This is a genomic window from Niveispirillum fermenti (genome assembly GCF_052474395.1).
This window is the reverse complement of the sequence record NZ_CP156680.1, coordinates 57672-113433: the sequence shown is the minus strand read 5'-3', so window position 1 is coordinate 113433 and position 55762 is coordinate 57672. Positions and strand designations below refer to the sequence as shown.

The following is a 55762-nucleotide window of genomic DNA, read 5'->3' as shown; positions in this document are numbered from 1 at the left end:
GTTGCGACAGTATTTCCCCAAGGGCACGGACCTCGGCTTGCACCCGCCCGAGGAACTTGATGCCGTTGCCGCAGCACTGAACGGCCGGCCGCGTAAAACCCTCGCCTGGAAAACTCCCGCCGAAGCACTGGACGAACTCATCGCGGAAACGCAAAATCACCCTGTTGCGACGACCGGTTGAGACCGCCCAATATCTATCAATCCGATACACCGAGCGGCTGGGCTTGGCTGGCATCGAACCGTCGGTCGGCAGTGTCGGTGATTCATACGACAATGCCTTGGCCGAAACCGTCAATGGCCTCTACAAAACTGAGGTGATCCACAGGCGCGGACCTTGGAAATCCTTTGAAGCTGTGGAATACGCAACCCTCGAATGGGTCGACTGGTTCAACAACCGACGCCTGCTCGAGCCCATCGGAAATATCCCGCCCGCCGAGGCGGAACAACGCTATCATGATGCTGTGAGCACTCAGCAAATGGCTGCATAACTCACGAACTTTGGCCGCCGACAATCCCGGCGCGGTTCAGTTCCGGTCTGGACAAAGGGCATGGGTCGGGCTACTCAAGTGAGGTTAGGGTTGAAGACAATCCGCGCCGAGAACGGCTTGAACCGCAGGTAATTGATGACGATTGCACTCGTCCACTTCAATCACATAGAAAGCCGGAACCATACTACCTGGCCGGACATGCGCACTTCCAAGTGGAAGCCGAACTACGGTGACATGCTCGTCTGCATCGCGATCCTACACGAACTGAAGCTGGAAAAGACGGTTCGGGTCAACTTCGGTGACACACTCTCGCAGCCGGTGGATCGTGCGATCATTCGTGGATCGACATATCTGCACAAGCACTTCGATTTCGAGGCAGCCAACAAAACGCTCGACAGCATTGATGCTTCGTTGGCGATCGTCGGCCTTGGTGCACAGAACCCCACCAAGGATGTCACCTATCTCGACAGCAACGTTGGCGCGCGTGAGTTCATTGCCCGGCTGAACGAGAAATCTGCCAGCATCTCTGTCCGCGGCGACTTTACTGCATCGGTGGTGGAGCGGCTGGGTGGGCGGAACATCCGCGTAACGGGCTGCCCGTCGCTGTTCTACACCCTGCGTGCCCCGCAGGTGCGTGTCCCGGACATGCTGGCAATGCCCGAGCGGTCGATCGGCGTCTCGATTCACTCCGGCCTGACGACCAATATCTTCTGCCACGCCCCGACCGAAGCACTAACCATGCACGGCAAGGTGATTGCTTGGGCGCTCGAGAATGCGGCGAACATGTCGGTTTTCGAGCAGGGGGTGCTGCGCGAATACGATATCGCCGATCACGATCTTTCCTTCGCCGAGCGACGGGAAGCCGCCGCCGAGGTGATCGGTCGCATGAGAGCGACCGAACTTTTCTCGCCCGAGCGGCTGATGGCGCATATGGTCAGCGTGAAGAGCATTGAGGAATGGCTGGCCAAGGCGCGCGATCTCGATGCCATCGTTGGCTTCCGCTTTCACGGCAATATGGTGGCGCTGTTGCAAGGCAAACCCTGCTATTACTACGTCTACGATTCTCGCCTGACCGAATTCTGTGAAGTCTACGGCCTGCCGTATCAGGGCGTCACCGAAGACTGGTGCGACCCAGCGCAAGCGATGATCGAACATGATTGGATCGAGGCTAACAAAAAGATCAAGACCTGCTTCGAGGAGCTGAAATCCTTCTATGTAGAGAACAGCTTCATTTCCACTCTGTAGTTGAACGACGGCTTATTCAAATCCGCCTGCGTTTCCCAAAAATGACATATGGTGGATTATTCAGTCTTCAAAATTATTTCCATCGCTTTAGAGTCTGATTCGAAATTAATCTGAATTGCATCAATGCCTTGCGATACGCCTGACGAAGCTGGACACCTCCGGAAACTGCCGATTTCTGCTATGATAGGGCATGCAGCCTGTAGCGAGTTTGGTGATGTCGGGCCAGTTCGGTTTCTGGGATTTTGAGGATCGTCTACGCGAGTTGTCGGCGGAGGGTGATCCGCTGGAGCGGCTGTCGGCGACGGTTGATTTTGAGCAGTTCCGGCCGGTTCTGGCCAAGGCCCTGCGCCGTGGCGACCCGCGCAAGGGCGGTCGCCCGCCGTTCGACGCGGTGCTAAAATTCAAGATGCTGGTGTTGCAGGCGCTGCACGGTCTGTCGCTGCAACAGACCTCGTATCTGGTGCGTGACCGGCTGAGCTGGATGCGGTTCTGTGGGTTGGGGCCGGGGGACGGGGTACCCGATGCCAACACGCTGTGGGATTTCCGCGAGGCGTTGATCCGTGCCCGTGCGCTGGACGGGCTGTTCACGCGTCTGGACCAGGCAATCGTTGCGGCGGGTTATCTGCCGATGTCGGGCCAGATCGTGGATGCGACCCTGGTGGCGGCGCCCCGCCAGCGTAACAAGGAGGAGGAGAAAGCGGCGATCAAGCAAGGCAAGTCCGCCCATGAGATCTGGCCCGATCAGCCGGCCAAGGCGGCCCAGAAGGATGTGGATGCACGCTGGACGGTGAAATTCAGCAAGGCCAAGCCGGCCCCCGAGGGGGCACCGCAGCCGCCCGACATCGCCATCCCGGTCTTTGGCTACAAGGCGCATATCGCCATCGACCGGCGGCATGGTGTGATCCGGCGCCGGCTGGTCAGCGATGCTGCCGCCCACGACGGCGCGCGCCTGCGCGAGGGACTGATCGACCCGGACAATACGGCGTCGGGCGTGTGGGCCGACACGGCCTATCGCTCCCAGGCCAATGAGGATTTCCTGCGCGACGCCGGCAAGGTCAGCCATATCCATGTCAAGAAGCCCAAGGGCAAGCCGATGTCCCAGCGCACCGCCCGCGCCAATGCACGGAAATCCGCCATCCGCGCCAAGGTCGAGCATCCATTTGCCATGCTGAAGGGGCCAATGAAGCTCTTCATCCGCACCATCGGCATCAAGCGCGCCGAGGCGGCCATCACATTCGCCGCCATGGCCTACAACATGAAACGCTGGGTCTGGCTCAACGGGAGAACTGCGTCCGCATGACGCCAAATTCACCCGAAAGGGTGGCTTTGGCAGACTGTGATACGCCAGACAACGGCCAATGCGGTGCCGGGAAGCCAGAATTACGCTCAGATGACCCCATCACACAGGGTTATCGGAGGTGTCCAGGTTTGTACGGAGGCGATGAAGATCCAGGCTGTTGCGGAAGCGATAGTCTGCTCGAAGTCTTTGGCCAAGCGTCGGTTTCGGTTGAGCCATGCCAGGGTGCGTTCGACGACCCAGCGTCGTGGCAAGACCTGGAAGCCTTGGGCTGTGTCGGATCGCTTGATGATGTCGATGGTCCATTTTCCAATGCGGCGCAACGCGTCTTTGAGCTTGTCCCCGGCATAGCCGCCATCGGCGAAGACGTGCCGCAGCCACGGGAAGGGTTTGACGATTTCGGCCAGCACCAGCGGTGCGCCATCACGATCCTGGATATCGGCGGTATGGATCACGGCATGGACGAGATTACCTTGGGTGTCGGTGAGGATATGGCGCTTACGCCCCTTTATCTTCTTGCCCGCGTCATATCCCCTCGGGCCGCCGGATTCCGTGGTTTTGACGCTCTGACTGTCGATCACGCCGGCGGTTGGGCTGGCATCACGGCCTTGTTGCTCGCGCATCGCCATCAGCAAGACATGGTTGACCGTGAGCCACAGACCATTGTCACGCCACAGGTAGAACCAGCGCCGCACCGTCGAGACCGGCGGGAAACAAGGTGGCAGCATCCGCCACGGCAGGCCGCCCCGAAGCAGATAAAGGATCGCCTCGACGATCCGGCGCAGCGGCCATTTGCGTGGCCTGCCTACGGCGGACGCAGCAGGCAGCAGCGGTTCCAACAAAGACCATTCCGCGTCGGTCAAATCGCTTGGCAAAGCCAGGCCGTTGCGGGCATGAAGGGCGCGGGTGGTATCAGTCCACATCGGAGATGCACGGTTGTTTTTGGCGAAACCCCTGAATCACCGATAGGGAACGCTGTCAAGCTAACCCGCTGATACCACTCAACTTAATTTCGGATCAGGCTCTAAGGCGCCCGTGACCATGTTGACAATTGAGCTTCCGCAGGGGTCGACGATGGTACCTCGGCTGAAACAGCCTAGTGCTATTTTTGATGCACTCTCGCTGATTCACCGCATGCGCGCTTCACCATTTCGGGATGCTGCGTTCGGGAAGTGGGAGCACAGGGTCAATGGTATCCCATTCCGCGGGAACGAATATACGATTCCGCGGCGTCTTTGCCAGGGCGCCCCACTGATGGCGCGAGTTCCCGACGGACAACGCCATGTCGGCTTCCTCCTCCCACTTGTCGAATTCGGCGGTGTCGAGAAGGTCGCGCTGCAGATGGCTAGGGGCCTGAAGGCACATGGTTGGGTGCCGCATGCCTTCGTTTTCGATAGCGACGACATCTCTCTGACCAGCGATTGGGCGGGCGTGTTTGAAACGACGCACCTGCTGGTCGACCCGACGTTTTCTCCCTGGGGCGGCGGGGCCAATAGCTATCTCGGCACGAACATCCCAAACTGGGCGCAAGCTGGGTGCCAGGGGCCTGTGCTGGGCATGCTGCATTGGCTTGATGCGGCAATCAACTTCCACAGCGGGGCGATTGCGGGCATCATGGGACAGTTGCGGCGAATGGGGGTGAAAACGCTGAATTCGCTGCATCTTAATGACCTGACTGCGATGGGGCGGCCGGTGGGCAACACTTATCTTGGCCTTGCCTATGAGCACGCTTTCGATTATTTCGTGCCTTGCTCATACCAATTGGGCGACTGGCTGCACAGCATGGGTGTGCCGAGAGACAAGATCCTAGTCGTGCAGAATGGGCCCGGGTTCGAGATCGCGCCGGAGGTGACCGCCCGAGGCATAGCGGCGCGCAAGGCCCGTGATCCTTCTGATCCCTTGCGTGTGCTCTATCTCGGACGGCTCGATCGGCAAAAAGGGATCGACCGTCTGGCCGAGGTCATCAGCCGGTCCAGGGCCGAGGGGTTGAACCTCGAATGGCGGGTGCTAGGTAAGGCCCTGATGGTGGACGATGCGCTGCCCGTGCCTGCCGAGGTGGCCGCTGTGCTGGAATCCCCGGTCGTGCGCCCCGAAGATCTGGCGGCAGCCTATGCCTGGGCAGATGTCGTCGTGCTCCTCTCACGCTACGAGGGGCTGCCGCTTACGGTGCTGGAGGCGATGCGCGCGGGCGCGGTTATCATTGCAACCGATATGGGGGCAACAGCTGAGGTCGTGACGGACGGCGAAACCGGCATCCTCGTGCCCGATGTCACGGCGGCTACGGATTGCCTGCAAGCCTTGCGCATCCTGTCGCTGGACAGGAATACGCTGGCGGCTATCTCCGAAAAAGCCTATGCTGAGTTGCAGAACAGGGATTGGAGAACAGCGACGGCACCGTTGGCCAGGGCGCTGGGAACCCGAGTGGACTCCTGTCGAACGAAAGAAGGAGGCAGTGACGTGATCTAGATAAATTATATTATTCGGAAAGCGGTGCGGCAAGAAATGGTGGGGCGACTTAGCGCGGACGTGTGAGTTATCTCGCTTGATTTTTCTTGATCTTGATCCAATGCAAGTAAGGTTCTAACTTGAAATGAGCAGGGCTCCCTGGATTATTGATTTTGGCGCTTTTCACGGACAAGATGCGCGCTTCTATCTTGAGAAAGGCTTCCTTGTCCTTTCTGTAGAAGCGAACCCATCTGCTGCGGCAAAAGCGTTTGAGCTGAATCAGGCTTATGCGAAGGCAGGGCGTTTCAGGCTACTCAATATCGCAATAGACACGGCTCCGGGCGAAATTGACTTCTTTGTCCACGATCACGGGGATTGGTCATCTGCTGAAAAAAATACACGATTCACTGCAGAAAACTCCAAAGTGATCAAGGTGTCCGCGACCCCAGCATCCGAGATATTTCGGATCTACGGCATCCCCTACTACGTCAAGATCGACATTGAGGGGAGGGACATTGAAGTTATCCGCGCCATATGTTCACTGCCGGAAAAACCGTTGCATGTTTCCTATGAGTTAGGAGCATCCACTGTCATTGCCTCGGAAATGCTGCACAAGGCTGGATACACCGAGTTTTCCCTTTCGCCTCAGGGTAACCATGGGAAGCTTGTCGCTCCGAATCCTCCGCTTGAAGGCGATTTTGTCGAATTTCGCTTTACCGGATATCATTCCGGGCCTTTCGGACGCGAAGTCCCCGATGGGTGGTATGGACGAGAGGAACTTCTAGAGAAGATAGCAGCCATAGATCACTCTAAAGGATTGGGCAGATGGTGGGATGTTCATGCGAGATTGCGCGAACCAGAACACGATAGCTACGTTCATTTTTCTAGGTCTCCGTTTGTAGAAGAGAAGTCAATGCCCTGCGAGCTGGTGCTGGAACAAGATCAGGAAAATCGTGGTGTGGCAGGAGGAGGGAAGAATCCTGCAAGTGAACAACGAATCGCAGACAAGCATCAGCAGCTCAACATTCCGCATCTCGCTGCCGCAGTCCATGATGTCGCAAAGGACTGGAAGGCTGCAAAGTATTACGACGATGCTGAGGCATCTATCGACAGTCAGTGGAATCGGTTTATTTGGCCGTCAATCAATTGTTGTTCGTTTGACTATGTTGTTGATTTGGCGTGTGGACATGGCAGAAATACTGCCAAGTTAGCGGAAATCTCAAAGAAAGTTGTTGCTATAGATGTGAACTCGGAAAACGTTGAATACTGCACGGAGCGTTTTCGGAGTCGCGAAAACGTCATCGTGCGCCAGACCGACGGAACAACGCTCGCTGGCGTGCCTGATGAGGTCGTGAGCCTGGTATACTGTTTTGATGCGATGGTGCATTTTGATTCGGATGTCGTTCGCGAATACATAAAAGAGATACGGCGTGTGCTGCGAGTTGGTGGGCACGCCTTTCTGCACCATTCGGCAATGGACAAGAATCCAGTGGGATCATTTCGAAACAATCCTGGATGGCGTAACTATATGTCTCCCTCACTCATGGCGCATTGGGCAAACAAAAGCGGCTTGTCAGTTGCCAATCAAGTGATGCTCGATTGGCGAGGCGATGGAGTAGTCTTGGATTGCTTGACTTTTCTAAAGCGATGGAAATAATTTTGAAGACTGAATAATCCACCATATGTCATTTTTGGGAAACGCAGGCGGATTTGAATAATACCAATTCCCATTGATGAAGACTCATTTTGGGGATTCCCCTTGAACGTTGGTTCTGATTCAACCTGGACACCTCCGATAACCCTGTGTGATGGGGTCATCTGAGCGTAATTCTGGCTTCCCGGCACCGCATTGGCCGTTGTCTGGCGTATCACAGTCTGCCAAAGCCACCCTTTCGGGTGAATTTGGCGTCATGCGGACGCAGTTCTCCCGTTGAGCCAGACCCAGCGTTTCATGTTGTAGGCCATGGCGGCGAATGTGATGGCCGCCTCGGCGCGCTTGATGCCGATGGTGCGGATGAAGAGCTTCATTGGCCCCTTCAGCATGGCAAATGGATGCTCGACCTTGGCGCGGATGGCGGATTTCCGTGCATTGGCGCGGGCGGTGCGCTGGGACATCGGCTTGCCCTTGGGCTTCTTGACATGGATATGGCTGACCTTGCTGTCGCTGGCGGGATAAAACTCCCCAGAAGTGGCGAATGAAAAGTCCCCAGTTTTGGCAGAGGGCAAGGCCCCGGGGGGCATGCCCCCCGGGGCCTTGCGGCCATCTCTCCGCCATCCTGTTTCCCGCTGTCTGCGGGGAGGATGCCGGTGATCAAGCTTGGGGACCTTGTCATGATCCTGGACCTTGCCCGCCAAGGGCTATCCGTTTCCGCCATCGCGCGCCGGACCGGTTTCGACCGCAAGACCGTGCGCCGGCATATCGAGCGTGGGCTGGAGCCGCCCGCCTACACACCCCGGCCACCGCGGCTGTCGCTGTTATCCCCCTATGAGCCCTTCTTGCGCGAACGGCTGGCCACCGTGCCGGAACTGACGGCCAGACGCCTGCACCGGGAGATCAAGGAGCAGGGCTACAAGGGCGGCTACACCCTGGTGAAGGTCTTTGTCCGGTCCGTGCGACCGACACCGGCCAGGCGCTTCGAGCGCCGGTTCGAGACGCCGCCCGGCAAACAGGCCCAAGTGGATTTCGCCTACTTCAAAACCGAATTCACCGACGAACCTGGCATGGAGCGGGTGGTCTGGCTGTTCTCCCTGGTGCTGGGCCATTCCCGGATGATCTGGGCGCGGTTCGTCGCCCGCCAGGATCTGCCCACTCTGCTGCGCTGTCATATTGCCGCCTTCGAGGCTCTGGGCGGCGTGCCAGAGCAGATCCTCTACGACCGGATGCGTACCGCCGTTCTGGGCGAGGCGGACGACGACAGGGGCGTCGTCTACAACGAGAAGCTCCTGACACTGGCGGCCCATTACGGCTTCCTGCCGAAGGCCTGCAAGCCCTACCGAGCCCAGACCAAGGGTAAAGTGGAGCGGCCCTTCCGCTATGTGCGGGAGGATTTCTTCCTGGGTCGCACCTTCCGCAATCTCGACGACCTGAACGCCCAGTTCCGGCAATGGCTGGACCAAGTGGCCAATGTCCGGCGCCATGCCACCACCAGCCGGGTGGTCATCGAGCATTTCGCCGAGGAAAAACCCAACCTCCGGCCATTGCCCGCCGGTCCTTGCAATGCCGTGCTGGCCCTGGAGCGACGGGTCACCCGCGACGGCATGGTGTCGGTGGGCGGCAATCTCTATTCCGTCCCCGACTGCACCCGTCGGCGCGTCGTGGAGGTGCAGGTCACCGCCACACAGGTCCAGATCCTGGAGGATGGAACGCTGATCGCCAACCATCCCGTCCTGGAGGGGCGCGGGCAACGCCGGCTGCTGGAGGGACATCGTACCCTGCCGCCACCGGCCAACAGCACCGTCACAAGGGAGGGAGCGGCACCGCCCCCCAAGCCGCCCGGACGTACCGTGACGCCCCGCGACCTTACCATCTATGACGCCATCGGCCGCCGGCTGGCCGATCAGGGGGTGCGGCCATGACGCTGATCCCATCGACCCTGGAACGCATCCGCCGGCATCTGGTGGGCCTGCGCATGCCGCGCGCTCTGGAAACCCTGGACGGCACCGTCCGCCAGCTCGAACGCGGCGAGATATCTGCCCTGGAGGCGCTGGAGGGCCTGCTGGGCGAGGAACTGACCCTGCGCGAGGGGCGGCGCATCAAGGCCGCCCTCAAGATGGGGCGGCTGATCAACATCAAGACCCTGGAGGGGTTCGACTTCTCCTTCCAGCCCTCGCTGGACCGCAACCGCATCATGACCCTGGCCCAGCTGGACTTCATCGCCCGCCATGAGGTCTTACATTTCCTCGGCCAGCCCGGCTGCGGCAAGACCCACCTGGCTCTGGCCCTGGGCGTGGAAGCCGTAAAAGGCGGCTATTCCGTCTATTTCATGACCCTGGCCGACCTCATCACCTCCCTGGCCAAGGCCGAGCGCGAGGGAAATCTGCGCGAACGCCTGCGCTTCCTATGCCGGCCCCAGCTGCTCATCGTCGATGAGATCGGCTACCTGCCCGTCATCCCGGGCGGTGGAAACCTGTTCTTCCAGCTCGTCAACGCCCGCTATGAACGCGGTGCCATGATCCTCACCTCAAACCGTGGCTTTGCCGAATGGGGAGAGGTCTTCAACGATCCCGTCGTCGCCACCGCCCTGCTGGACCGTCTCCTGCATCATGCCATCGTCGTCCATATCGAGGGCGCCAGCTATCGCCTGCGCCGTCATGCCGACCTGATCCCGGATAACAACCGCACCCGGCCCATCAACCCACCAATTCAGCCAAAACCAAGGGGGAGACCGCCAAAAAACAAACAAGCCTGACTATCCAAAATCAATTCGCCAGCCAAACCATCTGGGGAATTTTCAAATGCCACTTCTGGGGATTTCTATTTCGCCCTTTACACTTGCCGGCGTCGCGCAGGAAATCCTCATTGGCCTGGGAGCGATAGGCCGTGTCGGCCCACACGCCCGACGCCGTATTGTCCGGGTCGATCAGTCCCTCGCGCAGGCGCGCGCCGTCGTGGGCGGCAGCATCGCTGACCAGCCGGCGCCGGATCACACCATGCCGCCGGTCGATGGCGATATGCGCCTTGTAGCCAAAGACCGGGATGGCGATGTCGGGCGGCTGCGGTGCCCCCTCGGGGGCCGGCTTGGCCTTGCTGAATTTCACCGTCCAGCGTGCATCCACATCCTTCTGGGCCGCCTTGGCCGGCTGATCGGGCCAGATCTCATGGGCGGACTTGCCTTGCTTGATCGCCGCTTTCTCCTCCTCCTTGTTACGCTGGCGGGGCGCCGCCACCAGGGTCGCATCCACGATCTGGCCCGACATCGGCAGATAACCCGCCGCAACGATTGCCTGGTCCAGACGCGTGAACAGCCCGTCCAGCGCACGGGCACGGATCAACGCCTCGCGGAAATCCCACAGCGTGTTGGCATCGGGTACCCCGTCCCCCGGCCCCAACCCACAGAACCGCATCCAGCTCAGCCGGTCACGCACCAGATACGAGGTCTGTTGCAGCGACAGACCGTGCAGCGCCTGCAACACCAGCATCTTGAATTTTAGCACCGCGTCGAACGGCGGGCGACCGCCCTTGCGCGGGTCGCCACGGCGCAGGGCCTTGGCCAGAACCGGCCGGAACTGCTCAAAATCAACCGTCGCCGACAGCCGCTCCAGCGGATCACCCTCCGCCGACAACTCGCGTAGACGATCCTCAAAATCCCAGAAACCGAACTGGCCCGACATCACCAAACTCGCTACAGGCTGCATGCCCTATCATAGCAGAAATCGGCAGTTTCCGGAGGTGTCCAGCTTCGTCAGGCGTATCGCAAGGCATTGATGCAATTCAGATTAATTTCGAATCAAACTCTAAAGCGATGGAAATAATTTTGAAGACTGAATAATCCACCATATGTCATTTTTGGGAAACGCAGGCGGATTTGAATAAGCCGTCGTTCAACTACAGAGTGGAAATGAAGCTGTTCTCTACATAGAAGGATTTCAGCTCCTCGAAGCAGGTCTTGATCTTTTTGTTAGCCTCGATCCAATCATGTTCGATCATCGCTTGCGCTGGGTCGCACCAGTCTTCGGTGACGCCCTGATACGGCAGGCCGTAGACTTCACAGAATTCGGTCAGGCGAGAATCGTAGACGTAGTAATAGCAGGGTTTGCCTTGCAACAGCGCCACCATATTGCCGTGAAAGCGGAAGCCAACGATGGCATCGAGATCGCGCGCCTTGGCCAGCCATTCCTCAATGCTCTTCACGCTGACCATATGCGCCATCAGCCGCTCGGGCGAGAAAAGTTCGGTCGCTCTCATGCGACCGATCACCTCGGCGGCGGCTTCCCGTCGCTCGGCGAAGGAAAGATCGTGATCGGCGATATCGTATTCGCGCAGCACCCCCTGCTCGAAAACCGACATGTTCGCCGCATTCTCGAGCGCCCAAGCAATCACCTTGCCGTGCATGGTTAGTGCTTCGGTCGGGGCGTGGCAGAAGATATTGGTCGTCAGGCCGGAGTGAATCGAGACGCCGATCGACCGCTCGGGCATTGCCAGCATGTCCGGGACACGCACCTGCGGGGCACGCAGGGTGTAGAACAGCGACGGGCAGCCCGTTACGCGGATGTTCCGCCCACCCAGCCGCTCCACCACCGATGCAGTAAAGTCGCCGCGGACAGAGATGCTGGCAGATTTCTCGTTCAGCCGGGCAATGAACTCACGCGCGCCAACGTTGCTGTCGAGATAGGTGACATCCTTGGTGGGGTTCTGTGCACCAAGGCCGACGATCGCCAACGAAGCATCAATGCTGTCGAGCGTTTTGTTGGCTGCCTCGAAATCGAAGTGCTTGTGCAGATATGTCGATCCACGAATGATCGCACGATCCACCGGCTGCGAGAGTGTGTCACCGAAGTTGACCCGAACCGTCTTTTCCAGCTTCAGTTCGTGTAGGATCGCGATGCAGACGAGCATGTCACCGTAGTTCGGCTTCCACTTGGAAGTGCGCATGTCCGGCCAGGTAGTATGGTTCCGGCTTTCTATGTGATTGAAGTGGACGAGTGCAATCGTCATCAATTACCTGCGGTTCAAGCCGTTCTCGGCGCGGATTGTCTTCAACCCTAACCTCACTTGAGTAGCCCGACCCATGCCCTTTGTCCAGACCGGAACCACCCGCCTGCTTTACCTCCATGTCCCTAAGACCGGGGGCGGGGCGATCGAGACCTGGCTGAAGACCCTCGCACCGCTGCATTTTCACAGCATCGGCATGCCCAATGCACTTCGTTGCACGCCACAGCACTTCCGCATGGCGGATTTCCGCGCGCTGTTCGGCGATGGCTGGTTCGATCATGCCGCGATGACGGTCCGCAACCCCTACGACCGCATCGCCAGCGAGTATCGCATGCGGGCCGTCCTTTCCGGTCAGGGGTTCTGGAAGGCCTGGCCGCAATTCTCGCTCTGGCTGGAGACCAACCTCGAGGCAGCGACGAAGAACCCCTTCCACCTCGACAATCATCTACGCCCTCAGTGGGAGTTTCACGGATCCGGTGTCGAGGTACTTCGCTACGAGGATGGCCTGCTTGCCGCGGCGGCGCATATGGCCATGTTGCTGGGCGTGGAGCCCCCAACGGAACTGCCGAGGGTCCATGACACGTCGGAAGCGCAGATCGAGGTATCGTGGGACTTGTCGGACCGGCTTCGCGTGCAGGAGTTTTACCGCAAGGATTTCGAGATCTTCGGCTACCCGCCTTGATCTTCTTATGATTGTAAGAAAATTTCCATTTATCCGTAGCGGTTTGGGGGTTTGGCGAGGATTTCCAGTCACCTTGACGTGGTTGACATGTCCGTGATGATGCCGGCCGTGCGGATCACAGGCTGCGTTTTGCCAGTTCCTTCAAGAAAACAACGGACAGCGACCACAAAGGCCCGGTTGCCGCCAATGTCCTCGACCAGGATTTTGCCGCCGCCGGACCCAATGAGAAGTGGGGCGTCGACATCAGCTATGTCTGGACCGCCGAGGGCTGGCTCTATCTGGCCATCGTGCTCGACCTCTATTCGCGCCGCATCATCGGCTGGGCGGTGTCCGACAGGCTGAAGAAGGATCTCGCCCTAAACGCCCTCAGGCGCGCCATCGCCATCCGCAGGCCGCCGAAGGGCGTCATTCACCACTCCGATCGCGGCAGCCAAGGCGGTCTCAACCGGTCGTCGCAACAGCCCTTTGAGAGGAGGTTGCGATGGCCAAACGGAAGCGTCGATCAGCCAGATCTGGACGCGCGCCTGTGTTTTCACCTGGACGCCCTGGTATTGCCCGCCGTGAAGATCGCCGGCGCTTCTGGGGTTTGATTGCCCTGGGCCGTTCCAGTGAAGACGCCGCCATTGAGGTTGGGGTATCAGCGCCTGTCGGCTCCAGATGGTTTCGCGAGGCTGGCGGCATGCCCCCTACACATCTTTCCCCGACGGCCCCATGTCCGGTCGGACGCTATCTATCCTTGTCAGAGCGGGAGGAGATCGCGCTGATGCTGGCGCGGGGATGTGCCTTGCGAGCGATTGCACGGCATCTGAAACGATCCCCCTCGACGATATCCCGCGAGGTCCGTCGCAATGCGGCGACGCGTTCGGGCGGGTTTGAGTATCGGGCAACCACAGCCCAATGGCATGCAGAACGAGCAGCGCGCCGGCCCAAGATCGCGAAGCTGGCCTCGAACGAGCGGTTGCGACACTATGTGCAAGAACACCTTGCCGGCCTGGTCCAGCGATCAGATGGAGGCAAGGTCGCCGGGCCGCAGGCGCCCTGGAAGGGGCGACGCCATGGGCGCAGGCAATCACGGCGGTGGGCAACGGCCTGGAGCCCGGAACAGATTTCGCGAAGGCTGTTGCTCGACTTCCCCGAGGACAAGACCATGCGGATCAGCCACGAAGCCATTTATCAGGCCCTCTACATCCAGGGGCGCGGTGCCTTGCGTCGGGAATTGACAGCATGCCTGCGCACCGGCCGGGCGCTACGCGTGCCCCAGGCCAGGACCGGCCGCCGGGGAAAATCCTTCATCACGCCTGAAATCATGATCAGCGAACGCCCAGCCGAAGCCGATGACCGCGCCGTTCCTGGACATTGGGAGGGTGATCTGATCATCGGGCTGAACAGTTCTGCCATTGGCACCCTGGTCGAAAGAACGACACGTTTCACGATGCTGTTGCATCTGCCAGCGATGCCGGGCCATGGCGAAGGGGCACGGCCGAAGAACGGCCCCGCCCTTGCCGGTCATGGCGCCGAAGCCGTGCGCGACGCCATCGCGCGGACCATTGTCCAACTTCCTCAGCACCTCCGGCGATCTCTATCCTGGGATCAGGGGGCTGAAATGGCACGGCACGCGGAACTGAAGGTTCTTGCCGATCTGCCTGTCTATTTCTGCGATCCTCACAGCCCTTGGCAACGTGGGACCAACGAGAACACCAACGGGCTGTTGCGACAGTATTTCCCCAAGGGCACGGACCTCGGCTTGCACCCGCCCGAGGAACTTGATGCCGTTGCCGCAGCACTGAACGGCCGGCCGCGTAAAACCCTCGCCTGGAAAACTCCCGCCGAAGCACTGGACGAACTCATCGCGGAAACGCAAAATCACCCTGTTGCGACGACCGGTTGAGACCGCCCAATATCTGTCCATTCGCTACACAGAGCGGCTGGCGGAAGCCGGCATCGAACCCTCGGTCGGCAGTGTCGGAGACAGTTACGACAATGCCCTGGCCGAGACGATCAACGGGCTGTTCAAGGCGGAGGTTATCCACCGTCGCGGCCCCTGGCGCAGCGTCGAGGCCGTGGAATATGCCACCCTGGAATGGGTCGACTGGTTCAACAACCGACGCCTGCTCGAGTCAATCGGGAACATTCCGCCCGCCGAAGCCGAGGCCAACTTCTACGCCGCGCTGGAAACCAAAGCCATGGCCGCGTAACTATTGAATCCAAGCCTCCGGCAAACCCGGCGCGGTTCAGGAGAGTCAGGACCCAAGGCTCTTGGTATGACCCGGATGCCGGCATTGTGGGCTACTCTCCGGCCGCATCCTTGGCTTTACCCCAGTCACCCTGCCCAGGTTCCTTGGCCGGGAGCCGAGCGGCGCCATCCTTGGAGAGGAGCGCGTAAGAACCTTGCTTGTGGGGATTAGGCTGAGAGGACCGTCCGCTCGCATCTTCCGCCAAGTCACGCTATCAGCACCTCATGAATTTCATGGTGCGTTTATTTAGCTATTTCCGGCAATCTCTATCCGCACTTCTCATATTATAATACATCTCCTCTCTATATGAGGTAAGGCGATTAACGGCCTCGGGACTCAATTTTGTTCCGAGAAATGATTTTGTTCTAATATGTTCATCAACAGCGGTGGCTAGCTGGTCATATTCTTTTGCTAGGTCACAATGTTTTTTGGCAGCATCTGGATCAGGTCTCCTCGCTTTGGAGGCATACTGTTCACCTGTTTTTATCAATTCCTTATAAATTTCAATCATTCGATGTTGAGTGTCGTAAAACACCCTCATGGCTTCGACGGGGTCGCTTTCCAGCAAGGCCTTTGTCTTATTCAGCTTGGCATCAAAATACTCTGAAAATGATTGGGCGCTCACATACGAGGGGCCGACCAAATACATTAGAACGACGACTGCTGCGGCTTTGAATCGCATTTGGATACCCTTAAGTTTGCAGGATGGGCTGATTATAAGTATCGAATTATGGGCGCGCAATATACGTTATGGCCGCGATGTCGGCCTTAGATTGAAGCGCTTCCGCTTTCAGAAACGGAACGGTGTGAACTGGCCCCCGTTTGGACCGGACAGTCAGGCCTAGCCTGGGAGGCTTGGGGATATCCCTGAGCATGTGCTTATGCCTGAGAGTTTGATTCGAAATTAATCTGAATTGCATCAATGCCTTGCGATACGCCTGACGAAGGTTTGTACGGAGGCGATGAAGATCCAGGCTGTTGCGGAAGCGATAGTCTGCTCGAAGTCTTTGGCCAAGCGTCGGTTTCGGTTGAGCCATGCCAGGGTGCGTTCGACGACCCAGCGTCGTGGCAAGACCTGCAAGCCTTGGGCTGTGTCGGATCGCTTGATGATGTCGATGGTCCATTTTCCAATGCAGCGCAACGCGTCTTTGAGCTTGTCCCCGGCATAGCCGCCATCGGCGAAGACGTGCCGCAGCCACGGGAAGGGTTTGACGATTTCGGCCAGCACCAGCGGTGCGCCATCACGATCCTGGATATCGGCGGTATGGATCACGGCATGGACGAGATTACCTTGGGTGTCGGTGAGGATATGGCGCTTACGCCCCTTTATCTTCTTGCCCGCGTCATATCCCCTCGGGCCGCCGGATTCCGTGGTTTTGACGCTCTGACTGTCGATCACGCCGGCGGTTGGGCTGGCATCACGGCCTTGTTGCTCGCGCATCGCCATCAGCAAGACATGGTTTACCGTGAGCCACAGACCATTGTCACGCCACAGGTAGAACCAGCGCCGCACCGTCGAGACCGGCGGGAAACAAGGTGGCAGCATCCGCCACGGCAGGCCGCCCCGAAGCAGATAAAGGATCGCCTCGACGATCCGGCGCAGCGGCCATTTGCGTGGCCTGCCTACGGCGGACGCAGCAGGCAGCAGCGGTTCCAACAAAGACCATTCCGCATCGGTCAAATCGCTTGGCAAAGCCAGGCCGTTGCGGGCATGAAGGGCGCGGGTGGTATCAGTCCACATCGGAGATGCACGGTTGTTTTTGGCGAAACCCCTGAATCACCGATAGGGAACGCTGTCAAGCTAACCCGCTGATACCACTCAACTTAATTTCGGATCAGGCTCTGAGATCGAGATCATCACGGATGGCGGTCGCCGTCGCCGTTGGACGGCATCGGAGAAGCTGCGGATCGTTGAGGAGACGCTGGACGGCCGGTCGAGCATCTCCGTTGTCGCCCGACGGCATGGCGTCGCGCCGAACCTGTTGTATCGTTGGCGGCGTCTGATGCTGGAAGGCGGGAGCGTAGCCGTGGCCGATGATGACGATGTGACCAGCAACAAGGTTGTCCGGCAGCTTGAGGAGCGAGTGCGGGAACTGGAGCGCCAGCTTGGCCGCAAGGTGCTGGAGGCGGAAATCCTGCGCGATGCGCTGGAAAAGTCGCACTCAAAAAAACCGATCTTGCTCGCGCGGTCGCCGCTGAAGGGCGGTTCGCGGTGAAGGCGGTGGCTGAAACCCTGGGCGTGGCCCGGTCGAACCTGATCGACCGGCTGGCCGGCGGGACGCGGCCGCGCGGTCGCTACCACAAGGCCGGGGACGTGGTGATCGTGCCCATGATCACCGCCCTGGTGACGGCCCGGCCGACCTATGGCTATCGCCGGATCACGGCGCTGCTGAACCGGCAATTGCGGGAAACGGGGGTAGCGCCGGTGAACCACAAGCGGGTCTATCGCATCATGCAGGCCAACAATCTGCTGCTGGCCCGCAAATATGAGGAGCGGCCCGACCTGACGCATGACGGCAAGGTGATCGTCATGCGCTCGAACCTGCGCTGGTGCTCGGACGGGTTCGAGTTCGCCTGCTGGAACGGCGACATCATCCGCGGTGCGTTCATCATTGATGCCCATGACCGGGAGATCATCGCCTGGCGGGCCGTCGTCAATGCCGGCATCAGCGGTTCCGACATCCGCGACATGATGCTGGAGGCGGTCGAGGCCCGGTTCGCCACCATGCGCGCTCCCCAGCCTATCGAGATGCTGTCGGACAACGGCTCACCCGACATCGCCAGGAACACAAGGATCTTTGCCCGCCAGCTCGGCCTGAAGCCCTGCTTTACCCCGGTGAAAAGCCCGCAGAGCAACGGCATCGCCGAGGCATTCGTCAAAACCCTGAAGCGCGACTATGTGCATGTCACGCCACTGCCGGATGCCGAAGCCGTCCTTGGACGGATCGGTGAATGGATCGATGATTACAACAATAACCACCCGCATTCCGGCCTCAAAATGCGCTCGCCCCGCGAGTTCATAAGGGCCTATCCTGAAACAGCCTGACTGTCCGGCCAAACGGGGGCCAGTTCAATTGCCATGTTCGGACACGCCGTGGACATGGATACTCATAGTGCTCATGATGGTTAGCATGCGCGACCGAGGACCGGCGCGCGGCGCCTCAGCGACGCAAGCGCGCCGGGACCGGTCGTCGCCGCACGGTGTTGTAAACCGCGACCGGACCCAGCCGTTAGGCTGGGCCTGTAGACTTGGGCGGGTGATCCAACGGAGATGGAAATGCGCGCGACCGTTATCAAACTTGGGGATAGCTATGCCATTCAGATTCCTGCGGCCATTGTGCAGGAAATGAAGTTGAAGGAAGGAACACCGGTGGAAATAGCCGCATCCCCGACAGGGTTGAGAATTACGCCTGTGCAACAGCGTTTCAGCCTGGAGGAGCTCGTGGCACAGATGCGGCCTGAAAATCAGCATGACGAGTATTTCTTGGACAAGCCAGTTGGTGCGGAGATCGTTGAATGGAGAGACTAGCCTTCGGATGCTTTGCTTTCCCTTTCTGAAATCCTGCATCCCACCGGACTCAAATCTTGGCCACCGGTTAAGATTTAAGGCCATGATATCAGTACACATCCCGGCAATAGCGCCGGTCGGCGGCCATCTGTTCCAGCATGTCGGCACCCAGGATGTCCAGCAGGGTATGGTGGACATCCCGGGCCATGCCTTCCAGGCTGCCGCAGACATAGATGGCCGCCCCCTCCCCCGCCCAGGCAGCCACCTGATCCATGGAGGCGGCCAGCAGGTGCTGCACATGGACCCGCGGCACCTGATCGCGGGAAAAGGCCAGGTCCAGGCGGGTCAGCAGGCCGCTGTCCCGCCAGGCCGCCAGTTCATCGGCGAACAGGCTGTCATGGGCGGCCGTGCGTTCACCGAACAGCAGCCAGTTGCGCCCGTGCCCCGCGCGCTCCCGCGCCTTCAGATGGGCGCGCAGGCCGGCGATGCCCGTGCCGTTGCCCACCAGGATCAGCGGCCTGTCATCGGCCGGCGGGTGGAATCCCGGATTGCGGCGCAGGCGCAGGCGCACCGGCCCGCCCGGCGGCGCGTGCAGCCCCAGCCAGCCCGACCCCAGGCCCGGCCGGCCATCGGGCCCCGTCACCTGCCGCACCACAAGATCCAGCGTGCCGTCGCCCGGCAAGGACGCGATGGAATATTCCCGGTGGGGCAGCGGTTCCAGCCCATCGGGCAGCACGGCTTCGGCCAGCCAGTGCGACAGGGGGCGGGTGACGCCGCCGCGCGTCTCCGCCCGGTCCCCGCCGCGCGCGGCCAGCGCCCCGGCCACCGCATCCGGCGGGTTGCAGGGACCGATCTCCGCGATGTCGCCGGCCTGCCAGATGGCATCGACCCCGGCCGGCGGGCGCAGGCGCAGGTGATGGACGGGGCCGCCGGGGCTGCCGGGATTCAGGTGGCGGCGGTCCACCAGGGTCCAGGGGGCATAGTCGGGGGTCGACCAGTCGGGCAGATGGACATGCCCGGCCATCCGGCCCAGATGCTGCTGCCAGTGGCGCAGGGCGCCGGCATCGCCGTCATCCACCTCCACCGGGTCGAACAGGGGGCGCGCCCCCTGATGCCGCAGCCAGCCATCGACCGCATGGCCGAAGGCGCAGAACCGGGCATAGGACCGGTCGCCAAGCGCCAGCAGCCCGTATTCCAGGCCCGACAGCGCCACCGTACCGTCCGCCGCCAGCCCGTCGCGCATGCGGCGCACGAAGCCGGCGGCATGGTCGGGTGCATCCCCCTCCCCCGTCGTGGACACGATGAACAGCGCGCGCGACAGGCCCGACAGTCGGGCCGGATCGATCCGGTCGATGGCCTCCATCCAGGCCTTCTGCCCGGCGGACAGCAGCCCGTCCACGGTGCGTTCGGCCAGATCGCGGGCAAATCCGGTCTGGCTGGCATAGGCGACCAGGACGGCACCGTCCCCGGCCTGTCCCTTCGGCCGCCGGCGGGCGGCATGGCGGCGCCAGACAAGGGCGCAGAACAGGGCATAGGCGGCCAGCACGGCCAGCGCCCACAGCCAGCGTTGCGTCACGGGGTCCATCAATGGGTCTCCGCCAGGGCGGCCAGCGCCGGGGTCGCCCGCTCGGCCAGACCGCGCCCCTCGCGCAGGACGAACAGCGCCATGATGCCGCGCGCGGCCGCCCAGTCCGGTCCGGCCCGGGGGCCCAGCACGGTCAGCGCGGTGGCCAGCACGTCGGCCATCATGCAATCCCGGTGCAGCACGGTGACGGCGGCCAGATCATCGGGCACGGGCCGGCCCGTGCGCGGGTCCAGGCTGTGGGACAGGCGGGCACCGTCCGGCCCCATCAGGAAGCGGCGGCTGTCGCCGCTGGTCGCCACCGACCAGCCATGCAGGGCGATGCGCGTCAGGATGCCGCCGGGCCGGCCATCGCGGCCCACCGGCTGTTCCAGGGTCACCCACCAGGGATTGGCGTCATGCTTGATGCCCCAGCCGCGCAGTTCCCCGCCGATATCGACCAGATGGCTGGTCACGCCCCGGTCCGACAGATAGCGCGACACGGCATCCACGGCATGGCCCTTGGCGATGGCCGACAGGTCCAGCCGCACGCCGCCCGGCTGCCAGAGGCGCGCCGGCTCCACCCGGATCTCGTTCCAGCGCGGGGCGGCCAGGGCGGCGGCGATAGCGGCGGCGGATGGCGGGGCCGCCACGGGACCGGGCGGGCCGAAGCCCCACAGGTCCACCAGCCCGCCGATGGCGGGATCATAGGCCCCGCCGCTGTCGGCCGCGACGGCCAGCGCCGTTTCCAGCACCTGCGCCAGCCCGCCATCCACGGCCACCCAGCCGCGCGGCGCGGCGTTGTAGCGGCACAGGTCGGACGCGGGGTCCCAATGGCTCATGGACGCCACGATATCGTCCAGGATGGCAATGATCCCCCGGCGCAGCAGCAGGGGCGGCGGCCCGCCGGGCGCCACAAGCGCCACGGACCAGTAGGTGCCCATGGTCTGCCCCGACAGGCGCGTGACGGGCACGCCGACGGGCGGCAGCGCCGCCTCCGGCGCATCGGCGGGCAGAATCAGGCGCAGGGGTGCCGGCCGGTGGCGGATGGCGGGATCGGGAGACAAACTAAGCATTCCTTCCGACAAGGGCCCCGGCACGGCGGACGGGAGCCCCTCCCCCTCGTACCAAATTGCGCTGATTGGAATTTGTCGCCATTCGGTAAGGCGGCGACGGCCGCCGTACCGCTGCGGCGGCATAGCCAAGCCGTTGGCATGTGGGCGCCGGCGATTGACGGTGATCAGAACCAGGGGGTTCCGATCACCGTAGAACGGTATTACTGCGGCAGCACCTCGAAGGTGGCGACATAACTGGCATTGCGCTTGGCCGCCTGCGGGATGCTGGTCTTCCTGTCCTCCGCGCTGGCGCTCATCCAGTAGAGGCCCGGCGTCGGCCAGGTCACGGTGAAGGCGCCGTCCTTGTCGGTCTTTACCTTGAAATCGTTCAGGCTGTCGCGATAGCGGTTGCCGCCCGGCACGATCTCCACCTCCACATCAGCCGCCGGCTGGCCGTCCAGCAGCAGCCGGAAGCGGGCCGGCTCGCCTGCGAACAGGTCGTTGGGATGGGTCACGGGCGCCAGTTCCAGCCCCTTGCCGGTGGGCTTCAGCACCGTCTCGCTGGGCTTGCCGGCCGTGGCGAAGAATTCCAGGCGGCGGGCATTTTCCGTGACCATCAGCTTTTCCGCCCCGGCCGGCACCTCCTTGGCGAAGGTGTCCGCGGTGCCGCGCCAGCGCTTGCGCTGCCCGTTCTCCTCCCAGCTTGCGAACAGGCCGGCGCTGGCCAGGGCCACCTTGTAGGTGCCCGGCTGGGTCAGATGCACGTCGAAGGTGGACCGGTACTTGCCCGTGGCCTGGTTTTCCGCCTTGCCCTCGGTCCCGTCGGGCAGGGTGACGGTCAGCCCGTCCAGACGCAGGGGCACATGCTCGAAATAGAACAGGTCGTTGGATACGGCGGCATCCACCGTGATCCACGGGTCCTGGCCCGACAGGACCGTGGCCGACGGCAGCATCCATTGCCGGTGGGCCGCGGCGGGCAGGGCCACGGATGCCGCCAGGGAGGCGGCCAGGGTAACGGCCAGGGTGGCACGGGCAAGCAGGGATTTCATGGGGCGGGGCTCCTCAAATTCCAGATCATGGGCTTTGCAGCAGGGCGGGCGGGCGGGCCTCGGACTCATACTATTTTGCGGTGACCAGAACCTGTTGGTTCTGGTCACCGCCCTCAATCGCCGGCGCCCACATCCGTGGGCGTGCGCCGGCGCCAACATCCGTGGGCTTGGCTAGGCCGCACGAGCGGTGCTGTGGCCGTCGCCGCCGGACCAGCTTGCGATGAGTGGAACTCATCGCAAGCTGGTATCAGCCCTTCACTTCCAGGGCGACACGGCCCAGTTCATTCTCTCCCCTGGCCTCCACGGCCAGCGGCTGGCCGGACCAGTCGAAGGGCAGGCGGATCAGTTCACGCCCGCCGACCTCGCGCGCGGCCTCCACCACCAGGGCATAGGCGCCGGGCTTCAGCGCGTTCAGCGGCGCCTTGGCCGTGTCGAAGGCCAGCCGGTGTTCACCCACGGGCAGGGTCGGGGCCGACACGCCGTCAACCGGCATGGTCAGGTCGCGTCCCGACCGCCGCCACCATTGGCGCATGTCCTTCAGCCACTTGGTCCCCTCATTGTCGCGCATCTTCACGTCGTAGCGCACGGTCAGGTTGGCCACGAACTGCTGGTCGGCCGTCTCGATCCAGGCGGCGACATAGGGGCGGTGATATTCCGCGACCTGCAATTTGGGGATTTCCACCGTCACGGCCAGTTCCCCGGCCAGCGCCGGGGTCACGGCCAGGCCGGTCAGGGAAAGCGACAGAAGGGTGCGCATGGAACCATCCTCAATCATTCAATGGATCAGCAGGATCAGAAGCAGCAGGGGCGCCACCAGCCCCAGCCCGACCAGCGGCCAGGTGGCGGGCCGGTTGCCGGCATGCAGATGCAGCAGGAACAGCCCGGTGACGCAGAAGACCAGGCAGGCGACCGCGAACAGGTCCAGGAACCAGGACCAGACGGCGCCGGTGCCCCGCCCCTTGTGCAGGTCGTTCAGATAGGAGACGAGGCCGCGATCGGTCACCTCGTACAGCACGGCGCCGTCGCGGCGGCCGATGGTGGCCCAGCCATCGCCGCCGGGACGCGGCAGGGCGATGTAAAGCTCGTCATCGGACCATTCGACCGCCCGCCCCGTCACATCCAGCGACAGGTCGCGGCGCAGCCAGGCCGCGATGCCGGCCGGCACCTCCCCCCCGTCCGCGGCATCGCCATCCGCCGCCAGTTGCGCCAGCAGGGCGTCGGGCAGCGTGGCCTCCACCGTCGTGACCTGGGGCCGCGCCTCGATGATGCGGGCATTGTTCAGCGTGATGCCGGTGATGGCGAACAGCAGCATGCCGATCAGGCACAGGGCCGAACTGACCCAGTGCCATTGATGCAGATGCTTCAACCAGAAGGACCGCCGCCCCTGATCGATCCCCGATGCCATCGCCCGTCCCGTCCCCCGATAAGTCTGGCGGGAAAGTAGACACGATTGCGAGTTATTCGCAATAGCGAAACATGCGCGGATGCATGCAGGAATGACATGCAGGGTTTCGCCGGCCGGCGCGTAAAGGCGGGCCGGGCACAGCAGCGCCGGCCTTCATGGCAACAGGCAGGGGGCGGCGTTCAGCCGCCCTGGTTCCGCGCCTCTTCCCGTCACCCAGGCGAAGGCTGGGACGATGGTGGTGCTGACGGACACGGATGGGGGGAAATCCCGAGGGCGGGGAGACAGCGGCGATGGACCGGAGGCCGCACGGCCCCGGCCCCTCGCCGCCACCTGTCACCGGGCGCGATCAAGGGACCGGCGGTCGACCCAGTGGGCATGCGTGCCGCTGCTGATCTTGTGCGGCAGGGCGATGCGGCAGACCGGACCGTCGGCAAAGCGCTTGCAATCGATCAGGATGCATTCCGACGTGCCCTTGTTCTCATCGATGATGAAGCTGACCAGATAGCCGTCATCCTCGTCCCTGGCATCGATGCGCGGGGCAAACGGCGCCTCGCTGGCATAGCGGCCCTCGGGCAGGGTCACCGACCAGCTTTCGCCCGTATGCAGGTCATGCTTCACGAAACCGTTGAACAGGAACCAGCCGGGCGGGGTCGTGGTGCTGTAGGCATAGCGATAGGGCTGGCCCAGATAGGTCTGGTTGATCATCCCGAATTCCAGGATGCGGTCGTCCAGCCGTTCTTCGCGCGTCTGCCCCGTGGCCAGGTTGAACCGCCAGCGGTGCAGCTTGGGCCGGAAGCTGTGCTCGTCGATGAAGGCCATGAAATGGCCGTGGCCATCGTCGCGGGCCAGCGGCTCGGGCGAGGGGTTTTCCTGGAAATAGCCGTCCAGCACCACCTCGTCCCCCTCCTCATAGGCGTTCAGCCAGTGAAGGACATAGGTGGGTTCCGCCTCGAACCAGCGGATATCGGCCGTGGTGCCGTGACGCGGGATCAGGGCGAAGCGGGACTTCATCTCCGGATGGAAGCGGCTGACATGCAGCCCGCGCTTCAACAGTTCCTCGTCCCAGTAGAAGGGGAAATCGTTCAGGATCGACCAGTTCTCGCTGAACGCCATGTCATGCGGCAGGCGCGGGCCCGGCAGCGGCACGGGCACATAGGTCACCAGCCTGCCATCGGCATCCAGCACGCCGTAATGCATGTAGGGCGCATGGGTGGAATAGTTGAAGAACAGCAGTTCGCCCGTGCGCTCGTCCACCTTGGGGTGCGCGGAAATGCCGTCCAGCGGCACCCACGGCGCCACGCCCTGCTGTTCCAGCGTTTCCGGGTCCAGCACATAGGCTTCCCCGCACTGGTAGAAGGTGGAAAGCGCCTTGCCCGCATGCACGATGATATCCGTGCTGGAACTGTCCTTCAGCCCGCCATGCGCGCCGAAGCCGGGGCGGGTGGACACGCCCGGCCTGTCCATGATGCCGCCCCACAGCGACCGGCCGGCAAGCTGTTCGGCCTGGAAGCAGCGGGTGCGCACGAAACGGTTGCGATAGGTGGCCTTGCCGCCGCGCAGGTCGATCTGGTGGATCATCCCGTCGCCGTCGAACGGATGGTGCCGGCCCAGCGGCTGATGCACCTGGTTTTCCGTGTTGCGCAGATAAACGCCGTCGATGTCGTCGGGAATGCGGCCCTCGATCACGTCAAGGTCCCAGGCGTTCACCTCCTCCAGCAACGGGGTCCAGGGCCCGTTCAGATAGGGGTGGTTGTTGGGGCGCATGCTGGACACGACCGGCGCCAGGCGCACGACATTCATTTCCGACCTCTTCTCAGAATAAGGATTTTCCCGCAGGTCGACCGACAGGGTAGACCCCTCCCGAATAGCATTGTTGGTATGTTTATGCAAGTTGAAAAATTTTGTTCTCATCCGTTGATTTTTGCGATTTTGTCCCGCATAGATTTGCCTTGCATACTAATACCGAATGGAGGAAACAAGCCGTGACCCGATCCGTCATCGCCTGTGTGGCCGCTGCGTTCCTGGCTGTCGCCGGCAGCGCCTTTCCCGTTCACGCCGCACAGAGCAAGGAGAATGCCGTGGCCGAGAAGAACCAGAAGATCGCCGTCGTGGAGCGCATGATCGCCGCCTGGAACAACCAGGACTGGAAGCTGGTGGGCGAGCTTTTCACCGAGAACGGCGTGCTGCATTCCATGATGCTGGAACCCGTGGTGGGCCGTCAGCAGATTGCCGACCGCATCATCGCGCTGGGCGCCGGCGTGTCGCAGATCGAGCTTGAGGTGCGCAACATGGGCGTGGTGGGCGATGTCGTCATCGTCGAACGTGTCGACCGCTTCGTCTATAAGGGGCATTCCGGTGCCGTGCCGGTGGTCGGCGTCATCGAGGTGGAAGGTGACAAGATCAGCGAATGGCGCGAATATTACGATCGGGCACAACTGGTGTCCGAAATGGGGTTGAAGCAGGACTTCCATGGCGCGCATTGAGGTCCGGCCGCACACCTGCCGTCGCGGTCCTGTCTAGGTGAGCATGAGCAGTCAGACACTTATCCGTACCTGTTCGATCTGGCGTGCGCTGGAGATCGTGGGCGACACGCCGACCCTGCTGGCCCTGGAGGCGAGCTGGATCGGCGTGCGCCGCTTCGATGAGTTCCACCAGCGCACGGGCCTGTTGAAGGCCCTGCTCAGCGACCGGCTGAAACGGCTGGTGGAATCCGGCATCTTCGAGAAGAAGCCTTATTCCACCAGTCCGCCGCGCCATGAATATGTGCTGACCCGCAAGGGGCGCGACCTTTACTGGGTCACGCTGATGCTGCTGCGCTGGGAACAGCGCTGGGCCGAGCAGGATGGCGAGATCCGTGTGACCCTGACGCACCGGACCTGCGGCCACCCATTCACCCCGGAACCGGCCTGTGCCCATTGCCGCGGCGATTTCAACGCCACGGACGTGACCTGGCGCGAGGGGCCGGGCGTGGGCTGGATGGCCCCGCTCTACAGCCGCCGCCGCCAGCAGCGCGACAATGTCGTCGGCACCTCGCTGTTCAAGACCGGGGCGCAGTTGATGGGCGACCGGTGGGCCAGCCTGATCATGCGGTCCATCTTCACAGGCATCAACCGGTTCGACGATATCTGCCGCGACACGGCGATTGCCACCAATGTCCTGTCCGAACGGCTGGCCTGGCTGGTATCCATCGGGGTGATCCGCCAGCATCAGTATGCCAGCAGCCCGCCCCGCCACGAATACCGCGTCAGCCGCAAGGGGCTGGATTATTTCCCCGCCCTGCTGATGCTGATGCAGTGGGGCGACAAATATTATGTCTCGCCCGAAGGGCCGCCCCTGCTGCTGACGCACAAGGCCTGCAACCACGGCCTGGATGCCATCGTCGTCTGTTCCCATTGCCGGGAAACCATACAGCCCAACGACGTGACGTTCGAGATCATGGAGCCGGGCGCCATCGTCACGGCCGGCTGACGGGATCCGGGAGCGGCCACCGGCAGCTTTACCGGCCGCTTCGCCGGGTTGACGCAATGGGCAAGGACGGGGGGCCGGGTGGGCCCGGCCCGGCACCCGGTGCCGTGCCCTGTACCCGCATGCCCCCTTTTCCCCCTATTCCCCCCTTTCAACCGATCATGGGAGGATCAATCATGGGTTCCCCGACCAGCCTGGCGGAACTGCTCGACCGCCAGGCCATCGCCGATATCCTGGTCGCCTATGCCCGCGGCGCGGACCGCGGCGATGTCGACCTGATCGCCGCCGCCTATCATGACGACGCCGTGGAGGATCATGGCGGCACCTTCAACGGCCCGGCGCGCGACTATGTGGCCGGCATGCGCCGGATGCTGCCGCGGGCGCCCCGCATGAGCCATTCGGTCACCAACATCCTGATCGACCTGGATGGCGACACGGCCCTGTCGGAATGCCATTACCTGACTTTCGCCCGCCTGCCCGTGGAGGATGGAACGGTCGACAGCCTGACCATGGCGCGCGCCATCGACCGGTTCGAACGGCGCGACGGCCGCTGGGCCATCGCGCACCGCCGCGTGGTCTGGGACTGGAACCACGAGATGCCGACGGCGGAGACCTGGGGCCGCGGCCTGATCGCGCGCGACCCCTCGGTGCTGGTGCGCGGCACGGCCAGGCCAGACGATGTGCTGTACGCCATGCAGGCCACCGGCACGAAGGAGGCTTCGTGATGCGGATCGAGGGATGCGTGGCGCTGGTCACCGGTGCCAATCGCGGCATCGGCCAGGGCTTCGTGGAGGAACTGCTGGCCCAGGGGGCGGCGCGCGTCTATGCCGCCGCCCGGTCGGCCGCCGATGCCGCTGCCATGGAAGCGGCGGCCCCTGACGGCCGCGTGACCGGCATCGTGCTGGACGTGACGGACAAGGTGCAGGTGGCGCATGCCGCGGCACGCTGCACCGATGTCGGGCTGCTGATCAACAATGCCGGCGCCTTCAACCGCCAGACCCTGATGCAGGCGCCCGACATGGCGGCGCTGCGCCAGGAAATGGAGGTGAATTATTTCGGCCTGGTGGCCATGTGCCGGGCCTTCGCGCCCGTGCTGGCCGCCAATGGCGGCGGTGCCATCGTCAATGTCCTGTCGGCGGGCGGTATCGTGGCCGTGCCGGAAATGGGCGGCTACAGCCCGTCCAAATTCGCGGCCCGCGCCGCGGGCGACTGCATCCGCGCCGAACTGGCCGGCCAGGGCACGCATGTCGCCTCGCTGATCGTGGGGTCGGTCGATACGCGCATGGCCGAGCATGTGAAGGGGGTGGAAAAATCCACCCCCCGCGACATCGCCCGGTCGGGCCTGCTGGCCGTGCGCCACCGCATCGATGAACATGACACGGACCGCCACGCCGTGGAGGTCCGCGCCTTCCTGGCCCGCGATCCCCACCGGCTGCGCCAGTCCATGATCCAGCGGATGGCGAAAACGAAGGGATAGGCGGGCCGGGGAAGCCCCCTTCCCCCGCCCTCCCCCGCCCTCCCCCTCCCCGACCCGCGCGTCAGGCCGCGCGGGTCGGGCGGACCACCAGTTCGTTCACATCCACATCGTCGGGCTGTTCGATGGCGAAGCGAACGGCGCGGCCGATGGCATCGGGCTGCAGCGCGATGGCGCGATAGCTGCGCATCGCCTCGGCCGCCACGGGGTCGGTGATGCTGTCGGCCAGTTCACTTTCCACGACGCCGGGATGGATGCAGGTGACACGAAGATCACGATGTTCCTGACGCAGCCCGTCGGAAAGGGCCCGCACCGCGAACTTCGTGGCGCAATAGACGGCCGCGGTCGGAGAAACGGCCAGGGCCCCGATGGACGCGATATTGATGATCTGCCCCGATCCGCGCGCCGTCATTTCCGGCAGCACCGCGGCGATGCCGTAAAGCACGCCCTTGATGTTGACATCGACCATGCGCTCCCATTCATCCACCCGCAGGGATGACAGGGGCGACAGCGGCATGACGCCGGCATTGTTGACCATCACGTCCACGCGGCCCCAGGCATCGCGCGCGGCGGCCGCGAAGGCTTCCATGTCGGTCCGGTCGGTCACATCCAGGCGGCGGGTGCGCACATCGCTGCCGGCCGCCGCCAGTTCGTCCGCCAGGGCCGCCAGCCGGTCCGTGCGGCGCGCGCCCAGCATCAGCCGGGCACCCGTCCCGGCCAGCGCGCGGGCAATGCCGGCCCCGATGCCGCTGGAAGCACCCGTGATCAGAATGACCTTGTCGGTCTGCATTTCCATCTCCGTCGTCTGATGAGGAAGGGCCCCGCCGCCCCCACCGCGCCTGACCGGCGGGGAGGAGAGCAAGCGGGTTGCCGGGAAGATAGGGCCATGCCATTGTCGCGATAAGCCGCCCTTCCCTTCACTCAATGGAAAGCGTTTCTAACCAATGCAGATGGATCTGAACGCGCTGTCCGTGTTCGTCCTGGTCGCGGAGGAACGGAATTTCCGGGCCGCGGCCGACCGGCTGGGCGTCACCCGCTCGGCCGTCAGCCAGACCATCCGACGGCTGGAGGAAGGGCTGGGCATCCCGCTTGTCCGGCGCACGACGCGCAGCGTCGGCCTGACGGAGGCGGGGGAAAGGCTGCTGGCCGATCTGGCCCCGGCCATGGCGGACCTGCGGGCGGCGGTGGCGGCGGCGGGCGAATGGCAGGGCCGGCCGCGCGGCCGGCTGCGGCTGGCCGTCTCCTCCATCGCGGAGGATTTCCTGGCCGGTCCCCTGCTGGCCGGCTTTTCGGCCGCCTTCCCGGAGGTCGGGCTCGACATCACGGTCACCGACGAGGAATTCGACATCGTGGCCGAAGGCTATGATGCCGGCGTCCGGCTGGGAGAGGTGATCGCACAGGACATGGTGGCCGTGCCCGTGTCGGGCGACCAGCAGCAGATCGTGGTCTGCGCCCCCGCCTATCTGGCCCGCCATGGCGCCCCGGCCCACCCGGCGGCCCTGGCCGGCCATCGCTGCATCGGCTGGCGCCCGGCCCCGCACAAGGCGCCGTACCGCTGGGAATTCCATGGCGACGGGCGCGATTTCGCCGTCGCCGTGGAACCAGAGATCACCACCAACGACATGGGCCTGATGATCCGGCTGGCCGTGGCCGGCGCCGGCATCACCTGCGGGATGGAGGAAAGCTTCCGCCCCTGGCTTGCGCGGGGGGAACTGGTGCGCGTGCTGGAGGCCTTCTGCCCGCGCTTCCCCGGCTTCTTCCTTTATTATCCCAGCCGCCGCGCCCCGCCGAAACTGCGCGCCCTGGTCGCGCATGTCCGGCGGGGGTGAGACGGGGGCCGGCCTGGAGGAACCTGCTGACACCATTGGTTTTGCGGGTTTTCCGGGCCCGCCCCTCTGCGGGCGGCGTCCGGAAAACCGGCTCAGGAGGACCAGTCCTGGTCGTAGGGGATACCCAGCCGGATGGCCAGGGCCTGACGGGACACCCTCAACGTCCGGGCCAGTTCATGCAGGTCGGTGATGCCACGACCCTGAAGCTGGTCGATCAGGTGCCAGGGCATGAGGATTTCGGCCGCCAGTTCATTGGCCTCCCGCTCCAGCGGGCCGGAAAGGGCGCGATAGAACTGGTCGTCGCGAATCTCGTGCAGCGGACCGCCGCCATTCCCATGCAGCGGACCGCCGCAATGCAGCATGAAATGCGCGATCTCATGCGCCACGGTGAAGCGCTTGCGGTTGAAGGGATGGTCCTGGTTGACCAGGATCAGGTAACCGGACGGCCCCGCCTCGTCACTCTGGTCACGGCGGATCAGGCCCGATACCTCCGGCCCCAGCCTGTCGGTATAGACGGCCACGCCCATGTCGCGGGCAATGGCCAGGATATCAACGGGGGCCGTCTGCTGATGCCGGCGGATGATCGCTTCGGCATCGGCGCGGGGAATGGCGCCGCTATGGCTGTCGCGGCTCAAACCCCCCCTCTCCTCCACCATCGTCATCCGTCCCTCCTTCCATCGAGCCGGTGCCGCCATCGTCACGGCCGGTCAGGCCCCGAAAACCGCGTTCGGCCGCGATGTCCTTGACCGCCTGCTTGGCCAGCGATTTGAACACGTCACTCTTCAGATAGGATTCTAACCGGTCGGCCGCAATCTCTCCAGCCTTTGCTTCGGCGGAACTTCGGGCATGCTCCACGATCTGCTTGTATCCCCAAATGGCGATAAGCCCGACGCCGATCGCCAACGCGGCCAGGATGACGGCGACAGCCGTCAGGATGATGGAGACGAGATCCGTGTAATCCACGGCGCGTCCGCCCTTACCGGCCGGCGCCATCAGGGAAATACCGACGATATTGATCGCAATCAGGGCGAGCGCCGTGATCCAAAGAAGAAAGGTCCTCACATCCATAAGGCGAAATCCGGACAGGCTTCCCACGACCGACAGTCGTAGCAGACCGGCCCGCCGCTGCAAAGCCCCGACCCGGCCTTCCGGGCACCCTTGCCGATTTCACCCGATCCCCGCCACCATCATTGACAAAGCCGCCGCCACGTCGCAATGATAGCGCTACCATTGCCCCTGAAGAGGGCGAAAGCATGTGTTCACGGGAGGAAGCTTTGCACCATGTCCGGATGCCCCGTCGCGGCACCGTATCGCGCTGCCTGCTCCCCTCCCCCCCCTGGCGGCGGATATCCACCGGCAATGGCGGAATTCCGTCTCATACCGCCACAGCGCCGCTCATGCAGCGTAGCCAAGCCGTTGGCATGCTGGCGCCGGCCATTGAGGGCGGTGATCAGACCAACAGGCCCTGATCACCGCAAAACGGTATAAGTAACCGGTGGCAATGGATTGCGCTCCGCGTCCGATTTTGTTACCGCTATCAGAATTGGTTCGGGAGAGGTATCGATGTCATCCCCTGTTGGCGCGCCGGTTCCGTTGACCGCCTTCCTGCCCGGCGACTGGCGCCGGGCACAATTCCTGGGCCGCATGGATTTCGGCGCGGGGCCGACGCCCGTGCTGTTGCGCGGCGGGCACCTGTTCGACCTGTCGGGCCTGGCCCCGACGGTGGCCGACCTGCTGAACGGGCTGGATGACGGCACCGTGCCGCAGGGCGGGCACGATCTGGGCCCGGCCGACGCCATCCATGTTGCCCGGCAGTGGGAAGCGGCCCTGCCCGGCGCGCCGCTGCTGCTGGCCCCCATCGACCTGCAATGCATCAAGGCGGCGGGCGTCACCTTTGCCGTATCGGCCCTTGAACGGGTGATCGAGGAGCGGGCGCGCGGCGATGCCGCGCGGGCCAACGAGATCCGCGCGAACCTGAACGCGCGCATCGGCACCGACCTGCGCGCCGTGAAGCCGGGTTCGGCAGACGCGGCCCGGCTGAAACAGGCGCTGATCGCCGATCAGCTCTGGTCGCAATATCTGGAAGTGGCCATCGGCCCGGATGCGGAGATCTTCACCAAGGGCCCGACCCTGTCGGCCGTGGGCTGGGGCGCGCATATCGGCGTGCGGGCCGACAGCGACTGGAACAACCCCGAGCCCGAACTGGTGCTGGCCGTGGATGGCCGGGGCCGCGTGCATGGCGCCACGCTGGGCAACGACGTGAACCTGCGCGATTTCGAGGGACGGTCGGCGCTGCTGCTGTCCAAGGCCAAGGACAATAATGCGTCCTGCGCGCTGGGACCCTTCATCCGCCTGTTCGACCGCGATTTCACGCTGGACGATGTGCGCGTCGCGGCCGTGACCGTGCAGGTGACGGGAGAGGACGGGTTCACCCTTGACGGGCACAGCACCATGTCGCTGATCAGCCGCGATCCGCTGGATCTGGTGGGCCAGACCATCGGCCGCCACCATCAATATCCCGACGGGTTCGTGCTGTTCATGGGCACCCTGTTCGCCCCCATCGATGACCGCGACGCGCCCGGCCAGGGCTTCACGCACAAGCGCGGCGACATCGTGACCATCGCCAGCCCGCGCCTGGGCAGCCTGACCAACCGGGTCGTGCCCTGCGACGAGGCGCCGCCCTGGCAGTTCGGCATCGGCGACCTGATGCGCAATCTGGCCCGGCGCGGCCTGCTGCCCGCCGCCTGAGCCCCATTCCCCTGCCCCCTGCCCCCCCTTGCCCGCACAGCCCCCCCCGACTGGACCCGACAATCATGACCCATGCGATTTATCCCAGCCTGCGCTCCAAGCGTGTCCTGATCACCGGCGGCGGTTCCGGGATCGGGGCCGGCCTGGTGGAAGGCTTCGTGCGCCAGGGGGCGCGCGTGCATTTCCTGGACCTGGCCGCGGCGGACAGTGCCGCCCTGGCCGACAGTCTGGCCGCGGGCGGCGCCGACCCGGCCCCGCGCTTCACCCGCTGCGACCTGACCGACCTGGACGCGCTGAAGGCCGCCATCGACGGCGTCATCGCGGCAGAGGGCGGGATCGACGTGCTGGTCAACAATGCCGCCAACGACGACCGGCACAAGGTGGAAGAGGTGACCCCCGCCTATTGGGATGACCGCATGGCCGTGAACCTGCGCCACCTGTTCTTCGCCACCCAGGCCGTGATCGGGCCGATGAAGGCGGGCGGTGGCGGGTCGGTCATCAATCTGGGGTCCATCTCCTGGCATCTGGCCCTGCCCGACATCGCGCTGTACCAGACGGCCAAGGCGGGGATCGAGGGGATGACCCGCGCGCTGGCCCGCGATCTGGGCGGCGACAATATCCGCGTCAACTGCGTCGTGCCCGGCGGGGTGAAGACCCCCCGCCAGATGCGCCTGTGGCACAATCCGGAGGAAGAGGCGCGGATGCTGGGCCAGCAATGCCTGAAGCAGCGCGTGGAACCGCGCGACATCGCCGCGATGGTGTTATTCCTGGCTTCGGACGATGCACGCCTGTGTACCGGCCATGAATATTTCGTCGATGCGGGGTGGCGATGACCGATCTTTCCTTCATCCGTCCGGATTGCGCCTGGGACCTGGGCGCCACGCTGGGCGAGGGTCCCTGCTGGGACGCCGATGCGGCCTGCCTGTGGTTCACCGATATCAAGCAGCGGCGCATCCACCGCCTGCACCCGGCCACGGGCGCGCGGCAAAGCTGGGAGGCACCCGATCAGCCGGGCTTCGCGCTGCCGCGCGCCGGCGGCGGGCTGGTGGTGGGCATGCCCCACGGGCTTTATCATTTCGATCCCGGAACAGGGTCATTCACCCGGCTGGCGGGGGTCGAGGAAGATCGTTCCGGCAACAGATTGAATGACGGTTTCTGCGACGCACAGGGCCGGTTGTGGTTCGGCAGCATGGATGACGCCGAGGAGGCGGCGACGGGCGCCTTCTACCATTGGTCGGGCGGCGCGCCGGCGCGCGTGCTGGACGGCATCTGCATCACCAACGGCCCGGCCACCAGCCCGGACGGCCGTATCCTCTATCATACCGACACGGTGGCGCAGACCATCCACGCCGCCGACATCCAGCCCGATGGCAGCCTTTCCAACCGCCGCCCCTTCGCGCGGATCGAGGCGGGGGCGGGATATCCCGACGGCCTGGCCGTGGATGCGGAAGGCTGTGTATGGACGGGACTGTTCTGCGGCTGGTCCATCCGCCGCTACGCCCCCGATGGCACGCTTCTGGGCAGCGTGCCGTTCCCGGTGGCCAACATCACGAAGCTGGCCTTCGGCGGGCCGGACCTGCGCACCGTTTACGCCACCACGGCGGCCAAGGGCCTGTCGGTGCAGGAGCGCGCCGAACAGAAGCTGGCCGGCGGCCTGTTCACCTTCCAAAGCCCCGTGCCGGGCCTGCCCCCCGCAAAGGTGCGCGCATGACCGACGGCAAGCCCGCCCCCCGCCGCTTCCGTTCCCGCGACTGGTTCGATGCGCCGGGCCGGGCGGACATGACGGCGCTCTATCTGGAACGCTTCATGAATTACGGGCTGACGCCGCAGGAATTGCGGTCGGGCAAGCCTATCATCGGCATCGCGCAGACCGGGTCCGACCTGTCGCCCTGCAACCGCATCCATGTCGATCTGGCCCGGCGGGTGCGCGACGGCATCCGCGATGCCGGCGGCATCCCGTTCGAATTTCCCGTGCATCCCATTTTCGAGAATTGCCGCCGGCCCACGGCGGCGCTGGACCGCAACCTGGCCTATCTGGGGCTGGTGGAAATCCTGCACGGCTATCCCATCGACGCCGTGGTGCTGACCACGGGCTGCGACAAGACCACGCCGTCGGGCGTCATGGCGGCATCCACGGTGGATATCCCCGCCATCGTCCTGTCGGGCGGCCCCATGCTGGATGGCTGGTTCGAGGGGGAGCTGGTCGGGTCCGGCACCGTCATCTGGAAGGGGCGGCGGCGCCTGGGTGCCGGGGAGATCACCGAGGAACAGTTCCTGGACCTGGCCGCCGCGTCGGCGCCATCGGCCGGCCATTGCAACACGATGGGCACGGCCAGCACCATGAACGCCATCGCCGAGGTGCTGGGCCTGTCCCTGCCCGGCTGCGCCGCCATCCCCGCCCCCTACCGCGAGCGCGGGCAGATGGCCTATGAGACGGGGCGCCGCATCGTGGAGATGGCGCACGAGGATCTGCGCCCGTCGAGGATCCTGACGCGGCAATCCTTCCTGAACGCCATCGTGGCCACGGCCGCCATCGGCGGGTCGACCAACGCCCAGCCGCATATCGTGGCCATGGCCCGGCATGCCGGGGTGGAGATCACGCATGATGACTGGCGCCATCACGGCTATGACGTGCCGCTGCTGGTCAACATGCAGCCGGCCGGCAAGTATCTGGGGGAACGGTTCCACCGGGCCGGCGGCGTGCCGGCCGTGCTGTGCGAGCTGGCGGCCGCGGGCCGCATCGACACGGGCTGCCTGACCGTCACGGGCCGCAGCGTGGCGGCCAACATCCAGGGCCGGGAGGCGACCGACCGGGAGGTCATCCTGCCCCATGACCGGCCGCTGCTGCACCGGGCCGGCTTCCTGGTGCTGAAGGGCAACCTGTTCGATTTCGCCATCATGAAGACATCCGTCATCTCCGACGAGTTCCGCCGCCGCTATCTGTCGCGGCCGGGACATGAAGGGATCTATGAGGGGCGGGCCGTGGTGTTCGACGGGCCGGACGATTACCATGCACGCATCAACGATCCCGCCCTTGGCATCGATGCCGACACCATCCTGGTGGTGCGCGGGGCCGGCCCGCTGGGCTTTCCCGGCTCCGCGGAGGTGGTGAACATGCAGCCGCCCGACGCGCTGCTGAAACAGGGCATCCGCTCGCTGCCCACCATCGGTGACGGGCGGCAGTCGGGCACGTCGGACAGCCCGTCCATCCTGAATGCCAGCCCGGAATCGGCGGCCGGCGGCGGGCTGGCGCTGCTGCGCACGGGCGATGTGATCCGGCTCGACCTGAATGCCGGCACCTGCGACATGCTGGTCCCGCCGGCGGAGCAGGCCCGCCGCCGGGCCACGGAACCGGCCCCGCCCATCCCGGCATCGAAAACGCCGTGGCAGGAGCTTTACCGCGACCATGTCGGCCAGCTCGACAGCGGCGGCTGCCTGGAAATGGCCGTGAAATATCGCGCCGTGGCGGAGGAGACGCCCCGCCACAACCATTGAGGACACCCAACGAACAAGCGATGGCGCAGCGGCCGGCACGAACAGGAAAGAAGCCGCACGCCACCCTTTTCCCAACCGGCAATCCCCAAGAACCCCAAAGCCGGGGACAGCGTCGTCAGGGAGGCGACACCCATGTCACAAAAAGCCACGCCATTGACCATCGGCCTGACACTGATCGCCACCCTGGGCGGCCTGCTGTTCGGGTACGACACGGCGGTCATCTCCGGCGCCATCGGCGCCATCGACGCCAATTTCATCCATCCGCTGAACCTGTCGCCCACGGCCGCCTCGTCGCTGTCGGGATTCACCATCGCCTCGGCCCTGTGGGGCTGCATCATCGGCGGCATGGTCGCGGGCTGGGTGGCGGACCGGTTCGGGCGCAAGCGCGGGCTGCTGCTGGCCGCGTCCTTGTTCCTGCTGTCGTCGCTGGGGTCGGCCTGGCCGGAATTCGGCCTGGGGCCGATCGGCGCCATGGGGGCGGACGCGCTGGTACCGTTCAACATCTACCGTGTCATCGGCGGCATCGGCGTGGGCATCGCCTCCATGCTCTCCCCGCTCTATATCGCGGAAATCGCGCCGCCGGCCCAGCGCGGCAAGCTGGTTTCCTTCAACCAGATGGCCATCGTGGGCGGCATGGTGTTCGTCTATTTCGTGAACTGGTCCATCGCGGGCCAGGGCGATCAGGAATGGCTGTTCGCCACGGGCTGGCGCTACATGTTCGCATCGGAGGCGGTGCCCGCCACCCTGTTCCTGCTGCTGCTGCTGGGCGCCCCGGACACGCCGCGCTGGCTGGTCATGCAGCGGCGCGACGACGAGGCGCTGGCCGTGCTGAACCGGCTGGGCAATGTCGATGATACCCGCGCCACCCTGCGCGAGATCGAAGCCAGCCTGATCGTGCGCCACGGTCCGCTGTTCAGCTTCGGCGGGCTGGTCGTGCTGGTCGGCATCCTTCTGTCGGTGTTCCAGCAATTCGTGGGCATCAACGCCGTCCTCTATTATGCCCCGCTGATGTTCCAGAACATGGGGGCCAGCACCGACAGCGCGCTGTTGCAGACCATCATCGTGGGTGCCGCCAATGTCGCCTTCACGCTGGTGGCCATCTTCACGGTGGACCGCTGGGGCCGCCGGCCGCTGATGATGTGGGGGGCCTGGATCATGGCCGGGTCCATGCTGGTGCTGGGCACGCTGTTCGCCACGCACACGGTGGGCCTGCTGCCGCTGCTGATGATGATCATCTATATCGGCGGCTTCGCCCTGTCCTGGGGACCGGTCACCTGGGTGCTGCTGTCGGAGATATTCCCCAACGCCATCAAGGGCAAGGCCATGGCCATCGCCGTGACGGCGCAATGGATCGCCAACCTGGCCGTTTCCTGGTCCTTCAAGGTGGTGGACGAGAACGCGACCCTGAACGCCCTGTTCAATCACGGCTTCGCCTACTGGGTCTATGGCGCCATGTCGATCCTGGCCGGCCTGTTCGTCTGGCGTTTCGTGCCGGAAACCAAGGGAAAGTCACTGGAGGCCATCCAGACCCTGTGGACCCGCCCCGCATCGGCCACCACCACGGCACCCCGGCCGGCGGAATAGGAACAGCCAGGGAGGGGGCATGGCAGGCGGGGAAACGCTTTCCCGCCTGCCATGCGGCGGATCAGGCCGGCACCGTTTCCGGCGGGCAATAGATGTCGTACAGGGTGCGGATGACCTGTTCGGCCTCCGCACTGGCCAGGGAATAGAAGATGGTCTGCCCGTCGCGCCGGGCGCGGACCAGACCATCCTTGCGCAGCAGGGCCAGTTGCTGCGACACGGCCGTGTCACGCATGCCGATGCTCTGCGCCAGGTCGCCGACCGACCTTTCGCCGGCCAGAAGCTGGCAAAGGATCATCAGCCGGTTGCGGTTGCCAAGCGCCTTCAGCAGGTCCACCGCGCGATCGGCACTGGCTTGCATATCCACGAGGTTCATCCCTCTCACATAGAAGGGATCGCACAACCCGTCAATGGCATCGGCCGCCTTCATGTCACACAACCCTGTCCCCGTCGCGCAGCACGATATAGATGGCAGGGATCACCAGCACCGTCAGCAGCGTCGATGATGCCAGCCCGAACAGCAGGGAAACGGCCAGCCCCTGGAAGATGGGGTCGGTCAGGATGGTCGCCGCACCGATCATGGCGGCCAGCGCCGTCAGCAGGATGGGCTTGAACCGCACGGCCCCGGCTTCCAGCAGCACCTGGCGCATTCTGTGCCCCTGCCCCGCCCCGTGGCGGATGAAATCCACCAGCAGGATGGAATTGCGCACGATGATGCCGGCCAGCGCGATGAACCCGATCATGGAGGTGGCCGTGAAGGCGGCCCCCAGCAGCCAATGCCCGGCCATGATGCCGATCAGCGTCAGCGGGATCGGCGTCAGGATGACCAGCGGCAGGCGGAAACTGCCGAACTGGGCCACCACCAGCACATAGATGGCCAGGATGGCCACACCGAAGGCGGCCCCCATGTCGCGGAAGGTGACATAGGTGACCTCCCATTCCCCATCCCACAGCAGGGTGGGCACGCTTTCATCGGCCGGCTGTCCGGCCAGCCGGATCACGGGCCGGGGAAGCTCTCCCCAATCATGGGCCGCGATGGCATCGGCCACCGCACCCATGCCATAGATCGGCGCCTCGAACCGGCCCGCCAGTTCGGCCGTGACCATGTCGGTGAAATAGCCGTCGCGGCGGAACAGCACGGGCGACCCTTCTTCCCGCGTGACACGGACCAGCTCGCCCAGTTCCACGACGCGGGCGGAACCGGGAATGGCGTTGGCCGGCACGGGCGTGGCGGCCAGCCGCGCCGTCCAGGCCCGCGCATCCAGCGGCAGCGCCACGCTGATATCCAGCGGCAGCCGCCCCCCGCCGCGGTGGGAATAGCCGACGGGCGTCGTGCCCAGCACGGACCGGATGGCGTCATGCACGGCCGATTGCTCCACGCCCAGAAATTCCAGCCGGTCCTGGTCGATGGACAGGCGCAGGCGCGGCTGGGGGGTGCCGAAACTGTCGTCGATATCGGTGATGAAGGGGATGGTGGCGAACAGCCGGCGCACCTCCTGCGCCACGGCGCGGCGGGTGGCGGCGTCGGGGCCATAGATCTCCGCCAGCAGGGTGGCCAGCACGGGCGGGCCGGGCGGCACCTCCACCACCTTCAGCACCGCACCCGGCGGCAGCACCAGCCCGGCCAGCAGCCGCCGCCGCAGGTCCAGCGCCACGGCGTGGGAGGCGCGATCCCGGTCGCCCTTGGGCGCCAGGTTCACCTGTACATCGCCACGGTCGGGGCTGGCCCGCAGAAAGCTGTGCCGCACCAGGCCGTTGAAATTGAACGGCGCCGCGGTGCCGGCATAGATCTGGGCCGATCGCACCTCCGGCAGGGTGCCGGCGATTTCCGCCGCCTGGAACAGCAGCCGCTCGGTATCGGCCAGGCTGGCGCCGCGCGGCAGGTTCAGTTCGATGGACAGTTCCGACTTGTTGTCGAACGGCAGCAGCTTGACCGTCACGCCTTTCGTGGCGAACAGGCCCAGGGCCGCCAGCGTGGCGACGCCCACCAGGGCCAGGAAAAGCCCGGCATTGCGGCGGGAGGACAGAAGCGGCGTCGCAACGCGGCGGTAAAGCCGCCCCAGCGCACCGCCATCATGCCCACCCGCATGGTCTGGGCCTTCACTCTCCCCCCGGGCCGCCGGCGTCAGCTTCAGCATCAGCCAGGGCGCCAGCACCATGGCCGCGAAGAAGCTGAACAGCATGGCAGCCGACGCATTGACGGGGATGGGCGCCATGTAGGGCCCCATCATGCCCGACACGAACAGCATGGGCAGCAGGGCGGCGATGACGGTCAGCGTGGCCACGATGGTGGGGTTGCCCACCTCCGCCACAGCCTGCACCGCGGCGGTCAGCCGGTCGCGCCCGTCGCGCATGGCCCAGTGGCGGGCAATGTTCTCCACCACCACGATGGCATCATCGACCAGGATGCCGATGGCGAAGATCAGGGCGAACAGGCTGACCCTGTTCACCGTGTAGCCCATGAGATGGGCCGAAAACAGCGTCATCAGGATGGTGACGGGAATGACCACCAGCACCACCAGCGCCTCTCGCCGGCCGATGGCCCACCAGATCAGCGCCACGATGGACAGGGTGGCCAGACCCAGATGGAACAGCAGCTCGTCGGCCTTTTCCGCGGCGGTGGCGCCGTAATCGCGCGTCACCTCCACCTGCACCCCGTCGGGGATCAGGCGGCCGCGCAGCCCGTCCACCCGGTTCAGGATGGCGTCGGCCACGGTGACGGCATTGGCGCCGGCACGCTTGGCCAGCGCCACCGTGACGGCCGGCACGCGCACCCAATCCCCCTGCCCGCCATCCGCCGCCGCCCGCACTCCTTCCCCGGGTGCCCGCACCCCTTCCCCGGGTGCCCGCACCATGGCCCAGGCCGATTGCTCCACCGGCGTGCCGTCCAGCACGATGTCGGCCACATCGCGGACATAGACCGGGCGGCCGTCCCGGCTGCCGATCAGCAGAAGGCCGATATCGGGCAGACCCGTCAGGGTCTGGCCTGCCGCCACCGTGACACTGCGCCCGCCATCCAGCAGCCGCCCGGCCAGGAAGGACCGGTTGGCCCCGGCCAGCTTGGCCGTCAATTGTTCCAGCGTGATGCCGTAAAGGGCCAGCCGTTCGGGGTCCGGCTCCACCCGCAACTGCGCCCGCACCCGTCCTGACAGATAGGTGGGACCGATATCGGGCACCTTCACCAGTTCGCCGCGCAGCTTTTCGGCCAGGTTGCCCAGGTCGCTGGCGGTCCAGCGGTCGGCCAGGTCGGGCCGTGGTGACAGGGTCAGGGTGACGATGGCCACGTCATTGATGCCGCGGCCCACGATCAGCGGCTCGGGAATGCCCGTGGGGATCTCGTCCAGATGGGCGCGCACCTTGGCATGGATGCGCAGGATGGCGTCATCCTCCGACGTGCCCACCCGGAACCGCGCCGTCACCATGACGCGGTCATCCTCCGTCTGGCTATAGACATGATCGACGCCGTTGACACCCTTGACCAGGGCCTCCAGCGGACGGGTGACCAGCTCGGCCGCGTCGGCGGCGCGCAGCCCGTCGGCCGCGACCAGGATGTCGACCATGGGCACGCTGATCTGCGGCTCCTCCTCCCGCGGGATCAGGGCCAGCGCGATCAGCCCCGCGACAAACGCCGCCAGCAGGAACAGCGGCGTCAGCGGCGACCGGATGGTCGCCCGTGTCAGATGCCCTGAAAGGCCGGGTCTCATGGCTGCACCAGGATGTCACCGTCGGAAAGGCCGGACAGGATCTCCACCCCGTCCGGCAGGCCGGGCAGCGGCCGGGGCTGGCCGCGCTGGACCGGCACCGCCACCACCTGGCCGCCCTGCCGGCGCAGATGGGCATAATCCAGCCCAAAGCGCGTGGTCAGCCGGGCGGCCGGCACGACCAGGGTCGGCCGTTCCCCGGCCGGAACCCAGACGCGCACCCGCTGGCCCACATTGTAGTCACCCAGCCCCGCCACGCTTGCATCGGCCTGCACCCGGCCATCGGTGATCTGCGGATAGACCAGGGTGATGGCCCCCTGCCCGGTCGCGCCGGCATGGGCACCGGTGGCAGCAGCCGGGGCGGGCAGCAGGTCCTCCCCGTCCAGGCGCACGGGGTCGCCCGGCTTCAGATGGGCGGCATGGCGCTCGGGCACCGACAGGCGCAGGACATAGTCACGCTGCGCGATCAGGGCCACCACCTCCCCCGGCATCATCACCGTGCCGGGCGTGACGGGCACGCTCAGCACCCGGCCGGCCGCGGGGGACAGGACCTGGCCTTCGTTCATCTGCTGGCCCAGCACGGCGCGCTCGGCCAGCCGGGCCTTCAGGGCATTGGCCGCGACATTGGCAGCCGTGCGCAGCTCGTCCAACCGCTGGCGCGTGACATAGCCGTTGCGGGCCAGTTCCTCCGCCCGGTCCAGATCGGTGCGGGCCTGTTCCACCTGGGCACGGGCGGCGGCAATCTGGGCCTCCTGCGCGCCCTGCTGCAAGGCCAGCTTCTGGTCACCGATGGTGGCGATCACCTGGCCCGCCGTGACGGCATCGCCCTCACGCACCGAGAGGCCCGTGATCGTGCCGCCCGTGCGCACGCGGGCCGGCACCCGGTTCACGCTTTCCACCGTGGCGAAGACCGCCTTCTCGTCGGGCAGTGGCCGCACGACGACCGTGAAATCATCCCGTCCCGCTGGCGGCGCCGGCGCCTGTGCCGGCGTCACCCTCTGGCCCGCTGGCGGGACGGCCTCGGGCTGTACGGCCCGGCCCGGCGGTGCCGTTCCCGCCATCAGCGCCAGGGCCAGCAGCAGGGGCGCCACTGGCCTTGACAGGGCGGGAATGGGCAGCGGGACCGGCGGTGCGGCCGAAGGCCGGTACAGGCGGATACGCATCGTGCCCCCTCCCCGCTCAACGCCGGTCGATCACGCCGCCGCTGGCCGGGTCCAGCGTCACCGTGGGCAGGCCCGCGGCGATCCAGGCCTGGATCCCGCCGGCCATATGTTCGCCATGGTCCAGCCCGGCCTGTCGGCAGCGCGCCACGGCCATGGCCGACCGCTTGCCCGACCCGCAATGGAACATGACGCGCACCCGATCCGCCGGCGGCAGGGCCAGCGGATCGAAGCTGGACAATGGCAGCAACAGCGCGCCATGGATGCGCACGGCCGCATATTCCTGCGGCTCACGCACATCCACCAGCAGGATGGCCCGGTCGGCCAGCAGGCCGTCAACGGTGGCGGGGGACAGGTCGACGGGCATGGCTTCTTCCTTGCCTTATTATATTCGCATATTTGAAGGTAACGCTGCGGCACCCTGCTCGTCAATCCAGGGACATATGACCTGCGCACATGCCGGGGCGGCAAATATTCAATATCTTCATAGATACGAATATACATATCCTGCACCATCCAACCGACCAGTCGGACGTTCTCCATCTGACACCGCCTGGCCACCCGTCTGGCAACAGGCCCCGGCAAAAGGGGGCGGCGTCAGGGAGGAGGAAGCATGATGGTCCATGATTTGCCGGCCCGAGCGCAACCGCAGGACCGGCTGACCCTTGCCGGTCAGCGCACCCGGACGTGGCTTCCGCCAAACAACCTTATTGGTGTTTTCCGTTAAAATGAACAATCTGGAATAGAGTCCATCCCTCTTCCCCTTATCGCGCGCCGGGATGTCCGCCTGATCGATGCCGGGGCCGGGGTGACGCAATGAACACAAACCATGCTGAGAACGCAGAGAACTTATACCCACTTGCGATGAGTAGAACTCATCGCAAGTGGGTCCGGCGGCGACCGCCGCTGCGGCGCTTCCCATAACAACACAAGGAACATCATCATGAATGTCGACAAGGCCGTCCTGTCCTTCGCCGGGGTCATGGTCCTGGTCAGCGTGGCACTGGCCTGGTTCATCGGTCCCGCCTGGCTGCTGCTGACCCTGTTCATCGGGCTGAACCTGTTGCAGGCCGGGTTCACGGGCTTCTGTCCCGCGGCCATCCTCTTCCGCCGGCTGGGCCTGCCGGCCGGTTGCGCCTTCCGCTGATCCAGCCCCCGCCCCCCGCCTGCACCCTGCTCCGCCCCTCCTGTCTGACGTCAGACAGGGGGGGCGGAAGGGTCAATGTTGATGCTTTTCCATCAACCTTGGCTTGACAGGGCCCCCGCCCTGCGGCACCTGATAGGAAGATGCCGGGGCCAAGGAGAAGGGCGCATGCAAGGGGATTTGCTGAAGGCCTACCGCCGCAAGCGTGGATTGTCGCAGGAGGATTTCGCCGCCCTGCTGAATGGCCGGCTGGGCCGTTCCTATGACAAGGCGAAGGTCAGCCGCTGGGAAAACGGCAGGGAAGCCGTGCCCGACCCGGTGGCCGATTTCATGCGGCGCGGCACACGCACGCGGGCCCGCATCATCGCCATCGCCAACCAGAAGGGCGGCCAGACCAAATCCTCCACAGCGCTGAACCTGGCCCATGCCTTCGCCATGATGGGCAAGCGCGTGCTGCTGGTCGATGCCGACCCGCAGGCCAGCGTGACCCTGGCCGCCGGCGTCGATCTGGAACGCTGCATGGCCGACGGCGCCGTGCTGGGTGCCGTGCTGGACGAACGGCGGCCGCTTGCCTCCATCATCGTGGCCGTGGCCGGCATCGACATCGCGCCCAGTGACATTTCCCTGGCGGAATTCGAAGTGTCGGTCCTGTCGAAACCGGGGCCGGAAAAGCGGCTGGCCCGTGCCCTGTCTGACGTCAGACAGGGCTATGACGAGATCATCATCGACACGCCGCCGCATCTGGGCGTACTGACGCGCAATGCGCTGGTGGCGGCCACCGACATCCTGATCCCCGTGGTTCCGGCCCCGCTGGACGTGCCCGGGGTGCCGCTGCTGCTGCGCACCATCGATCAGATCCGGATCTATGAGAACCCGGAACTGAACGTGCTGGGCATCCTGCCCAACCGGTTCGAGGCCAACACGTCGGTGCAGCAGGCCACGTTGCAGCAATTGCTGGCCACCTACAGCGACAGCGTGCGGGTGTTCGAGCCGATCCGCAAGACGACCCAGATGGACCAGGCCGTCTATAATGGCGTGGTCGCCGTGCGCGCCCTGCCCCGCGACAATCCCGTCGTGCAGGGTTACCTGAACCTGGCGGAGGAGATCGGCCATGAAGCTTAAGGCCAACCCCAAAAGCCCGCTGAACCAGACCGTGAAGGTTTCCGCCGGCACCGCGGCGGCCCCGCAGGGGACCAGCGCGCATTTCCAGCGCAGCGCCGATTTCCGGCAGATGTTCGAGGTGGACCTGGACCGGCTGCATCCCCGCGCCGACCAGCCGCGCCGGCATTTCGACGAAGGGGAGCTGCAGGCCCTGGCGGCGTCCATCGCGGCGCGCGGCGTGCTGCAACCCATCCTGGTACGCCGCCGCGAAGGCGAAGGCGAAGGGGACGGGGAGGGGGCCAGCTATGACATCGTGGCCGGGGAGCGCCGCTGGCGGGCCAGCCGGCTGGCCGGGCGCGACCGCATCCGCGCCATCGTGGTGGATGGCGACCCGGCCGAAATCGCGCTGATCGAGAATATCCAGCGCGTCGATCTGACCCCGCTGGAAGAGGCGCGCGGCATCCAGGCGTTGATGCAGACCCATGGCTACAGCCAGGGGCAGGCCGCCGATCTGCTGGGTCGCAGCCGGGTGCGCGTGAACGAGACGCTGCGCATCCTGACCCTGCCGGCCGACCTGCTGGCCGATATGGAGAAGGGGGGCGACGTACCGCCCCGCACCATCCTGCTGCAGATCGCGCGGGAGGAGGACCCGGCCCAACAGCGCCGCCTGTGGGAACAGGTCCGGGCGGGGGCGGGGGAGCGGGCCATCCGCGCCGCACGCCCCCCGGCCCGCGCGGCCGGCCGGCCGGAGGATGCGCGCAGCCCGGCCGGTGCCCGGGCCGATGCCATGGGCGAGCGCGCTGCCGCCCTGGATTATCTGGGCCGCCTGATCCGCACCAGCCTGACCCTTCCCCCCGTCGCCCCTGTGCGCGCCGTCCTGTCCGATCCCCAGCGTATCCGCCTGCGGGAACTGCGCGACCATCTGAATGACGTGCTGGGGGAATAGCCAAGCCATCGCGGGCTGAACAGGCCCGCAGGATCGGGAGCGCAGGGCGGGGCGAAACCACCCCACAGAGGGAAGCCGGGGAGAGGCACGGCAGGCTGTGCAAGGAAGGGGGAGGGGAACGGGGAGGAAGGGAAGGGGAAGGGGAGGAAGGGGAGGGGGCAGCAGGGGCATGCCATCCGCCCGGCGGTCGTCACCGCCCCTGCGTCCCCGCAGGGTTCCGGCCGGCGGTGTCCACACGCTGCCCCGTGCCCAAACCCTGCCCAATGCGCGCATCTCGCCGTTGATCCGCCGGTGTCAGGAAGCCATGCGTGAAGAAGATTGCCATTCGACTTCGCCTAGTATAGGATGAAAATCCTTTTATAGTGCGGAGTCATGAGGATGATCCCACAAACCGTCAATCACCAGCCAGAATTCCTGTATTGCGACCGGCATCGCGGGTTGATGTGGACTGGCCAAAACTCCGAATGGATGTGCCCTGGCCATTTCTCCGAATGCACAGACCCCCCTGTCGACAACTCCGAATCGACCGGTCTGGAAGGCGCGGATTCGCTGGGGTTTTTCGGGGGCTGGCCAAAACTCCGAATGGGGGAAATGTCCATGGGGGATTCCGCATGCATCGCGAATGGCCAAGAAGGCCCGTTCCGCCGCGCCCCTGGCGCAATCTCCGAATGCCGGGCGCTCGGTCCGGCCCGATTCGGGGTCCTTCGACGCCGGATGGAACCTGCCCGGTGCTGCCGACGGGGGGAAACCCGGCTGAATGCTGGCCAAAACTCCGAATGGGGGCTGCGATGTTCGGGAAAAACGCAGCAATCGAACCCTGGCTATTTCTCCGAATCCCCCTTCCTTGCGCCCTTTCCTTTGACTCCTTTGATTCCTAACAAGATTCCTAAGGGCGAAATCCGCCAGCAATTCCATATACTTGCTGACAGTTGCCGGGAGGTTTTGCCAGCCCTTCCCGGAGGTTTTGCCAGGGGTGAACGGGAGGTTTGGCCAGAGACGAACGGGAGGTCTGGCCAGGGGCCGGGCCGGCAATTCGGAGTTGCTGGCCCCCCGGCTCCGACCTACAATTCCGCCATGGCAGCGAAACCACCCAGCCCCGGCCCGGCGGCCCGCAAGACCCCGCTCACGCTCGTGAAGGCCACGGGCGCGGTGGAGATCAAGGCCGATGCCGACCTGACGCTGGCCGACCGGCGGCTGTTCAACCACCTGCTGGCCCATGCGTACGAGAATCTGGGCCGTGTGGAAAGCCATTCGATCGAGCTGGCTTCCATCCGCCGGTTCGCGGCGGAGGTGCGGGACGGCACGGCCGATGTCAACAATACCCGCCTGAAGGCCAGCATCGAAACCCTGCAGAAGGTCCTGTGCCAGTTCAACTATCTGCGCTCCGACGGCACGGCCGGGTGGGAGAGCGCGCAATTGCTGGGGCCCTGCCGGATCGAGGGTGGGACCCTGACCTACACCTTCCATAGCTGGGTGTCCGAGCGGCTGCGCGAGCCCGCGCTTTATTCCTACCTGTCCCTGCGCATCATCTACGAGTTCGACAGCAAATATGCCCTGACCCTGTACGAGGTGCTGAAACGCTATGCCGACCGCAACGCGGCTGAACCCTATTGGCAGGCCAAGGTGGAGGAGCTGCGCGGCGTCCTGGGCTGCCTGGACAAGCTGAAGGACTGGAAGGACCTGCGCAAATACGCGCTCGACCCCGCGCTGGAGGAGATCAGCCGGCTGGGCGAGTTCACGGCCACCCTGCACGAGATCCGGCAGGGCGGCGGCCGTGGTGGCGGGCGCGTGGTCGGTTGTGTTTTCCGCATCTGGCGCAAGAATGCCGACGATGCCGAACGCGCCGTGAAGGAGATCGCCAAGCCCAAGGCACAGCGCCGGGGCGAACGCCGCGCCGCCAAGGAGGATGGGGCCTTCGCACTGAAGGCAGAGGCCGCACTGCGCTTCCTGGAGGGGGCCGACGTGTCCAAGCGCATGGACTGGGCCCGCCGGGCCGAGCAACTGGGCATGACCCTGCCGGCCGCCGCCACGGCCAAGGAAAACCTGAAGAAATGGGTGCCGGCCCTGGCCGAGGTCATCGTGGAGGAGGAGCGGCTGCGCGTGCGGCTGCCCCGGACCGCGGCCGAGGGGGAAGGGTAGGGCAGCAGCCTGCCGGCCGTTTCCGCTTGACAGAAGGGATAATATTCCTATATTCCTGATCCATCATCAACCGCATCCGATCGGCAGACGCCCCGGTTCCCCATGAAGGGACCGGGGCGTCTTGGCGTGTGCGTGCATCCGGGTGCCTGCAAATCCTGACATGTCAGGATTTTTTGCAGACATCGGCGGCATGGGCGGCATCCGCGCCCGTCGGCGCGGATGCCGGGGTCAGGATTTTCCGACCCCGGCATCACACCAGGGAGAGACGCGCATGGGCTGGCCTGTTTTCCACCCGCACCGCATGCCGGGGCGGCACCTGTGGGCATGATCGGGGTGCTGGGTTCGCTGCTGTCCGGCCGGTGGCTGGCCCTGGTGGCGCTGTCCGGCCTGCTGCTGGCGGGCTGGTCCTGGCATGGCCGCGGACGGGCACTGGAGGGTGCGCGGCTGGAGGCGGCCCTGGCGCGGGAAACGGCGGCGCGCAATGCCCAGGCGGTGGAGGCCATGGCCCGGCGGGCCGGGCGCGACCTGGCGGCCGTCACGGCCGCCGCCGCCGCGGAACGGGAACGGATGCACGCATCCATGGCCATAGAGCGGAGGGTGGAGAATGCGCCTGCGACACATGCCTGTGCGGACAGCGCCGCTGTGGCTGCTGTGCTTGACGGCCTGCGCCGGCGGGCCGGCCCCGCCGGTGACGGCAATCCGGCTGGAACCGGTGACGGTGCCGCCGGCCCTGCTGGCTTGCCGGCCGGAACCCGCGCCGCCGCCGGCCGCGGCGGATGACCGGGCGGTGGCCCGCTACATCCTGGCGCTGGCCGATGCGGGGGCCGATTGCCGGGACCGGCTGGACCGCGTGGCGGGCCTGATGCGGGATGCCCTGTCCGACCCCGCCAACCCCGAACCCCTGAAGGAGAAATGACCATGTTCATCCTGGGCCGGACCAGCCTGTCGCGCCTGGAAGGCGTGCATCCCGATCTGGTGCGTGTCGTAAAACGCGCCATCACCGTCAGCGCCGTGGATTTCAGCGTCGTGGAAGGGCGGCGCACGGTGGCGCGGCAACGCGAATTGCTGGCCGCCGGGGCCAGCCGGACGATGGCCAGCCGCCATATCACGGGCCATGCCGTGGATCTGGCGCCCTGGGTGGGCGGCGCCCTGCGCTGGGACTGGCCGCTGGTCCATCGCGTGGCGGCGGCCATGCGTCAGGCCGGGCGGCTGGAACAGGTGCCGCTGCGCTGGGGCGGGGCGTGGGATGTGGCGCTGACCGACACGGGCGATGCCGATCCCGAGGCCGTGTCGCAGGCCTATGCCGACCGCCGCCGTGCCGCGGGGGGCCGCCCCTTTCTGGACGGGCCGCATTTCGAACTGCCGGTGCCCGCCGCGGCCGGCCGTGCGGCGGCCTGATGCGCCGGCCGCCCCTGCAGCCCGTACCGCCCCTGCTGCCCGACACGCCCCCCTGGCCGGCCCGCCGCTTCGGGACCACCGCGGCCCTGTTCCTGGCCGGTGCCGCCACACTGGCCGCCGGCATCGCCCTGCCGCTGGGCGAGGCGATGGGGCTGCGGCTGGTGGAGACGGGGGCCGACATGATGGTGCTGGCCGTCGGGCTCTACCTGACCGGGGCATCGGCGGAACGGGTCGGCGGCTGGCTGGCCCTGCGCCGGGGCGCACCCCATGCCGGCCACCCGCCTGCGCCCGATCATCCGTGACGGGCCGTCCCCCTGTCCGCCCGGTCCCGCCTCTCGGCCGGGGCCGGCAAGGCGGACAGGGTGTCGCCGCGCAGGGCGGCCGACAGTGACACATGCGCATCGGGGCGGTAATCGGCCACGCGGCCCATCCGCCGTTCAAACCCCATGATGATGTCCAGGTCGCCATCCAGCGATGCCAGTGTCAGGCTGGCATGCAGCAGCAGGCCGCGCATCCCGCCGGCCGGGCGGATCAACCCGGCCGTGCCGGCCAGTTTGCGACCGTCATGCACCAGATTGCAATGGCCGTCGCAATGGGCGCCCGCCACGCGCGACAGATCCGCCGCCACGCCCATATCGGCCAGGGTGGCCAGGATCGGGCCGGTCAGGCGGGCATAGCCCTGCTGGATGCCCACCCCATCGGCCGCCATGGCCAGCCAGCACAGGCTGATATTCAGGATGTGCGGCCCATGGGTGACGGCACTGCCGCCCGATGCACGCAGCGCCACGGGCAGGGGGCAGTCCAGCACGGCATCGCGGAAGCCCGGCAGGCGCGACCAGTTGCGCGGCACGACCAGGCAATGCCGGTTCTGCCAGCAGCGCCAGCGCAGGCCGGGCTGCCCGGTCCCCATCAGACGGGCCAGCAGCGACAGGTCGCCATCCACCAGCATCTGCACATCGGCCGCCGGCCGTTCCAGATGCTGCCGGCCCACATGCCGTTCCAGTCCCGCCACGACCAGGAAGGCCAGGTCAGACAGCCGCCTCGAACCGCTCAACAGCATGGCAAAGCCCTTCCAGGAACTGACCGCAGGGATAACCGTCCAGCAGCCGGTGGTCGGCCGTCAGCGACAGGCCCAGGCGCTGGACGGTGCGCCCGCCGCCGGCCCCGTCGGGCACCAGCACGGGATCGACCCGGCCCAGCCCCAGCAGCGCCACCTGCGGCCGGTTCAGGATGGGGGTGAAGAAGCGCACCCGCGTGGTGCCCAGATTGGACAGGGTGAAGCTGCCGCCCCTCATCTGCGACACGGCCAGCTTTCCGGCCTGGGCCCGCGCCACCAGATCGGCCCGCGCCGCCGCGATCCCCGCCAGCGACAGGGTGGAGGCGCCGCGCAGCACGGGCGTCATCAGGCCGCCCGGCGTGGTGATGGCGACGGACAGATCCAGCCCGGCCGATGGCGTGAATAATCCATCCTCCAGCACGCCGTTGAAGGCGGGGAAGGCCGCCAGCACGCGGGCCAGCGCATGGATGACGCAATCCTCCACGCTGATCTTCAGCCCTGCCTGCTTCCATTCCCGGCGCTGGTCCAGCAGGGCCGAAATGTCGGCTTCGGCATGGTAGGTCAGTTGGGCCGAATGGTGCAGGCTGTCCATCATGCGCGCCGCGATCACGCCGCGCACGCCCTTCAGTGCGATGGAGGACAGGGAAGGGGAGGGGGAGGGGGAAAGGGAGGCGGAGGCGGAGGGGACAGGAAGGGTCGAGGCGGCGGGCGTCATTCCACGGCCCCGATGCGCTGGCCCTGCACCACTTCCGCCTCGGCCGGCATCTCGATCGACAATGTGCCGCCGGCCGGGGCGGTGATCTCGAAACCGACCTTCTCGTTCATCAGTTCGGCGACAACGGCCCCTTCGGCCACCTTGTCGCCATGGTCGAACAGCCAGGTGGAGATGACGCCGGGACTGTCATCATCCCACAGGCCAGTTGGGATCAGGATGGGGGTCGGGCTCATGACAGGACCTCGCGTGCGGCGGCCAGGGTCTTCTGCCCGTCGGGCAGGACGTGATGTTCCAGCGACGGGGAAAAGGGGATGGGGATGTCGGGATGGGCCAGCCGGCGCGGCGGCGCCTTCAGGGGCACGCCGGTCTCCGCGACGCTGGCGATCACCTCGCCCGCCACGCCACAGCTCCGGTAATCATCATCGATGACCAGCAGGCGGCCCGTCTTCGCCACCGACCGGCGGATCGTGTCGCGGTCCAGCGGGGCGATGGTGCGCAGGTCCACCACCTCTGCCGACACCCCGTCCCCTTCCAGGGCGCGGGCGGCGTCCAGTGCGTGATGCACCGTGACGCCCAGCCCGACCAGGGTGATGTCGGTCCCCTCGCGCAGCACCGCCGCCCGGCCGATGGGAACCTCGTAATCCGCTTCCGGCACGCGGGTGATGGAACCGGGCACGGTGCCCAGCCAGCCCATCCCCTGCAGCGCCTTGTGATACATGAAGATCACGGGGTTGGGATCGCGGATGGCGGCCAGCATCAGGCCCTTGGCGTCATAGGCGTTGGACGGTACCACCACCTTCAGCCCCGGCAGGTGGCCGAAGGTGGCGTAAAGGCATTGCGAATGCTGTCCGGCATCGCCATAGCCGCCCCCGACGGAGGTCATCAGCACCATCGGACAGGCCACCCGCCCGCCGCTGAAATAGCTCTGCTTGGCGGCCAGATTGTAGATGGCATCCATGCAGACGCCGAAGAAATCCACGAACATCAGTTCCACCACGGGCTTCAGGCCCGCCGCCGCCATGCCCACGGCGGCCCCGATGAAGCCCGTTTCCGATATCGGCGTGTCGCGCACGCGGTCGGCGCCGAACCGGTCCAGCAGGCCGGCGGTATTGCCGAACACGCCGCCCAGGCGGCCGATATCCTCCCCCATGACCAGCACATCGGGGTCGCGCGCCATTTCCTGGCCGATCGCCTCGGCCATGGCCTTGGCGATGGTCAGCTTGCGCATCGTCTGGGTTGCCTGCATCACACGGCCCTTTCCACAAAAACCTGAAGGAAGGCCTGCTCCGGTCCCGGCAGAGACGCGGCGCGGGCATGGGCGAAGGCCCGTTCCACGGCCAGCCGCGCTGCCGTTTCCAGCGCGTCCAGTTCGCCCGCCTCGAACCCGTCGGCCAGCAGCCGGCGGCGATAGGCGGGGATCGGGTCCTGTTCGCGCAGCAGCGCCACCTCGCCGGGCGGGCGGTATCCCTCGGCATCACCCATGAAATGGCCCTCCAGCCTTGTCGTCTCGATCTCGATCAGGCTGGGCCCCTCGCCGGCCCGCGCCCGCGCGATGGCCTGCCCGGCCGCCTGATGCACAAGGTCGGGGTCGTTGCCGGGCACATGGATGCCGGGCATGCCATAGGCGGCGGCGCGGTCGGCATTGCGCGCCACGGCGGTGCAGTCGGCCTTGGGGACCGAGATGCCGTACCGGTTATCCTCGATCACGAAGACCACCGGCGCCTTCCAGACGGCCGCCAGGTTCAGCGCCTCGTGGAAGGCGCCCTGGTTGGCGGCGCCGTCGCCCAGGAAGGCGATGGCCACATCGTCGCGCCCGCGCAGCTTCGCCGCCATGGCCGCCCCCACCGCCGGGCCCAGCCCCTGGCCGATGATGCCCGAACAGCAGAAATTGACATCCTTGTCGAACAGATGCATATGCCCGCCGCGCCCGCCGGACAGGCCCGTTTCCCGGCCGAAAATCTCCGCCGCCATGGCGTCCAGGTCCACGCCCTTGGATATCGCCACATGATGGGGCCGGTGGGTGGCGGTGACCGTGTCGGTCGGGCGCAGATGGGCGCAGACACCCACGGCACAGGGCTCCTGCCCGTCGGACAGGTGCATCTCGCCGGGAATGGGCCCCTTGGCCATGTTGAACAGGGGCTTCTTGCCCTCCAGATAGGCCGGCTTGATCAGATCCTCGAAATGCCGGCTTTTCACCATCTGCTCATACATCCAGAGCCGGTGGTGGTTGTTGCTGCCCGTGTCGTTCATCGTGCCACCCATCCGCCATCGATCACCAGTTCGATCCCCGTGACGAACCCCGCCTCGTCGGACGCCAGATAGACGGCGCCCATGGCGATGTCGGCCGGGCCGCCCACCTTGTTCATGGGGCACATGGCGCCGACATCCTTCCAGGGATCGTCGCGGTTCAGCAGGCCCTGCCTTGTCCAGCCCTCGACCGCCTCCTCCAGCATGGGCGTGCGGATGCAGCCGGGATGGATGGAATTGACGCGGATGGGCTGGCCATGGGCCGCGAACTCGATGGCCAGGCTCTTGGTCAGGTGCCGCACGGCCCCCTTGGAGGTGTTGTAGGCGGCCTGATCGGGATAGCCGACGATGCCGGCGATGGAGGAAATGTTGATGATGGCGGCCGTCGATGCCGCCGATCCCGATGCCGCCAGCAGGGGCTGCATGATGCGGCAGCCCAGGAACACCCCTTCGACATTGACCGCCATGACATGGCGCCAGTCCGCCAGCGATATTTCCGGCAGCGGCCGCACCAGTTCCACCCCGGCATTGTTGACCAGGATGTCCAGCCTGCCCTCCCGTTCGCGGATCAGCCGCTCCGCCGCCTGCCAGTCCGCCTCCCGCCGCACGTCCAGGCACAGGTACCGTTCATCGCCCGCCGCCGTTCCGTTCAGGTCGGCGCCGTAGGTGACGGCGCCTTCCTGCCGGAACGCCGCCATGATGCCGGCCCCGATGCCGCGCGCGGCCCCGGTGACCAGCGCCACCTTGCCGTCCAGTCGCCTCGCCATGGGTTCTGGTTCCTCCCCCGCTGTTCGTTGCGGGGATCATGGACAAGAAGGGCGGGGGGCGGCTTGTCGGGCAGGGGCGGATAGTTTGTCGGTCAGGGAACAGGGGCGGTTCCCCGGGGGGGAGACCGAAACAGGGATTTGACAGGCGCATGGCCGCAGCCACCCGGCTGAACGACGAATTGTAAGCGTCTGTCCAGTGTAAAAGCATGGATTTGATCTGTACGCTTCTGGTGAGCCGTGCGATTACCCACAACTCGCCCCGACGTTCAGGTCGGCGCCGATCTGGATGTCGGCGAGGCGGCGTAGTCCGCGCCAGACGACGGTGTTGCCTGGCAGAGGGTCGGAAGCTCTGGCGAGATATCCACCCAGGCGCGCGAGCTTTGTGAGGTAGAGCTGGAGGGTTCCCGGTTTTGCGCCGCGATTGCCCGTGTCGCTGACGAGCCTGTCGAGGATGGCGATTTCGGTTCTGGTGAGGGCGGTGGTCGGATCGTCGTCGGGGTATGTGCGCGCGACCATGGTCGTCCAGAGCACTCGCCAGCTGACGATGCAGAACAGGGCGACAAGATTGGCGAGGCGGTCCGCGGTGCGCAGTTTCGGACTATCGGGACTATCAGGAATTCCGTGCTCGGGTGGGCGGTTTGAAAATCAGGCGTTCATCGCCTTTGTGAACCTGTCGCCGAACAGGACGGCCATCTGTGCTTTGGCTGCCGTCCATTCACGTGCGGGCATCTTCCATTCTTTCTCGGCCCTGTTCAAGACCAGGAACAGCAATTTCAGCGCAGCCTCGTCATTGGGGAAATGCCCCCTGGCACGGACGGCGCGTCGGAGCTTTGAATTCAGGGCCTCGATGGCATTTGTCGTATAGAGGATGCGCCTGACCTCACGCGGAAAGGCAAAGAACGGGATGACCTCCTGCCAGGCCCGGCGCCAGGCCTTGCCGATGGCCTCATATTTCTGGCCCCAGGGGCCTTGCTCGAATGCGGTCAGGGCCTTCTCCGCTTCCGTGTCGTCCAATGCGTCGTAAACCTGCTTGAGCGCAGCAGCGACCGGTTTGCGATCCTTCCAGGAGGCGAATTCCATGCTGTGGCGCAGCAGATGGACGATGCAAGTCTGCACGCTCGTCTCCGGGAAGGCGGCGGCGATGGCTTCCGGGAAGCCCTTCAGCCCGTCAACC

General features: G+C 65.3%; 53 protein-coding genes and 6 pseudogenes (2 of these 59 only partly in view). 32 read left to right on the top strand and 27 right to left on the bottom strand.

The window, feature by feature from the left end; all coding sequences use genetic code 11:
- The 4 genes and pseudogenes from ABC728_RS10455 to ABC728_RS10440 all read left to right on the top strand — a co-directional run.
- Positions 1–181: the 3' portion of an IS30 family transposase gene (locus ABC728_RS10455; RefSeq protein ID WP_445376422.1), read on the top strand. It extends 1226 nt beyond the left edge of the window; the window shows 181 of its 1407 coding nt (coding positions 1227–1407); its start codon lies beyond the left edge, outside the window; its stop codon occupies positions 179–181.
- Positions 182–185: 4 nt separating this feature from the next.
- Positions 186–488: pseudogene (locus ABC728_RS10450) on the top strand (integrase core domain-containing protein); the annotation flags it as partial.
- Between the two features lie 135 nt (positions 489–623).
- Positions 624–1733, top strand: coding sequence for a polysaccharide pyruvyl transferase family protein (locus tag ABC728_RS10445; RefSeq protein WP_416622352.1), 1110 nt, complete (start codon positions 624–626; stop codon positions 1731–1733).
- 214 nt (positions 1734–1947) lie between these two features.
- Entirely contained in the window at positions 1948–3033 is a 1086-nt protein-coding gene (locus tag ABC728_RS10440; protein ID WP_445376445.1) for an IS5 family transposase, read from the top strand.
- Between the two features lie 86 nt (positions 3034–3119).
- Here ABC728_RS10440 and ABC728_RS10435 read toward each other — a convergent pair whose 3' ends face one another.
- Complete coding sequence (locus ABC728_RS10435; RefSeq protein WP_445376444.1) at positions 3120–3953, bottom strand: IS5 family transposase; 834 nt, start codon at positions 3951–3953, stop codon at positions 3120–3122.
- A 331-nt stretch (positions 3954–4284) separates the two neighbouring features.
- Between ABC728_RS10435 and ABC728_RS10430 the strand changes: the two genes are divergently transcribed.
- A complete protein-coding gene (locus tag ABC728_RS10430; protein ID WP_445376443.1) occupies positions 4285–5496 on the top strand; it encodes a glycosyltransferase family 4 protein in 1212 nt (403 codons plus the stop codon).
- A 124-nt stretch (positions 5497–5620) separates the two neighbouring features.
- On the top strand, positions 5621–7132 hold the full coding sequence (locus ABC728_RS10425) for a class I SAM-dependent methyltransferase (protein ID WP_416622341.1): 1512 nt from the start codon (positions 5621–5623) through the stop codon (positions 7130–7132).
- Between the two features lie 251 nt (positions 7133–7383).
- Here ABC728_RS10425 and ABC728_RS10420 read toward each other — a convergent pair whose 3' ends face one another.
- Complete coding sequence (locus tag ABC728_RS10420) at positions 7384–7716, bottom strand: transposase (RefSeq protein ID WP_445376442.1); 333 nt, start codon at positions 7714–7716, stop codon at positions 7384–7386.
- Between the two features lie 66 nt (positions 7717–7782).
- On the opposite strand from ABC728_RS10420, the gene istA reads away from it, so the two are divergent.
- Positions 7783–9051, top strand: coding sequence for an IS21 family transposase (gene istA, locus ABC728_RS10415; RefSeq protein WP_445376441.1), 1269 nt, complete (start codon positions 7783–7785; stop codon positions 9049–9051).
- The gene (gene istB, locus ABC728_RS10410) at positions 9048–9884 is read left to right on the top strand and encodes an IS21-like element helper ATPase IstB (protein ID WP_445376440.1); all 837 of its coding nucleotides are present in this window, start codon (positions 9048–9050) and stop codon (positions 9882–9884) included. Before istA ends, istB begins: the two co-directional genes overlap by 4 nt.
- Before the next feature lie 52 nt (positions 9885–9936).
- Here the strand turns inward: istB and ABC728_RS10405 are convergent.
- Both ABC728_RS10405 and ABC728_RS10400 read right to left on the bottom strand, forming a co-directional pair.
- A pseudogene (locus ABC728_RS10405) lies at positions 9937–10806 on the bottom strand (transposase); the annotation flags it as partial.
- A 214-nt stretch (positions 10807–11020) separates the two neighbouring features.
- Positions 11021–12130 (bottom strand): polysaccharide pyruvyl transferase family protein, encoded by a 1110-nt coding sequence (locus ABC728_RS10400; protein ID WP_416622352.1) that lies wholly within the window; start codon positions 12128–12130, stop codon positions 11021–11023.
- A 73-nt stretch (positions 12131–12203) separates the two neighbouring features.
- Between ABC728_RS10400 and ABC728_RS10395 the strand changes: the two genes are divergently transcribed.
- The 4 genes and pseudogenes from ABC728_RS10395 to ABC728_RS10380 all read left to right on the top strand — a co-directional run.
- Entirely contained in the window at positions 12204–12809 is a 606-nt protein-coding gene (locus ABC728_RS10395; RefSeq protein WP_445376439.1) for a sulfotransferase family 2 domain-containing protein, read from the top strand.
- Positions 12810–12949: 140 nt separating this feature from the next.
- Positions 12950–13243: pseudogene (locus tag ABC728_RS10390) on the top strand (DDE-type integrase/transposase/recombinase); the annotation flags it as partial.
- A gap of 47 nt (positions 13244–13290) precedes the next feature.
- On the top strand, positions 13291–14697 hold the full coding sequence (locus tag ABC728_RS10385; protein WP_445376422.1) for an IS30 family transposase: 1407 nt from the start codon (positions 13291–13293) through the stop codon (positions 14695–14697).
- 4 nt (positions 14698–14701) lie between these two features.
- Positions 14702–15004 (top strand): annotated as a pseudogene (locus ABC728_RS10380) (integrase core domain-containing protein); the annotation flags it as partial.
- A 289-nt stretch (positions 15005–15293) separates the two neighbouring features.
- Here ABC728_RS10380 and ABC728_RS10375 read toward each other — a convergent pair.
- Together ABC728_RS10375 and ABC728_RS10370 are read right to left on the bottom strand one after the other, a co-directional pair.
- Positions 15294–15725, bottom strand: coding sequence for a hypothetical protein (locus ABC728_RS10375; protein ID WP_416622367.1), 432 nt, complete (start codon positions 15723–15725; stop codon positions 15294–15296).
- Between the two features lie 237 nt (positions 15726–15962).
- The gene (locus ABC728_RS10370) at positions 15963–16784 is read right to left on the bottom strand and encodes an IS5 family transposase (RefSeq protein ID WP_445376438.1); all 822 of its coding nucleotides are present in this window, start codon (positions 16782–16784) and stop codon (positions 15963–15965) included.
- A 106-nt stretch (positions 16785–16890) separates the two neighbouring features.
- On the opposite strand from ABC728_RS10370, the gene ABC728_RS10365 reads away from it, so the two are divergent.
- Positions 16891–18089 (top strand): IS3 family transposase gene (locus tag ABC728_RS10365; RefSeq protein ID WP_445376452.1). Its coding sequence is split into 2 segments (ribosomal slippage): positions 16891–17206 and positions 17206–18089, totalling 1200 coding nucleotides; the frame shifts between segments, so codons are not numbered across the junction.
- A 231-nt stretch (positions 18090–18320) separates the two neighbouring features.
- Positions 18321–18572 carry an AbrB/MazE/SpoVT family DNA-binding domain-containing protein gene (locus ABC728_RS10360; protein WP_416621723.1) on the top strand — a complete coding sequence of 84 codons (252 nt, stop codon included), beginning with the start codon at positions 18321–18323 and terminating at the stop codon, positions 18570–18572.
- An 88-nt stretch (positions 18573–18660) separates the two neighbouring features.
- Here ABC728_RS10360 and ABC728_RS10355 read toward each other — a convergent pair whose 3' ends face one another.
- The 6 genes from ABC728_RS10355 to ABC728_RS10330 all read right to left on the bottom strand — a co-directional run bounded on the left by ABC728_RS10355 (position 18661) and on the right by ABC728_RS10330 (position 25421).
- Positions 18661–20136 (bottom strand): sulfite reductase subunit alpha, encoded by a 1476-nt coding sequence (locus ABC728_RS10355; protein WP_416621722.1) that lies wholly within the window; start codon positions 20134–20136, stop codon positions 18661–18663.
- A complete protein-coding gene (locus ABC728_RS10350; RefSeq protein WP_445376437.1) occupies positions 20136–21179 on the bottom strand; it encodes an FAD:protein FMN transferase in 1044 nt (347 codons plus the stop codon). The genes ABC728_RS10355 and ABC728_RS10350 overlap by 1 nt, the downstream gene beginning before the upstream one ends.
- A gap of 209 nt (positions 21180–21388) precedes the next feature.
- Positions 21389–22216, bottom strand: coding sequence for a DUF4198 domain-containing protein (locus ABC728_RS10345; RefSeq protein ID WP_416621720.1), 828 nt, complete (start codon positions 22214–22216; stop codon positions 21389–21391).
- 247 nt (positions 22217–22463) lie between these two features.
- On the bottom strand, positions 22464–22973 hold the full coding sequence (locus tag ABC728_RS10340; RefSeq protein ID WP_416621719.1) for a DUF2271 domain-containing protein: 510 nt from the start codon (positions 22971–22973) through the stop codon (positions 22464–22466).
- A gap of 18 nt (positions 22974–22991) precedes the next feature.
- Entirely contained in the window at positions 22992–23621 is a 630-nt protein-coding gene (locus ABC728_RS10335; protein WP_416621718.1) for a PepSY-associated TM helix domain-containing protein, read from the bottom strand.
- A 333-nt stretch (positions 23622–23954) separates the two neighbouring features.
- Positions 23955–25421, bottom strand: coding sequence for a carotenoid oxygenase family protein (locus ABC728_RS10330; protein WP_416621717.1), 1467 nt, complete (start codon positions 25419–25421; stop codon positions 23955–23957).
- A 182-nt stretch (positions 25422–25603) separates the two neighbouring features.
- On the opposite strand from ABC728_RS10330, the gene ABC728_RS10325 reads away from it, so the two are divergent.
- The 4 genes from ABC728_RS10325 to ABC728_RS10310 all read left to right on the top strand — a co-directional run bounded on the left by ABC728_RS10325 (position 25604) and on the right by ABC728_RS10310 (position 28563).
- A complete protein-coding gene (locus tag ABC728_RS10325; RefSeq protein WP_416621716.1) occupies positions 25604–26104 on the top strand; it encodes a nuclear transport factor 2 family protein in 501 nt (166 codons plus the stop codon).
- A gap of 43 nt (positions 26105–26147) precedes the next feature.
- On the top strand, positions 26148–27089 hold the full coding sequence (locus ABC728_RS10320; RefSeq protein ID WP_416621715.1) for a winged helix-turn-helix transcriptional regulator: 942 nt from the start codon (positions 26148–26150) through the stop codon (positions 27087–27089).
- Between the two features lie 173 nt (positions 27090–27262).
- Complete coding sequence (locus ABC728_RS10315) at positions 27263–27811, top strand: nuclear transport factor 2 family protein (protein WP_416621714.1); 549 nt, start codon at positions 27263–27265, stop codon at positions 27809–27811.
- Positions 27811–28563, top strand: coding sequence for an SDR family oxidoreductase (locus ABC728_RS10310; protein WP_416621713.1), 753 nt, complete (start codon positions 27811–27813; stop codon positions 28561–28563). Before ABC728_RS10315 ends, ABC728_RS10310 begins: the two co-directional genes overlap by 1 nt.
- A 61-nt stretch (positions 28564–28624) precedes the next feature.
- Here ABC728_RS10310 and ABC728_RS10305 read toward each other — a convergent pair whose 3' ends face one another.
- On the bottom strand, positions 28625–29350 hold the full coding sequence (locus tag ABC728_RS10305; protein WP_416621712.1) for an SDR family oxidoreductase: 726 nt from the start codon (positions 29348–29350) through the stop codon (positions 28625–28627).
- Between the two features lie 154 nt (positions 29351–29504).
- Here ABC728_RS10305 and ABC728_RS10300 point away from each other — a divergent pair, with 154 nt between their 5' ends.
- On the top strand, positions 29505–30389 hold the full coding sequence (locus tag ABC728_RS10300; RefSeq protein ID WP_416621711.1) for a LysR family transcriptional regulator: 885 nt from the start codon (positions 29505–29507) through the stop codon (positions 30387–30389).
- 92 nt (positions 30390–30481) lie between these two features.
- On the opposite strand, the gene ABC728_RS10295 is transcribed toward ABC728_RS10300, so the two are convergent.
- Entirely contained in the window at positions 30482–31051 is a 570-nt protein-coding gene (locus ABC728_RS10295) for an ImmA/IrrE family metallo-endopeptidase (protein ID WP_416621710.1), read from the bottom strand.
- The gene (locus ABC728_RS10290) at positions 31005–31457 is read right to left on the bottom strand and encodes a hypothetical protein (RefSeq protein ID WP_416621709.1); all 453 of its coding nucleotides are present in this window, start codon (positions 31455–31457) and stop codon (positions 31005–31007) included. Before ABC728_RS10290 ends, ABC728_RS10295 begins: the two co-directional genes overlap by 47 nt.
- Positions 31458–31952: 495 nt before the next feature.
- On the opposite strand from ABC728_RS10290, the gene ABC728_RS10285 reads away from it, so the two are divergent.
- From ABC728_RS10285 to xylE, 5 genes and pseudogenes are all read left to right on the top strand, one after another.
- Positions 31953–33137: a fumarylacetoacetate hydrolase family protein gene (locus ABC728_RS10285; RefSeq protein WP_416621708.1), complete on the top strand. Its 1185-nt coding sequence runs from the start codon at positions 31953–31955 to the stop codon at positions 33135–33137.
- 65 nt (positions 33138–33202) lie between these two features.
- On the top strand, positions 33203–33970 hold the full coding sequence (locus ABC728_RS10280) for an SDR family NAD(P)-dependent oxidoreductase (protein WP_416621707.1): 768 nt from the start codon (positions 33203–33205) through the stop codon (positions 33968–33970).
- Positions 33967–34848 carry an SMP-30/gluconolactonase/LRE family protein gene (locus ABC728_RS10275; protein WP_416621706.1) on the top strand — a complete coding sequence of 294 codons (882 nt, stop codon included), beginning with the start codon at positions 33967–33969 and terminating at the stop codon, positions 34846–34848. The genes ABC728_RS10280 and ABC728_RS10275 overlap by 4 nt, the downstream gene beginning before the upstream one ends.
- Entirely contained in the window at positions 34845–36632 is a 1788-nt protein-coding gene (locus ABC728_RS10270; protein ID WP_416621705.1) for an IlvD/Edd family dehydratase, read from the top strand. The genes ABC728_RS10275 and ABC728_RS10270 overlap by 4 nt, the downstream gene beginning before the upstream one ends.
- 60 nt (positions 36633–36692) lie before the next feature.
- Positions 36693–38216 (top strand): annotated as a pseudogene (gene xylE / locus ABC728_RS10265) (D-xylose transporter XylE); the annotation flags it as partial.
- Positions 38217–38277: 61 nt separating this feature from the next.
- On the opposite strand, the gene ABC728_RS10260 reads toward xylE, so the two are convergent.
- From ABC728_RS10260 to ABC728_RS10245, 4 genes are all read right to left on the bottom strand, one after another.
- On the bottom strand, positions 38278–38574 hold the full coding sequence (locus ABC728_RS10260) for an ArsR/SmtB family transcription factor (protein WP_445376451.1): 297 nt from the start codon (positions 38572–38574) through the stop codon (positions 38278–38280).
- 70 nt (positions 38575–38644) lie between these two features.
- Entirely contained in the window at positions 38645–41917 is a 3273-nt protein-coding gene (locus ABC728_RS10255; protein ID WP_416621703.1) for an efflux RND transporter permease subunit, read from the bottom strand.
- Positions 41914–43077 (bottom strand): efflux RND transporter periplasmic adaptor subunit, encoded by a 1164-nt coding sequence (locus tag ABC728_RS10250; RefSeq protein WP_416621702.1) that lies wholly within the window; start codon positions 43075–43077, stop codon positions 41914–41916. Before ABC728_RS10250 ends, ABC728_RS10255 begins: the two co-directional genes overlap by 4 nt.
- 16 nt (positions 43078–43093) lie before the next feature.
- Positions 43094–43441: a rhodanese-like domain-containing protein gene (locus tag ABC728_RS10245; protein WP_416621701.1), complete on the bottom strand. Its 348-nt coding sequence runs from the start codon at positions 43439–43441 to the stop codon at positions 43094–43096.
- 576 nt (positions 43442–44017) lie between these two features.
- On the opposite strand from ABC728_RS10245, the gene ABC728_RS10240 reads away from it, so the two are divergent.
- The 8 genes from ABC728_RS10240 to ABC728_RS10205 all read left to right on the top strand — a co-directional run bounded on the left by ABC728_RS10240 (position 44018) and on the right by ABC728_RS10205 (position 50104).
- Complete coding sequence (locus tag ABC728_RS10240) at positions 44018–44221, top strand: YgaP family membrane protein (protein ID WP_416621700.1); 204 nt, start codon at positions 44018–44020, stop codon at positions 44219–44221.
- Between the two features lie 165 nt (positions 44222–44386).
- Entirely contained in the window at positions 44387–45340 is a 954-nt protein-coding gene (locus ABC728_RS10235) for an AAA family ATPase (protein WP_416621699.1), read from the top strand.
- Positions 45330–46265, top strand: a complete 936-nt coding sequence (locus ABC728_RS10230; protein WP_416621698.1) for a ParB/RepB/Spo0J family partition protein — start codon at positions 45330–45332, stop codon at positions 46263–46265. The genes ABC728_RS10235 and ABC728_RS10230 overlap by 11 nt, the downstream gene beginning before the upstream one ends.
- A 1074-nt stretch (positions 46266–47339) precedes the next feature.
- On the top strand, positions 47340–48404 hold the full coding sequence (locus tag ABC728_RS10225) for a replication initiation protein (RefSeq protein ID WP_416621697.1): 1065 nt from the start codon (positions 47340–47342) through the stop codon (positions 48402–48404).
- Between the two features lie 324 nt (positions 48405–48728).
- Positions 48729–49184: a hypothetical protein gene (locus ABC728_RS10220; protein ID WP_416621696.1), complete on the top strand. Its 456-nt coding sequence runs from the start codon at positions 48729–48731 to the stop codon at positions 49182–49184.
- Between the two features lie 7 nt (positions 49185–49191).
- Positions 49192–49320, top strand: a complete 129-nt coding sequence (locus ABC728_RS10215; RefSeq protein ID WP_416621695.1) for a hypothetical protein — start codon at positions 49192–49194, stop codon at positions 49318–49320.
- A complete protein-coding gene (locus ABC728_RS10210) occupies positions 49317–49802 on the top strand; it encodes a M15 family metallopeptidase (RefSeq protein ID WP_416621694.1) in 486 nt (161 codons plus the stop codon). The genes ABC728_RS10215 and ABC728_RS10210 overlap by 4 nt, the downstream gene beginning before the upstream one ends.
- Entirely contained in the window at positions 49802–50104 is a 303-nt protein-coding gene (locus tag ABC728_RS10205) for a hypothetical protein (protein ID WP_416621693.1), read from the top strand. The genes ABC728_RS10210 and ABC728_RS10205 overlap by 1 nt, the downstream gene beginning before the upstream one ends.
- Here ABC728_RS10205 and ABC728_RS10200 read toward each other — a convergent pair.
- The 8 genes and pseudogenes from ABC728_RS10200 to ABC728_RS10165 all read right to left on the bottom strand — a co-directional run.
- Positions 50095–50862 carry a lipoate--protein ligase family protein gene (locus tag ABC728_RS10200; protein ID WP_416621692.1) on the bottom strand — a complete coding sequence of 256 codons (768 nt, stop codon included), beginning with the start codon at positions 50860–50862 and terminating at the stop codon, positions 50095–50097. The two genes, ABC728_RS10205 and ABC728_RS10200, sit on opposite strands and share 10 nt — an antisense overlap.
- Entirely contained in the window at positions 50831–51574 is a 744-nt protein-coding gene (locus ABC728_RS10195; protein ID WP_416621691.1) for a 2-oxo acid dehydrogenase subunit E2, read from the bottom strand. The genes ABC728_RS10200 and ABC728_RS10195 overlap by 32 nt, the downstream gene beginning before the upstream one ends.
- Positions 51571–51807: a lipoyl domain-containing protein gene (locus ABC728_RS10190; protein ID WP_416621690.1), complete on the bottom strand. Its 237-nt coding sequence runs from the start codon at positions 51805–51807 to the stop codon at positions 51571–51573. The genes ABC728_RS10195 and ABC728_RS10190 overlap by 4 nt, the downstream gene beginning before the upstream one ends.
- Positions 51804–52820, bottom strand: a complete 1017-nt coding sequence (locus ABC728_RS10185; protein WP_416621725.1) for an alpha-ketoacid dehydrogenase subunit beta — start codon at positions 52818–52820, stop codon at positions 51804–51806. Before ABC728_RS10185 ends, ABC728_RS10190 begins: the two co-directional genes overlap by 4 nt.
- Positions 52820–53824 (bottom strand): thiamine pyrophosphate-dependent dehydrogenase E1 component subunit alpha, encoded by a 1005-nt coding sequence (locus ABC728_RS10180; protein ID WP_416621689.1) that lies wholly within the window; start codon positions 53822–53824, stop codon positions 52820–52822. Before ABC728_RS10180 ends, ABC728_RS10185 begins: the two co-directional genes overlap by 1 nt.
- Positions 53821–54588 (bottom strand): SDR family NAD(P)-dependent oxidoreductase, encoded by a 768-nt coding sequence (locus ABC728_RS10175; protein ID WP_416621688.1) that lies wholly within the window; start codon positions 54586–54588, stop codon positions 53821–53823. The genes ABC728_RS10180 and ABC728_RS10175 overlap by 4 nt, the downstream gene beginning before the upstream one ends.
- A gap of 243 nt (positions 54589–54831) precedes the next feature.
- Entirely contained in the window at positions 54832–55104 is a 273-nt protein-coding gene (locus ABC728_RS10170; RefSeq protein ID WP_416621687.1) for a hypothetical protein, read from the bottom strand.
- Between the two features lie 129 nt (positions 55105–55233).
- Positions 55234–55762, bottom strand: a pseudogene (locus ABC728_RS10165) (IS256 family transposase); it runs 735 nt beyond the window's last position.

Excerpts from the sequence above, each read along its gene's own strand:
- ABC728_RS10425 (WP_416622341.1), top strand. The coding sequence starts at position 5,621 with ATGAGCAGGGCTCCCTGGATTATTGATTTTGGCGCTTTTCACGGACAA.
- istB (WP_445376440.1), top strand. The coding sequence starts at position 9,048 with ATGACGCTGATCCCATCGACCCTGGAACGCATCCGCCGGCATCTGGTG.
- ABC728_RS10210 (WP_416621694.1), top strand. The coding sequence starts at position 49,317 with ATGACCATGTTCATCCTGGGCCGGACCAGCCTGTCGCGCCTGGAAGGC.
- ABC728_RS10190 (WP_416621690.1), bottom strand. The coding sequence starts at position 51,807 with ATGAGCCCGACCCCCATCCTGATCCCAACTGGCCTGTGGGATGATGAC.
- ABC728_RS10200 (WP_416621692.1), bottom strand. The coding sequence starts at position 50,862 with ATGCTGTTGAGCGGTTCGAGGCGGCTGTCTGACCTGGCCTTCCTGGTC.
- ABC728_RS10305 (WP_416621712.1), bottom strand. The coding sequence starts at position 29,350 with ATGCAGACCGACAAGGTCATTCTGATCACGGGTGCTTCCAGCGGCATC.
- ABC728_RS10440 (WP_445376445.1), top strand. The coding sequence starts at position 1,948 with ATGTCGGGCCAGTTCGGTTTCTGGGATTTTGAGGATCGTCTACGCGAG.
- ABC728_RS10320 (WP_416621715.1), top strand. The coding sequence starts at position 26,148 with ATGAGCAGTCAGACACTTATCCGTACCTGTTCGATCTGGCGTGCGCTG.
- ABC728_RS10180 (WP_416621689.1), bottom strand. The coding sequence starts at position 53,824 with ATGAACGACACGGGCAGCAACAACCACCACCGGCTCTGGATGTATGAG.
- ABC728_RS10295 (WP_416621710.1), bottom strand. The coding sequence starts at position 31,051 with ATGACGATGGTGGAGGAGAGGGGGGGTTTGAGCCGCGACAGCCATAGC.
- ABC728_RS10370 (WP_445376438.1), bottom strand. The coding sequence starts at position 16,784 with ATGTGGACTGATACCACCCGCGCCCTTCATGCCCGCAACGGCCTGGCT.
- ABC728_RS10250 (WP_416621702.1), bottom strand. The coding sequence starts at position 43,077 with ATGCGTATCCGCCTGTACCGGCCTTCGGCCGCACCGCCGGTCCCGCTG.
- ABC728_RS10260 (WP_445376451.1), bottom strand. The coding sequence starts at position 38,574 with ATGCAAGCCAGTGCCGATCGCGCGGTGGACCTGCTGAAGGCGCTTGGC.
- ABC728_RS10255 (WP_416621703.1), bottom strand. The coding sequence starts at position 41,917 with ATGAGACCCGGCCTTTCAGGGCATCTGACACGGGCGACCATCCGGTCG.
- ABC728_RS10385 (WP_445376422.1), top strand. The coding sequence starts at position 13,291 with ATGGCCAAACGGAAGCGTCGATCAGCCAGATCTGGACGCGCGCCTGTG.
- ABC728_RS10360 (WP_416621723.1), top strand. The coding sequence starts at position 18,321 with ATGCGCGCGACCGTTATCAAACTTGGGGATAGCTATGCCATTCAGATT.
- ABC728_RS10195 (WP_416621691.1), bottom strand. The coding sequence starts at position 51,574 with ATGACGCCCGCCGCCTCGACCCTTCCTGTCCCCTCCGCCTCCGCCTCC.
- ABC728_RS10315 (WP_416621714.1), top strand. The coding sequence starts at position 27,263 with ATGGGTTCCCCGACCAGCCTGGCGGAACTGCTCGACCGCCAGGCCATC.
- ABC728_RS10230 (WP_416621698.1), top strand. The coding sequence starts at position 45,330 with ATGAAGCTTAAGGCCAACCCCAAAAGCCCGCTGAACCAGACCGTGAAG.
- ABC728_RS10170 (WP_416621687.1), bottom strand. The coding sequence starts at position 55,104 with ATGGTCGCGCGCACATACCCCGACGACGATCCGACCACCGCCCTCACC.
- ABC728_RS10430 (WP_445376443.1), top strand. The coding sequence starts at position 4,285 with ATGGCGCGAGTTCCCGACGGACAACGCCATGTCGGCTTCCTCCTCCCA.
- ABC728_RS10275 (WP_416621706.1), top strand. The coding sequence starts at position 33,967 with ATGACCGATCTTTCCTTCATCCGTCCGGATTGCGCCTGGGACCTGGGC.
- ABC728_RS10420 (WP_445376442.1), bottom strand. The coding sequence starts at position 7,716 with ATGCCCCCCGGGGCCTTGCCCTCTGCCAAAACTGGGGACTTTTCATTC.
- ABC728_RS10280 (WP_416621707.1), top strand. The coding sequence starts at position 33,203 with ATGACCCATGCGATTTATCCCAGCCTGCGCTCCAAGCGTGTCCTGATC.
- ABC728_RS10300 (WP_416621711.1), top strand. The coding sequence starts at position 29,505 with ATGCAGATGGATCTGAACGCGCTGTCCGTGTTCGTCCTGGTCGCGGAG.
- ABC728_RS10445 (WP_416622352.1), top strand. The coding sequence starts at position 624 with ATGACGATTGCACTCGTCCACTTCAATCACATAGAAAGCCGGAACCAT.
- ABC728_RS10355 (WP_416621722.1), bottom strand. The coding sequence starts at position 20,136 with ATGGACCCCGTGACGCAACGCTGGCTGTGGGCGCTGGCCGTGCTGGCC.
- ABC728_RS10395 (WP_445376439.1), top strand. The coding sequence starts at position 12,204 with ATGCCCTTTGTCCAGACCGGAACCACCCGCCTGCTTTACCTCCATGTC.
- ABC728_RS10345 (WP_416621720.1), bottom strand. The coding sequence starts at position 22,216 with ATGAAATCCCTGCTTGCCCGTGCCACCCTGGCCGTTACCCTGGCCGCC.
- ABC728_RS10340 (WP_416621719.1), bottom strand. The coding sequence starts at position 22,973 with ATGCGCACCCTTCTGTCGCTTTCCCTGACCGGCCTGGCCGTGACCCCG.
- ABC728_RS10185 (WP_416621725.1), bottom strand. The coding sequence starts at position 52,820 with ATGCAGGCAACCCAGACGATGCGCAAGCTGACCATCGCCAAGGCCATG.
- ABC728_RS10240 (WP_416621700.1), top strand. The coding sequence starts at position 44,018 with ATGAATGTCGACAAGGCCGTCCTGTCCTTCGCCGGGGTCATGGTCCTG.
- ABC728_RS10435 (WP_445376444.1), bottom strand. The coding sequence starts at position 3,953 with ATGTGGACTGATACCACCCGCGCCCTTCATGCCCGCAACGGCCTGGCT.
- ABC728_RS10285 (WP_416621708.1), top strand. The coding sequence starts at position 31,953 with ATGTCATCCCCTGTTGGCGCGCCGGTTCCGTTGACCGCCTTCCTGCCC.
- ABC728_RS10400 (WP_416622352.1), bottom strand. The coding sequence starts at position 12,130 with ATGACGATTGCACTCGTCCACTTCAATCACATAGAAAGCCGGAACCAT.
- ABC728_RS10330 (WP_416621717.1), bottom strand. The coding sequence starts at position 25,421 with ATGAATGTCGTGCGCCTGGCGCCGGTCGTGTCCAGCATGCGCCCCAAC.
- ABC728_RS10225 (WP_416621697.1), top strand. The coding sequence starts at position 47,340 with ATGGCAGCGAAACCACCCAGCCCCGGCCCGGCGGCCCGCAAGACCCCG.
- ABC728_RS10290 (WP_416621709.1), bottom strand. The coding sequence starts at position 31,457 with ATGGATGTGAGGACCTTTCTTCTTTGGATCACGGCGCTCGCCCTGATT.
- ABC728_RS10235 (WP_416621699.1), top strand. The coding sequence starts at position 44,387 with ATGCAAGGGGATTTGCTGAAGGCCTACCGCCGCAAGCGTGGATTGTCG.
- ABC728_RS10310 (WP_416621713.1), top strand. The coding sequence starts at position 27,811 with ATGCGGATCGAGGGATGCGTGGCGCTGGTCACCGGTGCCAATCGCGGC.
- ABC728_RS10205 (WP_416621693.1), top strand. The coding sequence starts at position 49,802 with ATGCGCCGGCCGCCCCTGCAGCCCGTACCGCCCCTGCTGCCCGACACG.
- ABC728_RS10270 (WP_416621705.1), top strand. The coding sequence starts at position 34,845 with ATGACCGACGGCAAGCCCGCCCCCCGCCGCTTCCGTTCCCGCGACTGG.
- ABC728_RS10375 (WP_416622367.1), bottom strand. The coding sequence starts at position 15,725 with ATGCGATTCAAAGCCGCAGCAGTCGTCGTTCTAATGTATTTGGTCGGC.
- ABC728_RS10245 (WP_416621701.1), bottom strand. The coding sequence starts at position 43,441 with ATGCCCGTCGACCTGTCCCCCGCCACCGTTGACGGCCTGCTGGCCGAC.
- ABC728_RS10220 (WP_416621696.1), top strand. The coding sequence starts at position 48,729 with ATGATCGGGGTGCTGGGTTCGCTGCTGTCCGGCCGGTGGCTGGCCCTG.
- ABC728_RS10175 (WP_416621688.1), bottom strand. The coding sequence starts at position 54,588 with ATGGCGAGGCGACTGGACGGCAAGGTGGCGCTGGTCACCGGGGCCGCG.
- ABC728_RS10335 (WP_416621718.1), bottom strand. The coding sequence starts at position 23,621 with ATGGCATCGGGGATCGATCAGGGGCGGCGGTCCTTCTGGTTGAAGCAT.